Annotated in this window: 44 protein-coding genes and 3 pseudogenes; 18 read left to right on the top strand and 29 right to left on the bottom strand. The window is 38.0% G+C overall.

Translation table 11 applies throughout. The features are described from left to right. Nucleotides 1-363: 363 nt before the first annotated feature. The 3 genes from MSG95_RS16050 to MSG95_RS16040 are packed head-to-tail and all read right to left on the bottom strand — an operon-like array spanning nucleotide 364 to nucleotide 1,798. Nucleotides 364-627, bottom strand: coding sequence for a hypothetical protein (locus tag MSG95_RS16050; RefSeq protein WP_025469128.1), 264 nt, complete (start codon nucleotides 625-627; stop codon nucleotides 364-366). Beyond that, nucleotides 624-1,433: a hypothetical protein gene (locus tag MSG95_RS16045; protein ID WP_039252038.1), complete on the bottom strand. Its 810-nt coding sequence runs from the start codon at nucleotides 1,431-1,433 to the stop codon at nucleotides 624-626. Before MSG95_RS16045 ends, MSG95_RS16050 begins: the two co-directional genes overlap by 4 nt. Nucleotides 1,434-1,435: 2 nt before the next feature. Then, nucleotides 1,436-1,798 (bottom strand): hypothetical protein, encoded by a 363-nt coding sequence (locus MSG95_RS16040; RefSeq protein WP_077166258.1) that lies wholly within the window; start codon nucleotides 1,796-1,798, stop codon nucleotides 1,436-1,438. A gap of 70 nt (nucleotides 1,799-1,868) precedes the next feature. On the opposite strand from MSG95_RS16040, the gene MSG95_RS16035 reads away from it, so the two are divergent. Further along, nucleotides 1,869-2,324 carry a hypothetical protein gene (locus MSG95_RS16035; RefSeq protein WP_228144428.1) on the top strand — a complete coding sequence of 152 codons (456 nt, stop codon included), beginning with the start codon at nucleotides 1,869-1,871 and terminating at the stop codon, nucleotides 2,322-2,324. A 355-nt stretch (nucleotides 2,325-2,679) separates the two neighbouring features. Here the strand turns inward: MSG95_RS16035 and MSG95_RS16030 are convergent, their stop codons facing one another. The 5 genes from MSG95_RS16030 to MSG95_RS16010 form a co-directional block, all read right to left on the bottom strand. Next, nucleotides 2,680-4,074, bottom strand: coding sequence for a methylenetetrahydrofolate reductase C-terminal domain-containing protein (locus tag MSG95_RS16030; RefSeq protein ID WP_139344829.1), 1,395 nt, complete (start codon nucleotides 4,072-4,074; stop codon nucleotides 2,680-2,682). Nucleotides 4,075-4,146: 72 nt separating this feature from the next. Further along, nucleotides 4,147-4,914, bottom strand: coding sequence for an NUDIX domain-containing protein (locus tag MSG95_RS16025; protein ID WP_077166259.1), 768 nt, complete (start codon nucleotides 4,912-4,914; stop codon nucleotides 4,147-4,149). A 60-nt stretch (nucleotides 4,915-4,974) separates the two neighbouring features. Continuing rightward, nucleotides 4,975-6,468 (bottom strand): nicotinate phosphoribosyltransferase, encoded by a 1,494-nt coding sequence (locus tag MSG95_RS16020; RefSeq protein WP_077166260.1) that lies wholly within the window; start codon nucleotides 6,466-6,468, stop codon nucleotides 4,975-4,977. A gap of 11 nt (nucleotides 6,469-6,479) precedes the next feature. Beyond that, nucleotides 6,480-7,364, bottom strand: coding sequence for a phosphoribosyltransferase family protein (locus MSG95_RS16015; RefSeq protein ID WP_077166261.1), 885 nt, complete (start codon nucleotides 7,362-7,364; stop codon nucleotides 6,480-6,482). 182 nt (nucleotides 7,365-7,546) lie between these two features. Further along, a complete protein-coding gene (locus MSG95_RS16010) occupies nucleotides 7,547-8,356 on the bottom strand; it encodes a sulfite exporter TauE/SafE family protein (protein ID WP_077166262.1) in 810 nt (269 codons plus the stop codon). 98 nt (nucleotides 8,357-8,454) lie between these two features. On the opposite strand from MSG95_RS16010, the gene MSG95_RS16005 reads away from it, so the two are divergent. After that, nucleotides 8,455-9,243 carry an AraC family transcriptional regulator gene (locus MSG95_RS16005; protein ID WP_151819641.1) on the top strand — a complete coding sequence of 263 codons (789 nt, stop codon included), beginning with the start codon at nucleotides 8,455-8,457 and terminating at the stop codon, nucleotides 9,241-9,243. On the opposite strand, the gene MSG95_RS16000 is transcribed toward MSG95_RS16005, so the two are convergent. The 4 genes from MSG95_RS16000 to MSG95_RS15985 are packed head-to-tail and all read right to left on the bottom strand — an operon-like array spanning nucleotide 9,238 to nucleotide 12,522. Continuing rightward, the gene (locus MSG95_RS16000; RefSeq protein WP_004701494.1) at nucleotides 9,238-9,726 is read right to left on the bottom strand and encodes a GNAT family N-acetyltransferase; all 489 of its coding nucleotides are present in this window, start codon (nucleotides 9,724-9,726) and stop codon (nucleotides 9,238-9,240) included. The genes MSG95_RS16005 and MSG95_RS16000 overlap by 6 nt on opposite strands. 2 nt (nucleotides 9,727-9,728) lie before the next feature. Continuing rightward, a complete protein-coding gene (locus MSG95_RS15995; protein WP_077166264.1) occupies nucleotides 9,729-10,493 on the bottom strand; it encodes an ABC transporter ATP-binding protein in 765 nt (254 codons plus the stop codon). Further along, entirely contained in the window at nucleotides 10,490-11,500 is a 1,011-nt protein-coding gene (locus tag MSG95_RS15990; protein WP_077166265.1) for a FecCD family ABC transporter permease, read from the bottom strand. The genes MSG95_RS15995 and MSG95_RS15990 overlap by 4 nt, the downstream gene beginning before the upstream one ends. Nucleotides 11,501-11,502: 2 nt before the next feature. Then, nucleotides 11,503-12,522 carry an ABC transporter substrate-binding protein gene (locus MSG95_RS15985; RefSeq protein WP_077166266.1) on the bottom strand — a complete coding sequence of 340 codons (1,020 nt, stop codon included), beginning with the start codon at nucleotides 12,520-12,522 and terminating at the stop codon, nucleotides 11,503-11,505. A 640-nt stretch (nucleotides 12,523-13,162) separates the two neighbouring features. On the opposite strand from MSG95_RS15985, the gene MSG95_RS15980 reads away from it, so the two are divergent. Together MSG95_RS15980 and MSG95_RS15975 are read left to right on the top strand one after the other, a co-directional pair. Then, complete coding sequence (locus tag MSG95_RS15980) at nucleotides 13,163-14,710, top strand: tyrosinase family protein (RefSeq protein WP_077166267.1); 1,548 nt, start codon at nucleotides 13,163-13,165, stop codon at nucleotides 14,708-14,710. 41 nt (nucleotides 14,711-14,751) lie between these two features. Beyond that, on the top strand, nucleotides 14,752-16,716 hold the full coding sequence (locus MSG95_RS15975; protein WP_324645133.1) for a multicopper oxidase family protein: 1,965 nt from the start codon (nucleotides 14,752-14,754) through the stop codon (nucleotides 16,714-16,716). 62 nt (nucleotides 16,717-16,778) lie between these two features. Here MSG95_RS15975 and MSG95_RS15970 read toward each other — a convergent pair whose 3' ends face one another. Next, a complete protein-coding gene (locus MSG95_RS15970) occupies nucleotides 16,779-17,411 on the bottom strand; it encodes a TetR/AcrR family transcriptional regulator (RefSeq protein WP_151819613.1) in 633 nt (210 codons plus the stop codon). Nucleotides 17,412-17,578: 167 nt separating this feature from the next. Here MSG95_RS15970 and MSG95_RS15965 point away from each other — a divergent pair, with 167 nt between their 5' ends. Both MSG95_RS15965 and MSG95_RS15960 read left to right on the top strand, forming a co-directional pair. After that, nucleotides 17,579-19,156, top strand: coding sequence for an MFS transporter (locus MSG95_RS15965; protein WP_191017438.1), 1,578 nt, complete (start codon nucleotides 17,579-17,581; stop codon nucleotides 19,154-19,156). Then, on the top strand, nucleotides 19,153-20,241 hold the full coding sequence (locus MSG95_RS15960) for an HlyD family secretion protein (RefSeq protein ID WP_324624881.1): 1,089 nt from the start codon (nucleotides 19,153-19,155) through the stop codon (nucleotides 20,239-20,241). The genes MSG95_RS15965 and MSG95_RS15960 overlap by 4 nt, the downstream gene beginning before the upstream one ends. A 74-nt stretch (nucleotides 20,242-20,315) precedes the next feature. Here the strand turns inward: MSG95_RS15960 and MSG95_RS15955 are convergent, their stop codons facing one another. From MSG95_RS15955 to MSG95_RS15925, 7 genes are all read right to left on the bottom strand, one after another. Beyond that, a complete protein-coding gene (locus MSG95_RS15955; protein ID WP_174736318.1) occupies nucleotides 20,316-20,456 on the bottom strand; it encodes a hypothetical protein in 141 nt (46 codons plus the stop codon). Between the two features lie 205 nt (nucleotides 20,457-20,661). Continuing rightward, the gene (locus tag MSG95_RS15950) at nucleotides 20,662-24,930 is read right to left on the bottom strand and encodes a hypothetical protein (RefSeq protein ID WP_324624882.1); all 4,269 of its coding nucleotides are present in this window, start codon (nucleotides 24,928-24,930) and stop codon (nucleotides 20,662-20,664) included. Between the two features lie 72 nt (nucleotides 24,931-25,002). After that, entirely contained in the window at nucleotides 25,003-25,554 is a 552-nt protein-coding gene (locus tag MSG95_RS15945) for a TetR/AcrR family transcriptional regulator (RefSeq protein WP_324624883.1), read from the bottom strand. Nucleotides 25,555-26,189: 635 nt separating this feature from the next. Continuing rightward, nucleotides 26,190-27,416, bottom strand: a complete 1,227-nt coding sequence (locus MSG95_RS15940; protein ID WP_151819612.1) for an NADH:flavin oxidoreductase/NADH oxidase family protein — start codon at nucleotides 27,414-27,416, stop codon at nucleotides 26,190-26,192. A gap of 24 nt (nucleotides 27,417-27,440) precedes the next feature. Further along, nucleotides 27,441-28,298 (bottom strand): metal-dependent hydrolase, encoded by an 858-nt coding sequence (locus MSG95_RS15935; RefSeq protein WP_151819611.1) that lies wholly within the window; start codon nucleotides 28,296-28,298, stop codon nucleotides 27,441-27,443. A 13-nt stretch (nucleotides 28,299-28,311) separates the two neighbouring features. Next, nucleotides 28,312-29,058, bottom strand: a complete 747-nt coding sequence (locus MSG95_RS15930) for an acetoacetate decarboxylase family protein (protein ID WP_324624884.1) — start codon at nucleotides 29,056-29,058, stop codon at nucleotides 28,312-28,314. Continuing rightward, on the bottom strand, nucleotides 29,055-29,858 hold the full coding sequence (locus MSG95_RS15925; RefSeq protein ID WP_151819609.1) for an SDR family NAD(P)-dependent oxidoreductase: 804 nt from the start codon (nucleotides 29,856-29,858) through the stop codon (nucleotides 29,055-29,057). Before MSG95_RS15925 ends, MSG95_RS15930 begins: the two co-directional genes overlap by 4 nt. A gap of 107 nt (nucleotides 29,859-29,965) precedes the next feature. On the opposite strand from MSG95_RS15925, the gene MSG95_RS15920 reads away from it, so the two are divergent. Then, nucleotides 29,966-31,015, top strand: coding sequence for an AraC family transcriptional regulator (locus MSG95_RS15920; RefSeq protein WP_324645131.1), 1,050 nt, complete (start codon nucleotides 29,966-29,968; stop codon nucleotides 31,013-31,015). A gap of 102 nt (nucleotides 31,016-31,117) precedes the next feature. Here the strand turns inward: MSG95_RS15920 and MSG95_RS15915 are convergent. Together MSG95_RS15915 and MSG95_RS15910 are read right to left on the bottom strand one after the other, a co-directional pair. Then, nucleotides 31,118-33,214: pseudogene (locus tag MSG95_RS15915) on the bottom strand (TonB-dependent receptor). Nucleotides 33,215-33,266: 52 nt separating this feature from the next. Continuing rightward, on the bottom strand, nucleotides 33,267-33,599 hold the full coding sequence (locus tag MSG95_RS15910; protein WP_252717733.1) for a DUF2946 domain-containing protein: 333 nt from the start codon (nucleotides 33,597-33,599) through the stop codon (nucleotides 33,267-33,269). Nucleotides 33,600-33,874: 275 nt separating this feature from the next. On the opposite strand from MSG95_RS15910, the gene MSG95_RS15905 reads away from it, so the two are divergent. After that, a complete protein-coding gene (locus MSG95_RS15905; protein WP_151819606.1) occupies nucleotides 33,875-34,444 on the top strand; it encodes a TetR/AcrR family transcriptional regulator in 570 nt (189 codons plus the stop codon). 143 nt (nucleotides 34,445-34,587) lie between these two features. Beyond that, nucleotides 34,588-35,607, top strand: coding sequence for an MBL fold metallo-hydrolase (locus tag MSG95_RS15900; RefSeq protein WP_151819605.1), 1,020 nt, complete (start codon nucleotides 34,588-34,590; stop codon nucleotides 35,605-35,607). Between the two features lie 72 nt (nucleotides 35,608-35,679). Here the strand turns inward: MSG95_RS15900 and MSG95_RS15895 are convergent, their stop codons facing one another. Continuing rightward, nucleotides 35,680-36,375, bottom strand: coding sequence for a type 1 glutamine amidotransferase domain-containing protein (locus MSG95_RS15895; protein ID WP_324645128.1), 696 nt, complete (start codon nucleotides 36,373-36,375; stop codon nucleotides 35,680-35,682). Between the two features lie 156 nt (nucleotides 36,376-36,531). Here MSG95_RS15895 and MSG95_RS15890 point away from each other — a divergent pair, with 156 nt between their 5' ends. Together MSG95_RS15890 and MSG95_RS15885 are read left to right on the top strand one after the other, a co-directional pair. After that, nucleotides 36,532-36,948 carry a MerR family transcriptional regulator gene (locus MSG95_RS15890; RefSeq protein ID WP_017394017.1) on the top strand — a complete coding sequence of 139 codons (417 nt, stop codon included), beginning with the start codon at nucleotides 36,532-36,534 and terminating at the stop codon, nucleotides 36,946-36,948. A gap of 76 nt (nucleotides 36,949-37,024) precedes the next feature. Then, on the top strand, nucleotides 37,025-37,831 hold the full coding sequence (locus MSG95_RS15885) for a type 1 glutamine amidotransferase domain-containing protein (protein WP_324624886.1): 807 nt from the start codon (nucleotides 37,025-37,027) through the stop codon (nucleotides 37,829-37,831). A gap of 67 nt (nucleotides 37,832-37,898) precedes the next feature. On the opposite strand, the gene MSG95_RS15880 is transcribed toward MSG95_RS15885, so the two are convergent. The 4 genes from MSG95_RS15880 to MSG95_RS15865 all read right to left on the bottom strand — a co-directional run bounded on the left by MSG95_RS15880 (nucleotide 37,899) and on the right by MSG95_RS15865 (nucleotide 41,998). Beyond that, complete coding sequence (locus MSG95_RS15880; RefSeq protein ID WP_005123966.1) at nucleotides 37,899-38,474, bottom strand: dihydrofolate reductase family protein; 576 nt, start codon at nucleotides 38,472-38,474, stop codon at nucleotides 37,899-37,901. 211 nt (nucleotides 38,475-38,685) lie between these two features. Further along, the gene (locus tag MSG95_RS15875; RefSeq protein ID WP_017394019.1) at nucleotides 38,686-39,753 is read right to left on the bottom strand and encodes a saccharopine dehydrogenase family protein; all 1,068 of its coding nucleotides are present in this window, start codon (nucleotides 39,751-39,753) and stop codon (nucleotides 38,686-38,688) included. A 15-nt stretch (nucleotides 39,754-39,768) separates the two neighbouring features. Further along, complete coding sequence (locus MSG95_RS15870) at nucleotides 39,769-41,007, bottom strand: NADH:flavin oxidoreductase/NADH oxidase family protein (protein WP_017394020.1); 1,239 nt, start codon at nucleotides 41,005-41,007, stop codon at nucleotides 39,769-39,771. A 160-nt stretch (nucleotides 41,008-41,167) separates the two neighbouring features. Continuing rightward, on the bottom strand, nucleotides 41,168-41,998 hold the full coding sequence (locus tag MSG95_RS15865; protein WP_017394021.1) for an alpha/beta fold hydrolase: 831 nt from the start codon (nucleotides 41,996-41,998) through the stop codon (nucleotides 41,168-41,170). A 307-nt stretch (nucleotides 41,999-42,305) separates the two neighbouring features. On the opposite strand from MSG95_RS15865, the pseudogene MSG95_RS15860 reads away from it, so the two are divergent. Next, a pseudogene (locus MSG95_RS15860) lies at nucleotides 42,306-42,407 on the top strand (acetoacetate decarboxylase); the annotation flags it as partial. A 90-nt stretch (nucleotides 42,408-42,497) separates the two neighbouring features. On the opposite strand, the gene MSG95_RS15855 reads toward MSG95_RS15860, so the two are convergent. Both MSG95_RS15855 and MSG95_RS15850 read right to left on the bottom strand, forming a co-directional pair. After that, the gene (locus MSG95_RS15855; RefSeq protein WP_151819598.1) at nucleotides 42,498-43,292 is read right to left on the bottom strand and encodes a TorF family putative porin; all 795 of its coding nucleotides are present in this window, start codon (nucleotides 43,290-43,292) and stop codon (nucleotides 42,498-42,500) included. Nucleotides 43,293-43,373: 81 nt separating this feature from the next. Then, nucleotides 43,374-44,288 carry a LysR family transcriptional regulator gene (locus MSG95_RS15850; RefSeq protein ID WP_151819597.1) on the bottom strand — a complete coding sequence of 305 codons (915 nt, stop codon included), beginning with the start codon at nucleotides 44,286-44,288 and terminating at the stop codon, nucleotides 43,374-43,376. Nucleotides 44,289-44,388: 100 nt separating this feature from the next. On the opposite strand from MSG95_RS15850, the gene MSG95_RS15845 reads away from it, so the two are divergent. From MSG95_RS15845 to MSG95_RS15820, 6 genes and pseudogenes are all read left to right on the top strand, one after another. Further along, nucleotides 44,389-45,495 carry a muconate/chloromuconate family cycloisomerase gene (locus tag MSG95_RS15845; protein WP_151819596.1) on the top strand — a complete coding sequence of 369 codons (1,107 nt, stop codon included), beginning with the start codon at nucleotides 44,389-44,391 and terminating at the stop codon, nucleotides 45,493-45,495. A gap of 23 nt (nucleotides 45,496-45,518) precedes the next feature. Beyond that, entirely contained in the window at nucleotides 45,519-45,809 is a 291-nt protein-coding gene (gene catC / locus MSG95_RS15840; RefSeq protein ID WP_060466463.1) for a muconolactone Delta-isomerase, read from the top strand. Nucleotides 45,810-45,968: 159 nt separating this feature from the next. Next, the gene (gene catA, locus MSG95_RS15835) at nucleotides 45,969-46,889 is read left to right on the top strand and encodes a catechol 1,2-dioxygenase (protein ID WP_019458831.1); all 921 of its coding nucleotides are present in this window, start codon (nucleotides 45,969-45,971) and stop codon (nucleotides 46,887-46,889) included. 135 nt (nucleotides 46,890-47,024) lie between these two features. Next, nucleotides 47,025-47,696: a 3-oxoacid CoA-transferase subunit A gene (locus tag MSG95_RS15830; RefSeq protein ID WP_151819595.1), complete on the top strand. Its 672-nt coding sequence runs from the start codon at nucleotides 47,025-47,027 to the stop codon at nucleotides 47,694-47,696. A gap of 18 nt (nucleotides 47,697-47,714) precedes the next feature. After that, nucleotides 47,715-48,368 (top strand): 3-oxoacid CoA-transferase subunit B, encoded by a 654-nt coding sequence (locus MSG95_RS15825; RefSeq protein ID WP_324624887.1) that lies wholly within the window; start codon nucleotides 47,715-47,717, stop codon nucleotides 48,366-48,368. Nucleotides 48,369-48,770: 402 nt separating this feature from the next. Continuing rightward, nucleotides 48,771-48,933, top strand: a pseudogene (locus tag MSG95_RS15820) (acetyl-CoA C-acyltransferase); the annotation flags it as partial.

Below are 48,933 nucleotides of genomic sequence, written 5' to 3'. Positions count from 1 at the left end.
TCGCAAGAGATGCGATGGATGTCTGGTGATTTGTAGTCATAAATTTTAGTCCCCACTTGTTTTTAAGTGTGGACTAAATTAAGGCTTATAGGATGAATTCAGAAGGTGTGTTCAGCGGACGCTTACACCTATACAACGAAATCCAACGAATTTTAAGAAGATCGGTTAAGTGCTTCCTTTGAGCTTATTCTTATTACTAACTCCATCCTTTTCTATAACATTTATATGCAAATATTAAAATAATTTTAAAGCATACTGCCTACTTAAAAATATTTCTTTATTAAAAGCGGCTATTAGTAAAACCCTGAAAACTCAGGGCTTTGAAAGCCTTAAATACATAAAAATAAATTTAGCTCAAATGTATTATTTTTTACATTCAGATAGATACTTTTCAATCATGAAATTGACTATATCTGTTTCACCACGAGCCTCCCTAGTTTTTTCAGTATTGTAAGTTTTCCAAACTTCATCCCAATGATCTTTAATATATTTGACCATACATTCCTTGTAAGGATTTGGTGTATTTTCATGAATATGCGCTAAGAATTTGTCTTGATGCTTAGCGGTGGAATTGGCACAACCAAATAATGAAATCATAAGAACTAATCCTATACTTAAATTCTTCATTTTTTAATAATATATCCTTCATCAACTAATGGATCTTTATCTTTAGGTTTTAAACTCCAACCTTTGATTAAATGAAATCCTTCCGAAATAACACCTTTTCCTGAAGCCTTCCCTGCAAGAGGATAAATAATTTCAGGTTTAGCAAATTTTGATTTCTTAAAATTATAATGCCACATATAGGGATTTATAACATTTAAAGTAGGGATACCAGCTTGCTTTATAGCTCCAGTCCCATCCGGTAAATTACTAATATATTTACTTAAAATATCCCTAGCTGTTTCAGCACAAGTATCATTTATCCAAGCTGTATACTTTTGGTCGCCAGAAATGATTTGTTGACGTACTTGATTAGCTTCAGCAATTATTTTTTTAGCTGAATCTTCGTTAACCACTATTCTATAAAGCGTTGCAGTTTCCCCAATTCCATAATCAGGTGTTCCTGGCCGACTACTAGCATATCCATCTTTGATAGGGGCACCTGTATTCCATTTATTTGGTGCTTGGCTATTTCCTTTATTAAACCATCCACTTTTTCCTGCACCAGATGGCCCAAAACTAAAAAAGACTTCAACAATATCATTTTTGGTAACGTAAAAAAAAGCATGACCATAATCAATATCTAACAATTGTGTTCGCTCATTACTTTTTGAAACCCAACCATTATCACGTTCAACAAAAGCATCAGGATAGTTAACCTCAAAACCAATGGTCACAATATATTTATTTAAGACGACAGAAGTTGTAGGTTTATCATTTGCTGTTCTAACTTTCTGGAATTTCTTATATTTAAATTCATTTTCGGCCATAATTATTTCAACCCTAACTGCTCCATTTTTTCAATAGCATCAGCACCATAAAAAACTCTCAATTCAGTATTTTCAGCATAAAAAACTCGTTTAGTTAAGCCCTCTTTATTTGTTTTACCTATATGTGCTTGATTATTTTGATCTAAAATTAAATATTCCGTATCTTCACATGGATTATTATTTTCATCTATAACTTTAAATTGATGGCTCTCTTCATGAGGTACAAATGTTGGTAATACACGAGCTTTTACAACGACTTCAGCACCACTTTTGAAAATATGTTGACCAGCTTGATATAAAATTTTTCCACCTGTTGAAATCATAATACCTTGCTTATTTATTACAATACGTGAACCACCAGCCATTTTTATTCTCTATAATGTAATTTTGTGTCTAGAATAACACATCTTTTTAAAATTCAAATAATGGATATCTATGACAATGATTATATCTGCCCACTTAGGGGATTTTATCTTGATTTCAGCAGACAAACGGGCAATGATCTTTGACTTAGAAACAGGGGCAATGCGCGTATCAAATAATGATGAATCAAAAATAGAATTATGGTGTAGAGGCGCTATCGCAGGAACTGGTGATACCGTATTAATAAATAGAATTATGAATTACTTTAAGAGTTTAAATCCAACTGATCTAAATCTTTACCAATTAAGTATAATTCATAAAGAAGTTGAAAGAAGATTAATAGAAGGCATACCAAAAGAGGTACTAATTAATACTACAATAATTTTTTCAATATATAATGGCTGTGAAACTTCTTTATATACTATACCAATTGAGCAGTTTTTTAAGAAAATTGATATAGAAGGCATACCAATTATTCGCTCTAGAATATATGAAGTTAAATATATGAAGTTAAAGAGTGGACAATAGATATTTGTTGTTTTAAACTTCCATCTGATTTAAGTGATTTTCAGAATTTTCAATGTAATTTGAAAAGCTTATTAAATTTTGATAACGAAATTGATTTTATTAACTATTACATCGAACAATTAAAAAAAATTTTTGCAATTCATTCATTAATTGATTCTAGCATAACACCTTCATTTGACCTTTATCTTCAATCTTGTGAAACTGGAAAAAATTTGGCGTTACATGTTAAAAACTATAATTTAAACTAGTCTATTGATGTTTAAGTTAAAATATTTACTATAATTTTTGACTTCTATTAGCTTATACACCGCTTTTTAATTTGAACTATCGTTGTGCTTAAGATGGAATGCAAATCTTAAGCTTCCACTCCTAAATACCAATTTTTCCAAGAACTGGTTCCTCTCGTTTCAATTGATACAGTTGGAATCAGTTTTTCTTTTAGCACTTCTGTTTGCTTAACCACTTTAGCAAGTCTCGCTTTGACTGAATGAATGCATTCTCGGTCACCAAATTCGCAGTGGTCTAAAGTTGTACCGCCACAAGGCCCGTTGGCTAAACCTTTTGGACATGTTTCAGGGCAAATATATAAAGTGTCACCTAAACGGCACTGACCACAGCTTTCACAACCGACTAGGCTATGTTTACTCAGTACTTCTGTTTTAAGTAATACTTTAGCAACTAAAGTGTTATCCCAAAAAGATCCTTTGAAAATAAACCGTCCGATGCCTTTAGCAATTTTTGAACCAAACATTGCTTCATGCATAACATGCAGTTGGCGATATTTAATTAATTGTTTAGACGTTGGCTGACGCGAAAACCGAGCAATTTCAGGTGAAAACTCTTTGCTAGATGTGACTTGCCAAAGTGAATTCCAAAGCTCCTCTAAGGCTTTAAGCTCCAAATGTCTGTATTGCTCGACGTAGCTTTCAAGCAACATTTGCTCTTCTGGCTTATGACAAGCAGATAAATGAATTCCTGCATACCCCAAGTGTTTACATATCAAAATCTGTAAAGCACAGCGCAAATAAACTCGGTCTGTATGCCCTGCCTGTTTTTCATCTGCCAAAACTTTTAACATGTGTGGGGTAATTACAATACCCGCGACTTTATGCTTCACCATAAAATTGGCACGCCCCAAAGTCAGTGGCATGACACAAGCGAGTATTTGCTGCGAATAATTGTTCTTGGTTAAAAATGATTTGGCTTGTTTTAAGGCTTCAATGTCATAGCCCAATTGGGTAATGATAAAGTCAGCGCCTGCTTTAATTTTCTTATGTAGTTTTAAGTACTGTGCATCACGCTCAGCTTCGACATATTTAAATGGGTTAAAAGCAATGCCAATACGAAAACCACCATGTTGCTTAGCTGCCATTACGGCGTTTACCGACTCTAGGTAACGGCTACGAGGCTGCCCATCTCGCCCATTATGATGCTCTTTGAGTTTATCACCTGTAAGCAATAACAAGTTTTGAATATTAGCTGCTTGAGCTTGTTGTAAAAAGCGCTCAAAGTCTTGTATATCTCGGGCCTTACCTGAAAAGTGTAAGACTTTATCGATTGAGTTAGGGTAACTTTTGCTGGCTTCAAGTGGCGCGATATCATGATCTGAATGTACGCGATCTGCCAATGTCATTGCAGCCGGATATCCTGCAAACTCATGTTTCACAGGATAAATTTCATGTAGTGAAGTGAGATATTCCACCAACACAAAAAACTGGTTTTGCTGGAAGCAGGGAGAAACGTGTGACATAGGCAAAGTGCTGATCAAAACATGACATCAATCATAAGCGCGGCATTATAAATCAAAGTGCATCAAGATGCGCTAGTCAGAAAGCTCATTGTTTTGCTTATCTTCACCCTCTTTATTTCTAGGTAATTCGAGTGAGCGCGGAAATATAAAATCGAAAGAATCGAGTGCATAGCGATAAAGCTGAGCTGGTCGTTTGCCTACAATTTTACTTTGATTGGTTTCTTCAACTGCACCGGCTTCTATCATACGGCGCCTAAATGCTTTTTTATCTAAGGATTGCCCAAGAATAATTTCATAAATGGTTTGTAGTTCAGTTAGCGTAAATAATTCAGGCATAAGACTCGCTGGCAATGCAGTATAGCGAGTTTTATTGGTTAAACGCTCTAAAGCTAATCTGAGCAATTCATTATGATCAAACGCCAATGCTAAATCTTGTGCTTTTGCTACAGACACCCATTCGCTGTACTCAGCCAAAGCTTGGTGTTCGTAAGCATTAAAATCAATTAAAGCAAAATACAAAATGGTTACGGCCCAGCCACGCGGGTCACGTTTGGCATTGCCGACAGAAGCAACTTGTTCCAAGTAAGGTGAAGCAATTCCTGTTTTTTCAACTAGCTTACGATAGGCTGTGGCCATCAAATCTTGGTCATGGGTTAAATCGGCAAAACCACCTGGTAAAGCCCATTGGTCTTTGGCTGGAAAGTTGGGTCGCTTAATGAGTAATACCTGCAACTGACCATTAAATACCGAGAAAATAGCCATATCGACCGTGAGTAAAGGTGCGTCATAATCTCGGCGATCATAACTGGCAAGGAATTCTTGTTCAGTTTGAATAGTCACGTTCAGCCTCTCAATAAAAATGATGAGCCGATACTCATGCAACGGCTCATCTAAACTCAGTTATGCGATGGATAAACGCTCACGTATTTGATCCAAAGTACACTCATATTGAAGTTTACCATTTTCAAAGACTGTTTTAAGTGCTCCGCCTTGTTCTTGTTCGGCTGTTTGCTCATCAAACAAGATAAAACCATTTTCACTTTCTTCGATGCGTAATAGACCTTTCGCAGATGTTTTAACACCTGAGTCAGTAATTGGGTCTTTAAACAGCTCGCGTCCTACACCATTTACTTGCCCCCAAGTCGCTTTCACAGCAAATCCAAAAGTATCGCGAGTTAAATAGTTATAGGTAAAGCTGCCTATACCAAACACCAAGTTATTTGAAGCAAAACCTTTGGCTTTTAGTCCTTCTAAAATACGCTGCGCACGGTCTAGAGTAATCGAGTCACCATAAATTAAACCGACACGCTCATTTAGTACTTTATAACCTTGGTCAGTTGTTGTACCGCCAAACACTTCCCATAAACATTCAACTGCGCCTTTATATGCTGAGCTGCCGACTTCGGCGTCTGGATCACCACAAATAATTTTGACAGGATCACCAGAGTCCGGACGGAAAACTAATTTAGCCAAACCTAAAGCATTCGGTTGTCTTGCCAAAATTTCAGGTTTTAAAGCCACTGTAAATTCTGTAATGACTCGCCAAAAGTCCCAAGTATCAGAAACGACACTGACAACACCCGACGGATAAAGCTCACAGATTAAACGCTTAAATGTTTCTAGCTCACTGTCTTCAGTACCCATACACATCACACTGTGTTCGGTCGCTGGTACAGATACCCCAATCACACCTGAGGCATTGTAATATTCTTCTGCATAGTCAATTGAAGCAACCGAGTCTGTTCCAATAAAACTGGTTAAGTGACCAACGCCAGATTGTGCAGCATCATAAATTCCGCTCATACCACGACTACTAAAATCGTGTCCTTGCACAGGTACAAAATCAAGTGGCGCGCCAGTTTTTACAGCATATTGAGTTAATAAGCGTTTGTACTCGTAGGCAATTGTGGCCGTAGTACAGCTTTTCCAAAGCTCAGCACTCAATACGGTTTCAATATAGTTAGTTAACCAAAAGAAACGTGGGTCAGTGTTAATCACGGTGAGCACAGGTACACGCATATTGACGCGGCTGCCTTCTGGCAAGGCTTTAATGCTTAATGGTAAATATCCCAAGTCGTGTAGCGCTTCAATGTGATCAACAGGTACTGCGCCTTCACCTAATGAACTATCCATACGGCGTTTATAAGCAGCCACGACTTTGTCTTTAGGTTGTTTGAAAAAGCCTTCATTCCATGTATCGATTAAAAAGTGTTTGATAAAACCCTGAAGCCCAAAGAACACAACTTTATCGTCAAAGTCAGGCAACATTTTAGCAAGTCGAGACGAACGCGGTGTAAAGTTGGCGTATACATACTCTGTACCTGCTGGATACTGACGTCTGTGATCAGCTTTATAAAAATCGATAGCGTTTAATGGATTAAGTTTAATAGTCATCTTTGTTCTCTTTATTTTGCTGCAAAAGCAATTACTGAAATTTTGTCTGATGGTTGTTGTGGAAAGCTGTCCGAGGTAAATAGTTGGTCAAGCAATCCATCAAAAACCTCTATTCCTTTACTGAAAATACCGTGGGTCACGTATAGAACGACCTTATGGCAATTTAGGCGACGGAGTTCTTTGGCAATACCAATAAAAGTCGCACCGCCATCACAAATGTCATCGGTAATAACAGCTGTTAGACCCGATAAATCAGTCGCATGTACATGTGTACCCAAAATTTTGCCAGTCACTGGATCACGTTTTTTATCACACTGAACAATAGTGATAGGTTGTTTGCGCTCGCCATTAAAAGCATCTGCAACCATTTGTGTACGTGCTTTTGCGCCTTTGTCTGGGCAAACCAGCACTGTTTTTTCATCTTTTAATAATGTGCTTAGCACTTCACTCTTCGCGATGATGTCGACTGAACTGACATTTACAACTTCTTTAAAAGAAGTATTAGCAGCAAGTAATGCTGTTGTTACTTCACTATGGCAGTCCCAAACAGTCACCTTGCCTTGTTTACCCGCTTTTTTTTCGGCATTGATGTTAAGTAGCTTGGTCATCACATCGAGCGAGAACGCTTGGCCTACTGCACAAATACGGTCCTGACGAGCGTATGGAAAATATGGAATTTCTAAGTCAACTGTTAGCCCGTGATTCAGCAATATATTTTCAAGTAACAAATAGTCCATCACATCGTGACTTGAGATCATTTGCGCACGCACCAATACCTTGCCAGATAGTGAACCTAAGGTTGTCTCATCAATCTGAACATGACGCTCTCCACCAGAAAACTGCGTGAATTTCACTGGAATTTCATTTCTTGCCGCATCTAAAAGCTGGATAGCCATATCATCCTCTTTTTTGTCTGATGACCTTCGATGAATATATAGTGGCATAAAGCCACTATATATTTCAAGTCTATTTTTCAAACTTTTTTCAAAACCATTTAAGGCATAAAATTTACGGTTTTAGAGTATTTAGAGATTTAATTTTTAAGAGAGATTATTCTTCAATTAATTGAAATAAAAAGTTAATTTACAAAAAGCATGACGAGTAGAACTATTATTAAAAGTAGCGGATACAATCTTGCCCGCCATAAATCAGGTAGTTTTGAGATAAATTTTTCTGAAAAATATAGTCCAATCCATGTCCCAGCAACCAAGAATAAAGCAGCTTCAAACCAGATTAGACCGATAAATCCACTAGGTGCCCATGTAGATTTCCAAAGTGACAATACACAATAAGTTAGCGTTGCAGTTAAAGACAAAGGCAGCGTGAGAATATTTGCAATAGCCGCAGCCTCTGCCATAGAACTACCCCGCCGCCTCAACAAAGGAACTGTCATTACACTGCCACCCACACCTAAAAGTGCTGCAACCCAACCAATAATTCCGCCTTTAATGAGTTCACAGTTTTGACCATAGTTTTGCGTTTGTCTTGATGCCACCATAAAGCCTGGTCGGTAATAACAATCAATAATGGTTATGAATACATAACCCATAAATATCAAGCGAAGCCAATTTCCATTAAATAATGAAGCCATGACCGCACCGACAACCCCACCCAATGCGATACCACTCCATAAAAAGCGGATTTGTTGCCAATCTATATGTCCAGACCGATAGTGTCGAAAGGTTGCAAAACATGCCGAGCACAGCATCACAAAAGCTGATGTAGCTACGGCGATTTGCATGGCATGTATCCCAACCATACTTTCGCTACTGTACTTTTGAATAATGACTGTATAAAGCAAAGGCACAGCAACAAAACCGCCGCCAAAGCCAAATAACCAAGTGGTAACGCCTGAAAGTAGTCCAAATAAAAATAGCTCATATAGCATCATCATCTTCCTCACATTTATAGAGGCATGATATAAAATAGCTCTATGGCACACTAACGTAGAAAAGTCATCTTTTTATTTATTTCAGCCAAAAATATATGCGTAATATTCCAATTAACGATGTAGACCATCTACCGCAAGCGGTTTTAGCATTAGGATCGGACTATCCTGCTGATACTTTGTTAGATACGCATAGCCATCGCCGTGCTCAGTTCTTATATGCACCCGAAGGGCTTATGAAAGTTGAAACTGAAGATGGACAATGGCTCGTGTTACCGTACAGTGGTGTATGGATACCCGCAGGCAAACCACATCAGGTATGGCTATCTAAAGTCAGTACTTATAGTTTGTATATAGAAGTAAGTAATGCCCCAAGACAAGCAAACTATTGCGAGGTTGTGCAAGTTTCACCGTTAATGCATCAGTTACTGATTCAAGCAAATCAACTACCTGTTGACTACCAACATGCAGGCCGAGACGGCGCTGTTATCGATTTATTGTTATATGAGTTAGAAGCTGCACCAGCCCTGCCTCTGTTTATTCCATTGCCTCACAACACATTACTATCTAATCAGTGTGCTGAGTTTATGGAGCATCCCGATATTCATAGCAGCCCTAAAGATTGGGCACATGTCCATAATAAAAGTGAGCGGACTTTTCATCGTTGGTTTAAGGCAGAAACGGGTATGTCATTTCAGGCTTGGCGTAATCGAGTCTGCATCATCTATGCTTTAAATGCGTTAAAAGCAGATATCTCGATTACTGAAATTGCCTTTAGTTTAGGCTATGAGCACTCGGCAGCATTTACTGCAATGTTCAGTAAAATTATGGGTTATCCACCTACCCATTTTCAAAAAAGATTTCATACGCATAATAAAGCGCTATAAAGATTTACTCATATGAATGGTGTCGTAGGTCTCGATCCACTCACGGTTAATGACATCAAAGCCTTGTAGACGCCAAAACTTTTCAGCCGCTGGCAAAAATGGATGAGTGTGCAAATACAAAGTCGTAATTTCATTGTTTTTTGCATGGCTAAACAACATGTCACATAGCTGAGTTGCGATACCATTACGGCGGTATTCAGGCAATACAAACAACTTAACCACTTCCACTGTATTAGATGGCAAATTTAAATCAAAACGATGGTCATACGCCCGATATGCAATAGTGCCAATAATACGGTTTTTATCTTTTACCGTAATAAAGCAACCTAATGGATCATTAACATAATATTGCCCAAAATTTTTTAAATCTTTGGGAACTTGCCCATGATAGATTTCTGGGAATAATAAATGTCTTGTATAAAGTGCAAACTCTACAGCAGATGCATAGTCTGATTTGTCTGCTAGATGATAGTGAAAAGTCATATTTATAGCCAAGAATGGTCAGGGATAACAATGGTTTTGTCTTGAATCATGGCTTCATGGAACTCAACATCATAGACACTTTTTAAAAACTTCGGATCGGTGATTCGTGTTTTAGACTCAGGCTTAACTACTTCATGTTGGCGCATAAAAAACAAATGATCTGCAAATAAAAAAGCCAAATTAGGATCATGCATAATTGCAATCACCGTAAAATTTTGCCGCGACAACTGACGCAATTTTTTCATTAAATAAGACTGGTAATAAACATCGAGATGATTGGTTGGCTCATCAAGCAAAATCACTTTGGGTGCTTGTACTAAAATGCGCGCAATCATTACCAATTGTCTTTCGCCCCCCGATAACTCGGTATAAGGACGATCGCGTAAATGCTCAATATCTAAATCAAGCAAAGCTTGGTCTACACGTTCCCAGTCTGATTTTGAAGGTCTATATCTGCTAAAAGCGGCACGTCCCGTAATTACTACATCTTTAACTAAAAATGGAAATACGGTTTTATGAAACTGTGGTAAAAAGCCAAGTAACGCAGCCCGATCTTTACCTTTAAAGTCCGATAATGGTTTTCTAGAGTAACGAATCAACCCATCTTTTACAGGTTCTAAGCCAGCCATCAATTTAAAAAGTGTCGATTTTCCACAGCCATTGCGCCCTAAAATGACGGAAAACTGATTTTCAGGAAACTCCAGATGAATGTTTTTAAGAACCTGTTTATGCCCATAGGCATAATTTAACTGATCAATTTGAATCATGCCCAATGAGTCCTCTGTGTTTTCATTAATAATAAGAAAAATGGTGCGCCAAGTAGCATGGTGAAAATACCAATCGGTATTTCAAACGTTAGTAAAACCCGAGAAAAGTTATCAATCATGAGTAGGAAACTACCGCCCAAAATCATATTGGCTGGAATACTGTAGCGGTGATCTGGCCCCACCAACATTCTCACAATATGCGGCATAAAGAGTCCATATAAACTAATAATGCCAGCAGCAGCCACAGAAGTTGATGTACATACAGTCACTAGTACAATTAAAAGAAGCTGTTCCCACCTTGGGTTAACACCCACCGCCTGCGCTTCTTCAGCACCGAGTGCCATTAAGTTTAAGCGCCAACGCATTGCAAATAATCCAGCAAGGCCAATACAAATAGGAAGCACGGCGTATTGAACCTTTTGCCAAGACGCCTGATGTAAGTTGCCCATCGTCCATTGCACAATGGCTTGTAATTTAAATGGATCACTTAAATATTGAATAACTGTAAGTCCTGCCAAAAACAGCCCCGAAACAATCATGCCGGATAAAATTACCATCACTAAAGACGTCTGGCTTTCATGTTTTTGATGTGCAAATAAATACGTTAAAGCAACAGCACAAACACCAAAAATAAAGGCGGATAGATTTGGTGAAAGCCAACTTAGAGAAAGTGCCAAAGCTGCACCAAACGCGGCACCAGAAGAAATACCAAGTACATACGAGTCAACCAAAGGGTTACGAAACAATGCCTGTAAACCGTTACCCGCTGTTGCTAACGCAGCTCCCACCATAAATGTCAGTAAAATTCTGGGTAATCTGACATTGACTAGTATGTTTTGCATCAGCCTAAATTGTTCAGCATCAAAATATGGCGTACCAAAGACTGCTTGCACACCCCACCGCAAATAGTCCCATGCACTCAAGGTTTGCGTAGGCCCAATGAGCAACGAGATAAAAATCATGAAGAAAGGTAAAGGGTAAAACCAATAATATTTGAGCTTTTCCATATTCATGACACCAACGCTTTGGCAAGGTGCTCACCATACAACTTGGTTAAAATACGCTGTTGTAAAGCACTTACTGATAAATCGGACTGTTCAGGGTAAATGCTGTGGTTCAAATAAATCGCCGTAATAATGATTTTGATGGTATGGGGGTTATAAATAAATGCAGGGCTCAAATTAAATACCTTACGGTTTTGTACGGCACTTAAGCCTTGTAATTCTTTGCGTTCATAAATCAGTTTTGGGTTGGTATTCCAAAGCACAATATTGTCAGGATTCCATTCAATGAGAGTCTCGGGATTTACGTTGGGTTGGTTAGCATTGGTCTGAACAATGTTGTAAGCACCTGCCAGCTCAATAAAGTCATTGGTAATTGACTCCCGTCCCGAAGTGGAAAAAATTCGTCCACCTGACCACGCATAGTAAATCGATTGCTTATTTGGCTGACGTGCTGTTTTGGCTGCGACTTCTGCCATAATTTCATCAGAAAAACTCAAAATTTCTTGAGCTCGCTTTTGAGCTCCACTTAGAACAGCAATTTCAGATAGCTCTTCTTTCACTTGCTGGTAAGTGCCAGACTCCATTACATATACAGCAATACCAAATTGCCGTAATAATGCGATCGTTTGGGTCTGCCCGCTCCCCAAAATTACTAAATCGGGTTTCAACAACACAAGACTTTCAATATTGGTTGCATTGGCACCTTGTGAAGGCGTTGCAAGCTGTTTATTGGCAATGCGTTGATCTATTTTTGAATAGGCGTTAAATAATAAAGGTTGAATGTATACTTCGGCTGGTATGCCAATCACTTTATGACCTTGCCCTAGCATATATAAGCCATCTAAACCTGACTCAAATAGAGAAACAATTCTTTGTGCTGGCTTGGCTACACACACTTTTGTATTTGTACTATCAAAAACGCATATCGAATGAACTGCTAAGTTTTCTTTAGTTTTTCTACTTTGTTCAGATGAAGAACATCCACATAGAATGAGTAAAGTGAGTATTGAAGCCCAAAACCTCATTACACCTCTCCATGCACAAATATAGTGCAAAATAAAAAGATGTGCTTATTTGGTGCAATTTTCATGTGAAAAAAACACCATAAGAGTGCAAAACGGTTTGAATCATCATTTATATGAGGTGCAAATTAAATGTTTAATTGAAGATATGAATCATTAAGCAATAAAAATGCCAGAATTAAAAAATAAATTTACCCATCAACCGGTTGTCATACTTGTTTCAAGTCAGAAAAAAAATTTATGGGCTTTCACACTTCTCTAATAATGAGTTAACTAATACCAGTTATTTTAAAATCTAATTGAGTAAAATATTTAAAAATAATGAGATCTAAAAACATAAAAATTAAAAAAACAAAACACAATACTCAAAAATATAGTTATTTTCTCATTTTAATTTTATCAATTAAATAAATAATTAATAATAAACAAAATCTTAGCTAAAATAATAAAATTAAGTTTTTCTAAAAAATTACAGCTTTAAAAAGTAAATTAATCTAAAGTTAATATTAAAGATAAATCTTTAATAATGACTATTTTATGTGCTAGATTAATGTACAAGAATTATCCAATTATTTGGAAATTTCTCATACTACAAATAACTTACTAACTATAAGAATATTAAACATGACAAGGATTTAAAACCATGAAGAGAAATTATTATATTTTAGGAACTTTATTGTGTGGTATGAGCTTAACGACTCATGCCGACTCACTACGAATGAGTGCCACGGAGTTTGCAAAAGACCCAGCTAAAGTAAGCGCACTGCAAAAAGGTCTGGAAAAAATGCGAGCAAATAATAATGCAAATCCATTATCTCCGGAGTTTCGTACAAGTTTTAATTATTGGGCAAATACTCACGGCTATTTTGGTACGGGTACACATGGTACTGATAAAACTACATATCTTAAAAACCGTATGGCAGGTTGCTTACAAGATAATAGTCAAGCCTTGTGTGATAGTTACTATAAACATATTCAAAATTCTACAGTTCCAAAAGATGGCTTTACCGATGAAGTTTGGGGTACATGCCAACATGGCAATCTAAACTTCTTACCTTGGCACCGTATGATGCTTTATTTTTACGAGCGAACAGTGCGTAAGTATGTTGGACAAGATTACTCTCTTCCTTATTGGGACTATTACCAAGAAAAAGCGGCTAATGGGAAAGGACTAGCGCTGCCTCAATTGGTTCGAGGTAAACAAGCAGGTAGCTTATATGACCAGTTCCGTACACCTGGTTTAAATGAGAATATCAGCGCTATAGATCCAGACGATGCCAGCGCTGCCCAAGCATTTAAATGGAATGACTTCACATCATTTTCCAATCAGTTACAGTCTCAGCCCCATGGTGTAATGCACTGCGCGGTAGGTAAAAACTGTGTTCTGCCAGATATGGGATTTGTACCAATTGCAGGTTTAGACCCTGTATTTTATATGCACCATGCCAATATCGACCGCTTGTGGCAATGTTGGCTAAATAAAAAAGCCAATGGACAACCCATTACACTTGAGTGGGCAAAGAAAAACTTAGGTATGCCAGATAGCTGGTATGACACTCGATACACCTTTGCAGACGAAAACGGCAATAAAGTCACCATGACCATTGCTGATGTATTTACCCCTGGTAAAATTCCGGTGCGTTATACCAATGAAAACGCATGTAAAGTTCAAGCACCAGTTATGAGTAGTCAAGCAGGAAAAGTAAATCTATTCAAAAAGGCTCATAAACCAGTCAGCAGCAATACAGCCATTAAACTGATGGGTGTAAGTCAAAAAGTAGCTTTAGCACCTCAAACCACAACCTTCTTAAAAAGTGCTAATCAACTTTCTCAAACTACACTTTCATCAGGACAAACTTATTTAATCTTAGATAATGTACAAATGGTGGGTAATCCAAATCTAACTTATAAGATTTATTTATCTCCTAAAAATAAACCTGACCAAAAAATTTATGTCGCCACAATTAACTATTTCGGTGTGTTAGATCATAGCCACGACGGTCATGCGAGCAATGGTGCTATGGGTCAATTGGTCTATCAAGTCAGCGATCAAGTTAATCAATTAGGCGTACCTGCTGAAGACTTAGAGGTTCAGTTTGTTGCTACCGATTTAACCCTTAACCCAGTGAAGCAAAAGGTAAGTTCTCAAGGACTGAGCATTTCTCAAGTTCGCTTAGAAACTTCAAAATAATAATTAAGGGAGAGGCCTGATTTTTCAGGCCTATATTTATTATGAAAATAGTTCATTTAATAGTATGTACCCCTCTAACGTTAGCGAGTGGGTATGCCTTAGCAGAGGAGTCTTCTGACCGTATATTAGAAGACCCTCCTGAAATGTCTGTTGCACGTAATCACCAAGCTTTACTTGCAGCACCAAGCCCTACTACTGCCACAACAAACGTTCCGCAAATGCAGTCTTCAAATGAAGCGTTGTTTACTTGGGAGGTTAAAAAAACAATAAATAGACTCTGGAACCCTGCAACAAACAGTTATGACAAAGTCATGTTACGCAGCTATCAAGGCACAAATACACAGCCTAATACACCTTATATTGCTCCAACCATTGAGGTGTTTCCTGGTGAAACTGTACGAGCAACTTTAGATAATCAGCTTGATATAGACCCAATAACTCATAGAAAACTTCCAAGAGACCCAAGTTGCACTGGCGATCATTTTGACGTGAATAAACCACATTGTTTTGATGGTACCAATATGCATACACATGGGTTATGGATTAACCCAGCAGGAAATAGTGATAACGTTTTAGTTTCGATTAATCCGGGTGTTAACTTCCAGTATGAATACAACATACCGCCTGATCATCCGGCCGGAACGTTTTGGTACCATCCACATCGACATGGTTCAACCGCGATTCAAGTCGCAAGTGGTATGGCGGGTGCTTTGATTATTCGTGGATATCGTCAACCCACACCAAATAAAACAGGTGATTTAGATTTACTCACCTATGGTTTTAAAGAAAGAACGCTGGTTTTTCAGCAAATTCAATATGCTTGCTATGATGCTAACGGTAAAATCCAAACTGACTCAAAAGGTAATTATATTTGCCAAAATAATCAAATTGGTGAAAATAGGGATTATCAGGGCTTTGGTGTCGGCGGTTGGGAAAAATCAGGGCGATATACAAGCATTAATGGTGAAGTTCAACCTTTCATTACTCAAGCTGTAGCAGGACAAATCGAACGTTGGCGAATGGTTCATGCTGGTGTGCGCGACAGTATTAACCTGAGCGTTCGTCAAATGCAAAACATCCCTTCTAAACTCGATTTAACACCAACGGGTGAAAAGCAATTATTAAGAGAAAGCTGTACAGGCCCAATTGTAAGTCAACACCTTATTGCAGCCGATGGCTTAACCCTCAAACAAGTCATGGATAAAACAGTCACTGTTTTTCAACCGGGTTACCGTTTCGATGCCTTAATGCAATTCCCGCAAGAAGGCCGCTATTGTCTGATTGATGAAGCTGCTTCAGCTTCTGCTAACGTGGACCGTATATCTTCTGAGAGACGCTTACTTGGGATTATTCAAGTCAATAAAGCCACTTCAGCACCTCAGTCTTTAAAAACAGTGTTAAGCAATAATGCAACACGCAATATTGCACCAGATATGCGTCCCGCTGTGCTTCAAGATTTACAACAAAATTTAAAGCTCAGTCATTTTGTTCCTCATCAGGATTTACCGGCAACACCAAATAAACAATTTTTAGAATTTAATATTGATACAAATGTTAATCCAACTCAATTTCAGGTCGATGGAAAACCTTATAAACCAGATCGAATCGACCGCACACTTGAGTTAGGTAAAACTGATGAATGGATACTTACCTCTAAATTAGCCAGTCACCCGTTCCACATTCATGTAAACCCGTTTCAGATCGTAGCGATCATAGCCCCTAATAATAAAGATGTCAGTGATATCAACGCCGTTGATGACTACGACAAATCCGCTCCACCCGACCCACAATACCGTGGTCTAAAAGGCACATGGAAAGACACCATTTGGGTTAAAAATGTAAAAGGAGCCAGTTATAAAGTCATTGTTAGAACTAAGTACCAACGCTACATTGGTGACTTTGTTTTGCACTGCCATATTCTAGATCATGAAGATCAAGGCATGATGCAAAACATTCGCATTAGCCTTCCAGATGGTAATGGTGGTGTTTCACAGGGACATCATTAACCATAAATCTTTTTGAGACAGAATTAAAAAGGCCGCTTCTCGCGGCCTTCGTTTTATCACTTTTATGTAGACCGCTTATTTTCTTGATAATTCATATTCTTTAAAAATAAATTGACTACATATTCAACCCAAATACTAATTTCACTCTCAGATATTAAATAATCAGGATGGGTCAGACATTTTAAATGAGCATCACTTCGTAAAAGCGATAAAAAGATATTTGCCGCAGCTTCAGAGGAAGAAGTTAATTCAATTTCTCCTTGTTTGACCGATTTTTCAAGATAACCCGCAATAATATTTGCAAGGCGCTGGGGGCCAACTTGAAAGAATTTTTCAGATAATTCTGGGAATCTGACTGCTTCAGCAATACAAACCCTAAAAAAAGCCAAACCTGAATGTGACAATATAAAGCAGAGATAAGTTTTCCCCATCTCTGTTAAAGCTGAACGTAAATTTTTAGCTTGCGTCTCAACTAAAATAATTTGTTTTTGCATGTTGGTGCATTGGCGTTCAATGACCGCAGCGAACATCGCTTCTTTATTTTTAAAACAACCATACATGGTGGCTTTTGAAACACCAGCTTCTTTTTGAATCATGTCTGTCGTTGTGCCACTAAAACCGTGGATCAGAAAAAACTTGGTTGCTGCGTCTAGAATTTTTTGATCTTTCTCATTGGCTTTAATGCAATCTGACATACGAACCTACAAATATATTTAGAAATTTCATGATTAGTGTAACTCATCGAAAAGTTCAAAATCGAGAATTGACGTAGTTTTAATAAGATAGTACAGTACCGATCGGTACAGTTGAGCTCAATAACTGCTCTATGCAACGAGTTCATTTTTAAAATTTAAGGTAAAAGATGAATATACGACCACTCATCGGTTTGGCAGGTGCAATTTTTGCAGCAATGACTGTCGAATTTAATAACCGAATTACCAGTATTACTTTGGTCGATATTCGCGGTGCAATGGGTATTAGTGTCGACTCTGGTTATTGGGTCAGCAGTATTTATGCCAGTGCAATGATTATTGGCATGATTCTCTCTACCAGTTGGGCCGTTATTTTTTCTATGCGTAGAGTCCTTCTTTTTGCCATAGGTCTTTGTCTCGTCTCTAGCGTTTTAATTCCTTTTAGTCCAAATATTGAAATATTTTATTTATTGCGTGGCTTGCAAGGGCTTGCCAATGGTTTGACCATTCCTTTACTCATGGCCTGTGCACTTAGATTTCTAGGGCCAGAAATCCGTTTATGGGGGTTGGCCTGCTATGCGCTAACAGCAACTTTCTTTCCCAACTTAAGTGCTGCACTCTCTGCGTTTTATTTAGATGTGATTGGTTGGAAAATGATATTTTTCCAAACCATTCCTTTTTGTGCGCTAAGTGCTGCATTGGTTTACTTTGGTATTCCGCAAGATCCGTTAAATTATTCAAAAATAAAAACTTACGATTGGACAGGTGCCATTTTAGCCATTATTAGCTTAGCAAGCTTAAGTACCATGCTTTTACATGGCAATCACTTGGACTGGTTCCATTCTAAATTGATTAGTGTTTTGGCTTTAATCAGTGCCATTACCCTACCTTTATTTTTAATACATGAATGGCGCTACCCAACTCCATTAATTAAACCGCAAATGCTCGAAATACGAAATTTTGCCTACGCCGTTATTGCCCTGTTTTGTTTTGTGGTTATTGGCATGTCAACCAGCACATTACCACTCAATTACTTAAGCGCTGTACATGGTTATAAGCCAACTCAAACCATGTGGATTGGTTTACAAATTGCGGCCTTACAATTTATTTATATTCCAATTGTTATTAAGGTTTTAAATCAAGCTTGGGTCGACAGCCGTTATGTACATGGCTTTGGTTTACTTCTGGTGATGGCCGGTTGTTTAGGTGCAAGTCAACTTGATACCACTTGGAATCAAGATCAGTTTTACTTTTGGCATGCCATCTCATGTTTGGGCCAAACCTGTGTTGTGCTCTCACTCTTAATGATGGGTACGAACAGTGTTCATCCAACCATGGCAATTTATGCATCACCGATGATTAACACTCCGCGTGCGATTAGCGGTGTACTGGGTGTGTGCATATTGGATTGGGTCAATCGCGTACGTGGTGAATACCATTCAACACGGCTAATTGAAAATACTGCACAACATGTTTTCCAAAATATTCAAGGCCCTGTCATTAATCCGCTTACTCCCCCTGTGCTTACCGCAAATGGTGCAGATCGTGTTTCAGGCGGTTTATCTGCCCTAAATTCTGCGATTCAGGCGCAACAATCTGTTTTAGTGATTAGCGATCAATATCTCATCTTAGCTGGCCTTACTGCAATTTTATTCATTGTGATGCTGATATTACCCGTTAGAACTTATCCACCACGCATTGCTCTCATTAAGTTAATGAATAGTCATAACTCAGGAAAATCTTTATGAGTACTCTAGAAGCCCAAGATCACTCTGCGACCGAGTCAGCCAAATTAACAAAGGTGCAATATCTAAAAAAACACTGGGTTATGGTTATTGCATTTATTATTGTTTTAGCCTCTATTTTATGGGTTTTAAAACTTATATTTTTACCATCTTCGACTATTGAAACAGACGATGCACGTGTAGATGTAGAGTACTCAACCATTGCTCCTAAAGTCTCTGGAAATATCGAAGAAATTTATATTAAAGATCATCAGACCGTAAAAAAAGGCCAGCTTTTGGCACGGATTGATGCAAGAGATTATGAAGCTGCTTTAGCTGAAGCAGAATCTAATTATGCTAAAGCTGAAGCTGATTTAAATGAAGCAAAGCTGGCAGTAGAAAGACAACCGACTGTTATTCGAGAAACAGAGGCTCAGCTTAGAAAAGTAGAAGCTGGAATTAAACTCACCAAAGATAATACAGCGCGTTATGAGCAACTACAGGCACTTGGTGCTGAGTCTAGATTAATTACACAACAATCTAAGACTACATTGACTGAGCAATATGCTGACTTAGACAGCAGTAAAGAAAAAGTTACCGATGCACAGTATCAGCTCAACCAATATAAAATTCAGGTTCAAGCCAAACAAGCTGCTCTTAAACAAGCACAAGCGGCACTTGATAAAGCAAAACTGAATTTGAGTTATACGGAAGTTCGAGCACCTATTGATGGCATGATTGGTCAAAAGTCAGCTAACGTAGGTAACTTTGTAAGCGCTGGTAATCCACTCATGGTCATTGTGCCTTTAGATCAAGTCTATGTAGAAGCAAACTTCCGTGAAATTGAGCTAAAACAAATTAAAATCGGTCAGCCTGTCACTGTCTATGTTGACGCTTACAATATTGAGTTAAAAGGTATAGTAGACAGCTTCTCTCCATCTACTGGCGCATTTTTCTCTCCAATCTCTGCGACCAATGCGACAGGTAACTTTACCAAGATCGTTCAGCGTCTACCTTTACGAATCAAGCTTATTGAAAACCAAAAAGATATTAAGTTGTTGCGCCCAGGTCTATCTGTTGTAGTTTCTGTGGATACGACTAAAAAGTAAATTTGAAGTTGTGACGTAATAAAAAAGCTCACCTTCCGATGAGCTTTTTATTTAACTAAATTTAATAATATGTATTAGACTTTAAATTCTGCTAATACAAAATTTTTTACGATTTCATCAAAACTTGGTTTCAGAAGAGTTGGCTTGCTATCTTTTATAGTTTTATACCAATAACTTGCTGCAACTCCCATGCTAATCAAAGCTAACAATTTCATTGCTCACCTCACTTATTGGGAAGAGTGGACTTCAAATTAACATCCGCGTTTGTAGCGTTCCAACTCGTTTTAGAGAGGTTTCTGTATATTTTTCAAACAATGTGTAATATAAAAAATCCCATCTTTAGGAGCTTTTTTTAAGGACAATAGTGCAATTTACTTATACTTAGCCCCCTATTTAACTTGTACAAGAGCAATTAGTCTCTTAAGTATTACAAACTAGGCCCCGTTTATTTAAATCAATTACAATTACTTTTATAGAGTCAATAGTTGGCCATTGTGAAGCTATACTATACCAATAATTTTGAAGCGTTTCTTCTAACTCATTTAGCCCAACTCTGCTTCCATTCATGGACCATTTTTTATTCGTGTTCTGAGCAACTAATAAAAATATTCCACAACCAGAAGTAGCTTCACGAAGATAATCTCCTACTAATTGATTTCTTAACCTTTCACATAATTCTGGCCCAGTCCAATTTTTATCCAAAATCTTTAATTCAATCGGTACTGGACTATTTATTCTCGGATTTTCTAATCGGATATCGGTACGTTGGCTATTAGCAAGTTCATTTTCTTGAGATATAGAATATTTATTTTGAGCTATTTTTCTTAGTTCACTGGCAATAAGATTTCTCATTTCTGTTTCCTCTTCTACTCTTTGCCAAGTACGCCATGGGCTATCATCCCCATTTTCTAGCCAATCCTTCAGCTCAAAAACTCTAAGTAAAGCTAAACTAAACAGCTCTTTATGTGTTTTAGGTTTTATATTTCCAAAAACCTCAAATTGCAGTAATTGCTCACTTTCCCATGGTTCTAAATCACCACATGATAGTGCAATGTTAGAAGCTGTTTTTAATAACCAATTTCGACGGTTATGATCCTTAGTTTCTTTAGATAAATCTTTAATGGCATAATAAGTTTCTGCACATGGAATATCTTTTAAACATGAAAATAATAGATCTCTTGCATCTTGAGCATCATCTCTTAAGCCAGGTGAATAGACAATTAAGCTAGGCCTTAAAATATCCTCATCAGGTTTTATATATTCATGCATCAACGAGTAGAGTCGTTTTAAATGTTGTACTTCTTTTAATTGATCAATTTTAGTTTTACCTTTAACTGAACCTTTTCTACCAGTTAAATTGCAGATAAACTCCTGCGCAGCGTAAGTTGCATCTTTAAATGGCAATTGTTTTAGCCATTTTTCCAAATTAATTATTCCATTTTCTGGCTCACTATCTACAAATAATGCAAACCACCATGCTTTATCGCCTACTGAATCAGATAGTTTTATTCTCTGTTTAGATAATCTACTAAGGTCTTCTTTTAAAAGATCTGATTTTAGTATTATTTTTAATAGATAACTATTAGTTTGTTTATGTAGCAATTTATTATTACTAATTAACCAATTAAAGATTTTTGGAGCTATATCTATATATAACCAAGGTGCATGGTGGAATATCTTCTGAAGAATATGACTATAATTATGTTCAAGAGCTGGATCAGATGTTTCAAGCTCCCAAACTACTTCTTTCATTACAGACTCACTGACGAGATCAGGAAAAAACTTATAAAACTTTTCCAACCATGATGGAAAGTCATTTAACTGCCAAGAAAAATATCTAAGCGCATGCTTAATTTCATAAATATTTAAATTTAAAGGGAAATTTTCATTTTCATTTGATTCTATTTGTAAACCAGCTAGACCAAAAATCACAGTGTAAGGAGTACTATTTATTGGCAAATGTTCCTCTGAATGTAATTTAGGTTTATAGATGCGCCAAAATTTGATAGCTGCTTCACGATATGCAAAAGCAACTTGAGTCCCGAATTCATTTATTAAGATTTTCCAATTTGAATAGTCTTCACGATTCGCTGAATCCTTTCCATAAATAAACTCATTCATTAGCCAATAGCAATCATTAGTTAATTCACCTTTTAAAAAATAAGATGAATTACTAAGTCTTTCAGGATCATTTTTTAATGATTTAATCCAATTTAATCTAGCCTTTGTATTTTTTAATTTTTCTTTTTCCTGTTTTAATCTTGTTTTCTGCATTTTTTCTTCATGTTTTTTTTGACTATCACTTATAATAGGATTAATAAGATTTTCCAAATGTATCGATAAGGCTGGATAAATAGAACATGATATTTTAATTTTTTCCAACATCCATTCAGATTTATCATTTTGATGATATACCATAAATACTCTATTAAGGGCTACTAATTTATCATCCATTAACACCTTATTATCAATAAAAGCTAACAACCGCTCAAAATCTTTTATATTAAATTCCCAGAAATGATCAAAACAAGAAATCTTCCAATCATCAGTAATTTTTTTTTGCTCATACTGCCGTAATAATTCTATTGAATACCAATATAAATTATCATTTAATTCACTCCAATCATGAATAAGTGATCTCAACCTATTTTGTTCATTCCTATCCAAATAATCATCACTATATTCCAACCATCTAACATTTATTAATAATTCAAGTACCTGTTTCTCAAGTGCTAGCTGACTACGACACTCAACTAACTTTTCAATTATTTTATATACTGTTTTAAGTAACCATAAATATTTTTTAGAAATTTGGGACTCTTTTCTCTCATAAAAATCATTTGTCCGGAGTAACTCATCAATACCAACTAATAGTTGATATACTAATTTTTGATCACAATTATTTATAAATTTTTCTAACTCTTCATTTAAACCAGTAAATTCATATTTTTTATAATCTGATGATTTTTTTAATGAAAATATAAGTAGATCAACTATTTCTTTATCTGGTTTAATTCCTTCTACTAATTCTGCGATTAGTTGCCTATTTAAAATTTCTTCATTTTCATTTAATTTTTTCCATAGCTCAATTTTTTCTATTCTATTTGTACATGACATAATAGCCCGAATAGCTATTCGTCTGGAATACATATCACGAGCCTGATCAAGAGCTATAGGTTTCAATAATGGAATACACTTACTGAACTTTCCTTGCCAAACTATTTTTCCTAAAGAGAAAATAACATCTTCATTATTAAAATATTTTTGTATCAGAAATAAAACTACTTCTTCAAAATCAGAACTGACAATTTTTGAAATTGAATCGTTATCTCTAATAAAACGATCATCTAAATTATGAGCAATTCTATTTATATATTCAGAAAAAAACTGTTTGCGTACACTTGAAGATAATTGAGAGGGATCACCACTTTCAAATGCTATTTCTGGTTGAAACTTAATTACTTTTTTACATATTTTTTCATCTAAAATAATCAACCATGGCAAGATAGGTCGGAGAGAAGGTGTTATTATTTTTTCTCCGAATTGTTCTTTAAAGAATAGGCCTTCTACCGCAAGTCGATTATCACCATTTAATTGTTTCGCAAACCATTGAGCTGCTAGAAATTCACGTATATCTCTATGTCTAAACCTTACAGCTCCATAAATAATATCATTAAAAATACCAGACTCTAATAACCTGCTTATTTCTTCACTATCCCAATCTGGAAGGATTTGTGGACCGTTTAAATTATCATTATTATGTGAAAATGGTGAAACACTAATACTAGCCTTACCTGTTAATATAACTGCAGCTGCAAGGCGCTCTGCACCAGCTAAAAGTTTTTCAAAAGTTATACGTACAGATTTTCTATCATCAGTATGAGAATCGCCTAGGCGTTGGTTGATATTATATCTTATAATATCTAAACGAGATCCTAACTCCCCAATATCATTCCATTTTTTTATAATATTTTCTAAATCAAATGGTCTTTCAGCCAAACCCAATAAATCAAAATTTTTAATTTCATCTATTAATTTATCAATATTGTAAACTTGCCTTATATTACAAAAAATTTCAATTTCTTCATAACCTAATGGAGACAAAACAACTACTTTAATTGAATTTTCTTTATTATCATTTAGCGCCTTTTTATTATCAACTTTAAAAGAATTAGATATTATTGAATTCAGTAAATCTTCATCCTCTTGATATCGCCAACTATATGGTCGACTAGAAATATAGATATGGCATCTATGTGAAGCAGATTGAATTTTTCTTGCAAATTTATTTATAGCTTTTTGAAATGCTCTTGGATCTTCTAAACGAGCTTCATCCACTGAATCTAGGAAAAACCAAGCTTTTTTTTCAGGAGATGTTAACCATTCTTCAAAACAGTCTCTATCCCCGACTTCAAATGATTCTATAAAATCATTATCAATATCTTCTATTCTAATAAAAAAAGAAAATTTATCATCATTTTCAAGTTTTTTGGCCTGCTGCTTAAATTCTTCTGTTTTTCCTGCTCCAGCTTCTGCCAAAACTACACATCTATTATATTTTACTAATAAATCTTCCCATGTTAATAATCCCGCAGAATCCATACTTAATGAGTAATCACTATTTGTAACTTGAGAATTACTATTAGATGATAATTGTGAGAATTTTCTATTAAGCTCAATATAACTCATAATATTTTGGGTTTTGTATCTAATAATTAGTACTATAAATTTATTTTTATCTTAAATCTATAATACCTTAATTTATCCTCCCCCAAAAAACCTCTCCACCACCACATCCCTTTCATCCAAACTGTTTGAGCTTAAAATCTGGAACATCAAGCCATCTATAAGGTTTAAAACCAAGTCAGCATTTGGTTTTAAATCATGAGTTTCTAAACTAAAAATAAGGTCAAAAATCTCATGATGTAGCCATTTTCTATACTCCATTGCCATACGGTAAGCCTGTGGGTAGGCGATTTTAATTTCAAAATAGGCTTTAAGTAAAAGGTAGTACAGGCTATTAAAGTTGGCATGTAAAACGACAATCTCTTTGAGCTTATCTTTTGAAGTGCGGTAACGGCTTGAGTAAATAATGGCGAGCACTTCTTCTTTAAGTTTGCTCTTTTGAAAAGCAATGCACATTTCAATAAGGTGCTCTTTCGAGCGAAAGTAGTTATAAAGGGAGCCTTTCGGTATTTTGGCTTCTTTGGAAATGAGGTCTACGCCTGCTGTATGAAACCCATAAGTTGTAAATAGTCGTATAGCAGTTTGAACAACATGTAGTTTTTTCGAAGAAATTTCTAAATTTGACATAGTTTTACCGTTTTAAGTTCTTGTTGTTTCTAAAACAGATTAAAAAGCCTGTGCCTTTTCTGGGAGAAAAAAGACACAGCAAAGCCGTAAAGACTGTGCTTGGCACATTTCAAGTTTTATTGTTGCTAAGTTTTAGACGTAATGATTTAAAGCCTGAAAACCTTACGGCGATCGAGCTGCTTTAAAGTGATTTAAGTGGTGTCGATATAGATTTTGACAGTGACTGCCAATAATTTATGAATGTGCATAGCCAACTCCTTCTTTTGGGAGTTCTGCCAAAGCATTTCAAATTATGGTGGCAGAACGGAAGCAGGTTGACGGACTGGGTTCGACTTCCAGCACACCCGAAGGTGTCCCACTCCCGTCCTACCGCTACGGGAGGGAACGAGGTGCACACATAAAACTATCCCTCAGAAAGGAATAATCTGATGCGGTCGAATCATCGGTCCGTCAAAACCGACTGGCAATGTAGGCCAGCCCGCAAATGGTAATCTTGAACAATTAAGGTGTCAATGTGAAATTGGCTAGAAATTATTTAATTAATTATTGTTTTTCATTAGATTAGATATTCTTAACTATAGCTACTCATATGTCGGCTATAGTTAAGAACAAGATGAATTAAAAGGTCTTATTCATTATTTCTGAGTCAGAATGTTACATCCCATACGTGGACCAAAAGCAACAAATGTCTTAAGTAACCCCTTAATTGCTTTGGGTTGTTGCCCACGGCTAATACGGCGGAATTGGGCAGCGTGCCATGCTAGTTGTAAATAGGCATCTACAGGTTTATAGCCAATTGAAGGCACATGAGCAGGTTCTATTGTCGACTTCCCTGCCAAAAGTTGCTTTGCCAAATCTGGCTGTGTTGCAAATGGACGAGCCATTCCAACAAGGTCAACTACTCTATCCGCCACAATCTGATTCATAAAACTGGCTTTACGTAACCCACCAGTTAACATGAGTGGTAATTTGCTTTGTTTGCGAAGTGCGGTGGCATAGTCAATAAAATATGCATCACGCTGAGCAGAACGATCTGGTGCATAGCCTAACTGTGCAGGAGACTCATAATTTCCACCCGAAATTTCGAGTAAATCGATTCCCTCTTTTTCGAGTGCTAAAGCAATGTCTAACGATTCTTCCTGACTTAATCCGCCTTTTTGAAAATCGGCAGAGTTGAGTTTTACGCTTAATATTTTGTTTTTTCCTATTGCAGCTCGTACAGCCTGAACTGTTTCAATGAGCATACGACGTCGGTTTTCAGGGCTACCGCCCCACTTATCTGCTCGAACATTGGCTAGAGGTGATAAAAATTGTGAGAGTAAATAGCCATGTGCTGCATGAACCTGTACTCCATCAAAACCAGCTTCAACAGCGAGCCTCGCAGTTTGAGCAAATCGATTGATCTGCTCATATATTTCTGCTTCGGTCATCGCACGAGGAATACGAATAATATTCATGGCAGGTAAATCAAGCCCAACTGCTGAAGGGGCTATTGGCTTTTTCAAAAGTGGTAAAACTGCAACACGGCCTGGGTGATTAATCTGCATAATAATTTTGCTGCCATTGGCCTGAGCAGACTGGGCCCATAACTTATTTGCTTGCAGAAATTCTGCTGACTCTAAAACCACATTTCGTGGTTCCACAAAAGCACGGTGGTCAATCATCACATTGCCCGTGATTAACAACCCTGCTCCACCTCTGGCCCAAGCTGCATATAACTGTTGCAAGTCAATTGTCGGCGAACCATGCCGATCAGCAAGTTGTTCACTCATTGCAGATTTGGCAATTCGGTTTGGAATGGTAATGCCACAGGCTAACGTTAAAGGGCTTGCTAATGTGGCCTTTGGATTAGGTTTTGTCATTTTCTTTCTTCCTAAATTTAAAAATCATTCATTGAGATATAGGTCTTTTAATTTCTTCATTTGTTCACGGTTATCGTGTTGCCAAGGGTGAAAATCTTTAGAATAAAAATCTAAGTAACTGCGGCTAATTTTTCGGATCACACCTTGACCGCCAAACAAATATTTCAAACCCACATATAGATTTTTAAAATCTCTATTTTTGCCAGAAGCCTTTAAAAGCTCTTTTGTTCCTCTGGTAGTAATAATGAGAAAAGAAAGCGTGGTTTCTAACATAACCAACCTTAAGAAATAAGGTCTATTCACTAAAGATTGATAGACATCAAATGCCACAGCTTTATGCTCTGTTTCTTCAATGGCATGCCAAGCCCAAATTTTTCGCAAATGAACATTAAACAACGCTAAGTCTTCGGGTGCAATACTAATAAAATAGTCCGCTAAAATTGCCGTTAAATGTTCCATACATACCGTGCAAGCCAACTGATGCTCTAAAGAAAATCGTTGCTGTAACATACGGTTCATCTTTTTAAAACGTTTATAAATACGTTCAACTGGATAACCTTTTTTAAGCATGACAGCATTAAGTGCATCATGCTCTTTGCCGTGATGAGCTTCTTGACCAATAAAAGCTCGGACTTGTTTAAGCAAAATAGGATCGCTAATTTTGTCCTGATAATTACGCACACTATAAATAAACTGCCGTTCACCATCTGGGAAAGCACTCGACAAGGCAGTAAATAACATGGTCAGCAAAGGATTATCTTTAAACCAAAACTCTGGTATTTCGTCTGGAAAAGACAAATCTAATTGACGCACTGTAATGTCAATTGATGCGGAAATTTTAGAAAAATCTTGTGCTGGCTTTGACTCAAAAACTGCATTCATGTTTATTCTCCAGCTATAAAACGCGTGGATTAAACTGACGTAATAAAAATAACGGCGTGCGTAAACGAGGTATTTGAATCGGTGGAATTAACCCTCCCGACAAATCAACGCGATGTAATCTGGCCTCAACCACCTTGCCTAACCCCATATCATGTAATGGATCGTTTGCTGTACCTGTAAAACGTAAGTTCATTTCAACCTGACGCACTTCAACTGGATGCTCTTTCGGGGTGAATCGAACTTCACGAGGTAAACCAATTCCTAATCCACCCGTAATATTCCGATGCGGTAATCCCAAAATTGGAGGTGCATCATGAATAACTTCACCCAGCTTGGCTTCCATTTCAATGAGTGTTGTGCCTCGGCGTGAAGCTTTGCTTAAAATGCGTTTGCCATCATTTTCCCAGCTAATTTCACCCATCTTTTTAGGGTAGCCGAGCAATTCACGACCAATAATCATGGCGCGGTCATCGTCCAAAATCATCCAAGGACAAAAGATTCCAGTCTTGTTGCCAACTTTAATATGAACAAATAAACCCGCTTCATGGTAAGCGCCCGTATAGACATTTTCTGGGAAATACGCACAAAACAAATCGGCTCTGGCAGGTTTAACCAGTGTCATTCCAGACGGTAACCAGCGCGCCATTGCTTTTTCATCAACTTCAACGACAGCAGTCAAATATTGAGCATTGTGATAAAGCTTATTGCCAGGATTGGCTAAACCCACAGGCACACGTAAGTCATTAATCAACTGTTTCATGGGCTTAATCTCGAAAATACTTGTTTAAGGATGGGCAGTAAAATAATGCGTGGTGTGTAACGCCCACCAAAAGTTTGAGCCTGTGCCACGAAACCCGGAATCACAATTCGACAATTCCGCTCCATTCCTTGAATGGCTTCTTTGGCAACGCGTTCTGCTGTTACCCAAACAAAATTGCCACCGACTCCATCAATTTTGGTAATTCCAGCAACTTCATTAAAACCAGTTTTGGTTGGCCCCGGAGCCAGTAACGTACAGCTAACCCCTGTCCCTTTAAGTTCGCTATGTAATGACTCGGCAAAAGAATTGGCAAATGCCTTGGTTGCTGCATAAGTTGCATTTGCTGGAGTCGGCTGATGACCAGAGGTAGACCCCACAATGAGTATTGCCCCAGCTTTTCTTTTAATCATTTGTGGCAACACGGCTAAAGTCAGGTCATGAATTGCCACCGAATTAACTTCAACTTCTTCACGCTCTCGGTCTGCATCTAAGTCTTGTAAGCAACCAAAAGTCGCAAATCCAGCATTATTACAAAGAATGGCTACTTCAATATTTTCTAAATAATAACGAAATTTAGCTCGCGCCGCCCGATCACCCAAATCACATGGATATAAATCTACGGATATTTGATATTCGGCTTTTAATTTTTCTGCGAGTGTCTCTAGTTTGTCTACACGACGTGCCACCAAAACTAACGAATAACCGCGCATAGCAAACTGTTTTGCTAGCTGTTCACCAATACCCGATGAAGCGCCAGTAATCACGACTCGCGATGAATCTTGTGGAATAGGTAAGCTCATAATTGATGCTCAAAATACGGTAAATTGATTATTCCGAACTTTTAACTTGAGCGTGAGATGTGGATCAGACATACTGATAATCATTTTCGGCCAAAACAAAAAGTAATATGAAAGATCCGTATGGGCTTTCCAAAGCCAGCATTCCTATTTCTTATGCGCATTTATTATTAGAAATCATGGTCGACAAAGGATTTTCTGCCCTTGAGATTTTGAAGAAAAGTAAAATTCCCTTAAACCTTTTAGATCAACTAGATGCGCGTATTACTCCTGTGCAGTGGTCTAAACTGGCGTGGGAAAGCTTGTTATTGTCGAAAGATTCTGGCTTAGGATATGAATATGGACTAAAACTGCGTTTAACTGCTCATGGCCCGATGGGATATGCCCTTATGAGTAGTCCAAACCTTCGTCAAGCCATTGAGGTTTCAACGCAATTCTTTAACATGCGATTAAAAGATTATCGTATTGCTTTGCTTGAAAATAATGAGTTTTCTATTATTGAAATAAATGAAACTCACCCAATTGTCAGCAATCAAACCGAACAAGCTGAAACGCTTAGACGATTTTTTTATGAATGTCTAATGATTGGTGTGATTCAAACTGGCCAATTTCTAATAGAACATGATTTTGCTGAAATCGAGTTATGGGTAGATTGGCCTGAACCTACCTATCACAAAGCCTATCAACACGTATTGCCACCTATTCGCTTTAATCAAGCGACTAATCAAATTCGATATACCCAAAAGCTTCTAGATTTACCCATTAAAATGGCAGATCCGATTGCTTTTAAACAAGCTCTGATGCAGTGTGAAGCTGAACAAATCCGTTTTTCAGAGCAAATTAAAGATATATGCCTGACTGTAAAGGCCGAACTAAACTTAAAACCACAGGTTGGTTATCCTTCATTTTATGAAATTGCAACTCGCTTAAACATGTCTAGTCGAACATTACGGCGCCATTTGAGCCAAGTCGGTTCTTCATATATTCAACTGCTTGAAGAAGCTCAACAAAAAGAAGCTGAGCATTTGTTACTTCATAGTGATATGGATATACAAGAAATTGCGCTTTATCTGGGCTATATACAACCTACAAATTTCACACGAGCTTTTAAGAAATGGACAGGTCAAACACCAGTTGTATTTAGAAAAAATTCGATATAATTTTCAGAAAGGCACTCTAGTTAGTTGAATTATAAACTTAATAAAATGGGGCTGTGAATACGCCCCATTTTGGTTAAACCTTTCTATTTACTGATTTTTTATTTAAAAATTCCAAGTCATAGATAAGGTTGCCTTTAAAGGTTCACCGGGTTGTACCCATTCATCTGTATAACTTGAAACGTAATAATCTTTATCAAAGATATTATCAACATTCAACTGTACCCTTAAATCTGGGCGCACTTGCATATACCCACCGACATTAACCACTGTAAACTCAGGCAAACTTGTTCCATTATCAATATAGTTGGCACTACGTTTACCAAAGTAATTGATGTTGCCTACTAAGCCAGCTGCCCTTCCAAATAACTCAAACTGATAATCTGCATTTAAGTTTGCAGTGTGCTTAGGAATATTTTTAAGGCGAGCGCCTTTCGCATCGACTTCACTTTCTAAAACAGAAGCTTTCGTTAAAGTATAATTCGCGCCCACATTAAGATGATCGCTAAACTTGTGCTTTAACTCAATTTCAACGCCATGACTTTGGACTCGACCACTATCTACATAACTGTCGGTTATACCTTCAGTCAGTAAGTGTTGTTTATCTAAATCAAAATAAGTTAGACCAAACCAGCTTTGCGGTAAAAATTGGTATTTTGTCCCAATTTCCCAGCTCTTGGTTTTCTCTGGGTCATACAGTCGATTATCTTTATTAAGACCTGTATTTAACTCAAAAGATTTCCCCCAATTACTATAGAAAGAAAGCTTTGTTGTAGGTTGATAGTTCACTCCAACACGTGGACTCAAGGGTGTAAATTTTTGCTGAGCCGATATTCCTGTTCTGTAGTCATCAATTTGTTGCTCAAGGCGATTAAAACGCCCTCCAAGCAACAAATTCCATTGATCGTTCAAAAAAATCTGGTCTTGTAAGTTCAGTCCCAGCATATTTTGAATTTCTTTGGTATTTTTGGTTGTTCTGGTCAGAGCTAAAATATTTTGCCCGTAAACTGGATTATAAATATTAATCGGGCTAGATGTACCGACTGCATTACGAAGCTGAATTTGGTCAATAGTATAGTGCCCAGCTTCAATGTTTGCGACTACTTCGTGCCTGATTGTTCCTGTATTTAGTTTCCCGCGTAAAATCGACTGGAACTGAAATGTATCAGTTTCAAATTGACGATAACGTCTAAATCGGTTTGCAGTTTGACCATCTGCTGAAATACTCGAAATTTCAGTAGAGGTTCCTTCCCGTTCGCCATGACCGTAGCTTAAAGCTGTCGTATTATTCCAGTTTTCATTAAATTGATGATTTAACCGTAACTGGTACAGTTGGTCTTTAACCTTAATGTCCCCATCTGAAGGCTCACCCAAAAAAGTCTTTTTGTTGACAACAAATGCCCCGTTTACCATTGGAACACCGCGATCAAACACGCCTTGATGTTCAGAAAATTCTGTATCTAAATTAAGCTGTGTCTAATCTGAAATTTTCCATGCAAGTTGTGGGGCAATAAAATAATGCTGACTGTCGACATGGTCTCTGAAACTCTGATTATTTTCATAAGCCAGTCCAAGCCTATAGGCAACAGCATCATTTAATGCACCTGTGCTATCTAGTGAAGCTCTATATTCTTCTAATGTACTGCCACTTAAGCTTACTTCATTTTTTGGCGTCCATTCTGGTTGTTTGGTGGTAATGTTCATAATGCCACCTATAGCTCCTTGCCCATACATGGCTGCCATAGGTCCTTTTAAAAAATCGATTGCCTGAACATTCACCATATCTCTTGCAGTATGAATACCACTTAAAGAACTTAAACCATTACGTAAATAGTTTGTTCCCATGTTGGGGTCGGTACTAAAACCACGAAATGAATAGTTATCCCAAAAACCACCACCATAACTATCTTGATACACCACACCATTAACTAAAGCTAATGCATCACTCAAACGTTGAATATTATTATTTTTAATATCTTGAGCAGATACATGAGACTTAGTAAATGGAACATCTAACAAACTATGGTCAAATTGGGTTAATGCTATTGAAGAATTAGAGTTTTCGCCGCTCTCTTCGGCTTTAACCGTAATTTTTTCTAGTTCGGCAATCTGGCTCTCAGGTTGGCTTTGTGCCATGGCTGACATAGAAAATTGAGCAAATAAAATGCTCCACGCAAGTGGATGAAGTAAAAATTTAGACATGACAAACTCTGTTTAGTAATTAAATAGGAACAAACACGTACCTAGAAATGAATTAAGCAAAACAAAGTTGTTTAGGTGGGGCTCGCCCTTGCGGTGAAAGAAATAAGCGTCTTAAATAAAATAATATATAACTTAACGTTGCCAGCATAATAAAGCGAACAACGACACCAATTGCAAACAAGGTGAACTTGAAGCCATCAATATTTGCAATGTGGCTATAGAGATAACAAAAATGACAGCTTAAGCTTGAGTCGTGCTGAATGTTTTTGTTTAAGAGCTTTTCATGAGAATCATTTTTTATATGATGAGATAGATGTTGTTCAGCTTGCATACTTGAATGATTCATCATTTCACTAATTTGTTCACATACTATTTGCTGATGCATTTCGCTGGGCAATAGGCTTTGCCAGAACACGAGGTTCTGTAGCAATATTGCTAGTAAGCCGATTAAGAGCCCAAACCGATACATGAAAAATTAGTCTCATCAAAGTGCTGTGAAAAATAGCATATTTTTTTTAATATATTCAGTAATCTTCGACTCTCATCTTCATTTTTTTAAAAATTTTGAATAATTTTTTTTACTTCTACACAAAAGATAACTTGCTCTCTTTCATTATTTTTATATATGATTGAGTAATCACTCAATTAACATGTTTGTATATGGCTCGTCCTCGTAGTGAAGATAAACGTAATGCAATTTTAAGTGCTGCTATTGAAGCATTAGCAGAGCTTGGCGAGCGTGCGTCTACCTCAAAAATTGCTAAAGTTGCTGGCGTGGCAGAAGGTACTTTATTTACCTATTTTAGTAATAAAGAAGAACTGCTTAACCAGTTATATCTTTCGCTCAAGGCTGAGCTACGTCAGGTCATGATGCTTGGTTACCCTGCTGATTCTGACCTGCAAACACAAATGTCACATATCTGGCAAAGCTATTTGGACTGGAGTTTAGAAGCTCCGCTTAAGCGTAAAGTCATGGCACAGCTTTCAACTTCGGAACAAATTACCGAACAAAGCAAACAAATTGGTATGCAAACCTTTTGTGACCTCACCCAAAACATTCAAGAACGTATTAACGATGGCAAATTAAGAGATTATCCACCGTTATTTATTGCTTCGATTTTAGGTGCGCTTGCCGAAGTTACACTTAATTTTATTGCCCAAGACCCTTCTCAAGCCGAGCGTTATCGCAAATCTGGCTTTGAAGCGTTTTGGCATGCAGTTTCAATATAGATAAAAGAGTAAGGATGCACGGCGTCCTTATTTTTAAACCAATTAATGAGTGAGTAAATACTCATTTTAATTAAATCAAAATAAGTACTTAGCCCCAAGTTCTTATTTGCATATATAGGTTTGTTCCAATAAGGAAAAATAAGATGACGATTTCAAACACAACAGACTTGCCTTCTCCCTTAATGCCATCTCAGCAGCATAATGGCAAATTTAGAAATACGCGTCCAAACCAACACAAGCCTTCTTTTGGCAAAACGCTCCAACTCATGTGGAAGTTTCTATTTAACAAGCCAAAAGATACAGTACCCAACAAAGAAATTCCTGTTTTAAGCTTAACCAAAGAACAGCTTTTAACTGCGCCTGACCGCTCTCTATTTCGTTTAGGCCACTCAACCATTTTGTTAAAACTGCAAAATGAGTTTTGGTTAACCGACCCTGTTTTCTCGGATCGTGCTTCACCTTTTCAGTGGATTGGTCCAAAACGTTTCCACCAGCCACCAATTAGCATTGCCGAATTACCACCCATTAAAGGTGTGATTTTGTCGCATAACCATTACGACCATCTCGACTACCATGCCGTCATGCAACTGAACGATAAAGTTGAGCATTTCTTAACACCACTTGGTGTGGGTGACACGCTCATTAAATGGGGAATTCCAGCAGAAAAAGTTCAACAACTTGATTGGTGGGATACTACCCATGTGGATGGACTAAAATTGGTGGCTACCCCTGCTCATCATTTTTCAGGCCGTGGTATGGGGGATAGCAATGCGACGCTTTGGGCTTCGTGGGTGATTATTGATAATGACTTACGGGTATTTTTCAGTGGTGACACAGGCTATTTCGATGGCTTTAAAGAGATTGGACATCGTTATGGTCCATTTGATTTGACCATGTTAGAAACAGGTGCTTACGACCCTGAATGGCCCGATGTTCATATGCAACCAGAGCAAACTTTACAAGCACATATCGACTTAAAAGGTCGTCATTTGTTGCCCGTGCACAATGGTACTTTTGACTTGGCGCTTCATGCTTGGGATGACCCGTTTGAACGTATTGTCGGTTTAGCTAAAGAAAATGCGTTAGCGATTAGCACACCGCAAATGGGCCAAATACTCAATTTAAATGAACCAAATGCAGAAAATTATTGGTGGCGTTCATAGTTTGATATAAATAAGCCGAATGCTCATTTGCAGTATTCGGCTTATCTTATTTATAACTTTGAGTGATTTTCACTAAGCACTCTTTTCAAGCGTTTCTATAATCGCTAAAGCCGTCTTTCTAGCTGAAAACGGGTTTTGACCAGTAATCAAATTACCATCTTGAACGACATACGGCGCGAAAGGAATAAAAGCCTTTTCATAACGAGCGCCATATTCTTTAGCGAGCTCTTCGGCATTGTACGGCACTTTTTTCGCTACCCCTGCCAAAACCTCTTCACTCCATGCAAAGCCAGTTAACTTTTTACCTTCTATTAGCCGTTTGTCATTTGAAAGTCTGACGTTGAGCAAACCGCAATATCCATGACAAACACTCGAAACGATGCCGCCTTTTTCATAAATATTTTTGGTGATTTCTTGCAGTTCAGGGTTATCTAAAAAATCCCACATCACACCGTGACCACCCGTGTAATAGATCACGTCATAATCTTGCCAATGAATATCGGAAGGCTTAAAAGTATTTGCTAACAGGGTAATAAAAGCTTGGTCTTTTTCTCTGGCTTTAACAGATTTATCTGCAACCAAAGGCGCAAGCGATTTAGGCTCGATTGGGGTTTTTCCGCCATTTGGGCTGACAATATCTTGCACATAACCTTGCTTTTCAAACTCATCATAAGCATGGGTGAGCTCTCCTAACCACAGTCCAGTTTCTTGGTCTACATCCTTGTAGAGTGAAACATTGGTCACGACATGTAATATGCGTTTAGACATTTTGTCACCTCTTTTTTCATACTTATAATTCTATTCTTTCATCTATCAAAGCATAGAAAGCTGTTACTGAAAGTGTGTGCTTGGTAAAGTTATGAACCTTGCTTTTAAATGACTATAAGTCTAAAGTTAACTTGAATGTCAATAGAGTATGTGGTTATGAATATTAGCGAGTTATCGAAACTAAGTGGTTTAAGTACCCCTACAATTCGTTATTACGAGCAAATCGAACTCTTGCCTAAAGCAAAAAGAAAGTCGAATGGTTATCGTGAATATACGGATAACGATTTAAAGCAACTTTCTTTAATTCAACAGGCCCAGCAAGTTGGTTTTTCTTTAGCAGAAATTAAATCATTTTTACCGTCCAAGGTGACTACTTGGAACCATGACGCACTCATCCAAACACTTGAATCTAAAATTCAGGAAATCGAACTTTTAGAACAAAAGCTTAAAGTCAGTAAGCAAAATTTACTCACTATGATTGAAGCAATTAATAACAAACCTGATGAAATTACCTGTGAAGAAAATGCCGAACGCCTTATGAATCTCTATTACGATAAATCAAAAACGCCGTAAACCTATAGAATTCTATTGACCTTAAAGTACACTTTAAACATACGATGGATCACAGGTGATAAATGAGGAACCTGTGATGTTTAAAGTGTGGAATTTTCAACGTTGGTTAAGCATTATTTTTGCCATTCTTTTATCTACAAATGTGGTTTATGCCGCAGGTTCAGATAAAGCTCAAAGCTTTGCAAAAACAAATGGAAAAATTTTAGTCGTCATGACTAATCATTCGGCTTACCCTTCTCGTTCAGATAAAACAGGACTTTGGCTAACCGAACTCACCCATTTTTATGATGTTGCATTAGCTGCCGGCTATGAAATGGACTTTGTAAGTCCTTTAGGTGGTGCAGTGCCTCTAGATGAACGTAGCTTAAAGTCTATTTACTTAGACAAATCTGCCCGTCAGCATTTAGCCGACCCAGCATTTATGCAACGGCTAAAAACAACATTAACTCCGAACGCGATTAATCCTACCCAGTACAAAGCCATTTACTATACGGGTGGGCACGGCACCATGTGGGATTTCCCAAATAATAAAGCTTTGCAAAATATTAGCGAACAGATCTATCGCCAAGGTGGAGTCGTTTCAGCAGTCTGTCACGGTGTAGGTGGTTTATTACCTTTGCAGGATGAAAATGGCAAACCGTTAATTGCAGGTAGAACTGTTACGGGTTTTGCAAATATAGAAGAAACACTTTCTGGTATTAAGTCTCAAGTTCCATTTTCTTTACTAAATGGACTCATTGAACGTGGTGCAAAATATAAAGAAGCATTTATTCCGTTTACCTCATATGTGGTTTCAGACGACAGAATTATTACTGGACAAAACCCTCAGTCGAGTAAAGAAATTGCCGAAGCAGTAGTTAAACGTTTAAGCAGCATGAAATAAATCTAAAAAGACGAATTACAGACTAGCCTTGTAATTCGTCTTTCTCATATAAATATTATAGAAAAAATTAACCAACCTTTTGATAGTGAAGAGCTATCGCACCAGAAGCAAAGGTTTTATTTTCAATAAGTTTAAGATTGGTCTTTTGCTGAATACCTTGGAATAGTGGCAAGCCACTACCAATTAAAACGGGCGAAACCGTAATTTTATATTCATCAATTAAACCAAGTTGCATTAGATAGTGTGCAAACCGTGGACTCCCCAAAATCACCATATCCTTGCCCGGTTGCTGCTTGAGCTTATTAATTTCTTCTTCAACATGATCTTTCACAAGTCTGGAATTATTCCATTCAACTGTATCTAAGGTGGTTGAAAAAACGATTTTTTCTGTCTTTTCAATCCACTCAGCATGATTTCGTTCATGCTCCGAAGCTTCGGGGTTTGAAAGCATGGTTGGCCAATAATTATGCATCATCTGGTAAGTCGCACGTCCCCAAATTACCGTATCGGCAGTGCTCAAGATTTTATTTGCATGATTTGCTAAATCGGCATCATAAGCAATCCAACCTATGTCCATTGCCCCATTTGGTCCTTCGACAAAACTATCAAGCGATGCATGTAGAAACAGTATGAGTTTTCTCATTATTCTCATTCCTTTGTTATGAAAAAGATTTATCGCTTTTTAGTATATTCAATTTAAATGATGTCTTATGGAGTGTTTTGTTTTCTGATTTTTCTAGTATCTATATAGCCCTATATCTTCCTGAAATATATATAAATTATATAAATGACCCGAACAAGAATGACTCCTTATTCGGGTTATCTATAAACATACTGTTTTAATAAAGACTTGGTTAAGTAATGACTAGCGGCCCAGAACCCGGCAGCTCGGTCACTAGCTTATAGCCCATTAGTTTTGCGGGTGTATATGTACCGCCTTTTACGGTATTTTTGAGTAAATAATTCACCACAGTCAGTGAGCCATTTACGGTAAGACTATAGGCGTTTTCCGTTTGAATACGGGCAGTTTTGATTTCCCCACGTGCATTTCTTGCTTCACCCCAAACATAGGTAGGTACTTTCGCGCGAAGCTCCTCATTTGGCCCCACAACCGTTTTTTCAATACGTGACTTAATAAACTTCTGCACAACATTGATTTTTAATACCGGGCGTACATAGTTCAGCATTTTCGCGCCAAAAATCATTTTAGGAAATGCGGGTACAAATACTTCAATGTTTGGAATGCCGGTTGTATAGAACGCTGTAGATACGTCCCCCCAAGGAACACTCATGGCACTTTTTTTGCCATCACCAAAATCAATAGTCCGGACATAATGTGCTAACGGAACAGTGGTAATTTTTCCGTTTTTACGAATTTTTCCACCTTCGGCCATACCTTCTGTACTTGTTTTGGCTGTACCCGGTGAAAACCCAGTTCTAGAGTCAAAACCAAGCGCTAAATGGGTCGCATCTGGCAGTGCTTCTTTCAAGGCAGCAGCAACACAGTCTGTTGGAATGACATCGAAACCCACACCCGGACAAAGCACAATATCGGCTTTTTCGGCTTGGCTGTTCAGTGACTGTGCCAATTCAAATACAGCAATTTCACCCGTAATATCTAAATAGTGAGCACCTGCATTTATACAAGCTTCCATCATAGGCTTCGATGTCGCTGAAAAAGGCCCTGCACAGTGCATAACCAGTTTAAAACCTTGAAGTTGCTCACTTATTGCATCTACGTTATCAAGTCCAAAAGCTTTATAGTCAAGCCCCAACTCTTGAGCAAGTGCTGCAACCTTAGCTTTGTTACGGCCAGCCAAAGTCGGTTTTAGACCTTGGCGTACAGCTTCACGAGCGATTAATTCGCCCGTGTAGCCATTTGCTCCATAAATTAACCAGTTTGAATCGTTAAGATTTGTCATAACACAACTCACTTTTTAAGAAGCAAATGAATAATCACGCATGCCTTTTTTATACTGGCGAGTACGGCATGACATCGCTGATTGTTGCAAAATTAAAGCCCAAGCTGGTGAAACATTTGGTTTTGTTTTTTTACCAGCACTTAAATTACGTAACTGGAATTTGACCACAGCCATATTGGCAAGTGAAGCCAATGTTTTATTTTCCCATGTAATTGGTTTGAGTTCAGGTGAAATATTTTGGCCTTGTTTCCAAGCATTCGGCAAATTAGGTTCAATGGCTAAAGCTGTGGCAATACCGACCATATCTACACCACTTTCAATTACTTTTTCTGCTACTTGTTTACGGCGTATGCCACCTGTCACCATAACAGGCATTTTGGCAACTTTACGAATTTCTTGTGCAAATTCTAAAAAGTAAGCTTCACGGGCAAGTGTACGACCATCACGTGCTTGGCCTTGCATTGCAGGCGCTTCATAACTACCACCTGAAAGTTCAACCAAATCGACTGCCTGCTCATTTAACATTTTAACCACTTGTTGAGCATCTTCAGCGCTAAAACCGCCACGCTGGAAATCGGCTGAATTTAGTTTCACTGCAACCGTAAACTGTGGCGAAACCACTTTACGAACCGCTTCCACAATCTCAATTAAAATACGAGCGCGGTTTTCTAAAGAACCACCCCAACGATCTTGGCGTTTATTGCTGAGTGGAGAAAGAAACTGGCTTAGTAAATATCCATGCGCTGCATGAATTTCCACACCAGTAAATCCTGCTTTTTCACCTAATCGTGCCGTGTTTGCAAAACGCTGAATCACTTCTGCAATCATGGATTCAGTCATTTCAATTGGTGTGTTAAAGCGATTTGACATTTTGCCAAGATCTAGTGAAACAGCTGATGGCGCCCAAGTCTGCTGACCTAGGTTAGCTTGCATTTGTCGACCCGGATGGTTAATTTGAAGCCAAACCTGAGCACCTTTGGAACGGCTAATTTGTGCCCATTTTTTGAAAGTATCTAGATGCTTTTCATCTTCAAGAACCACACCGCCCGGTCCAGTCATCGCTCGGCGGTCTACCATCACATTTCCGGTAATGATTAGACCTACGCCACCATTTGCCCAAGCCTGATATAAACGCATTAATTCTTCTGATGGTGCATGGTTTAAATCAGCCATGTTTTCTTCCATTGCCGCTTTAGCAATACGGTTAGGAACATATGAGCCATTTGGGAATACTAATTTTTCGAACACTTTCATTGGAATGACCTCATTCAGTATGGCTTTACTTTAAGATTAAAGCTAACTTTAATGTCAATACCTTTTATTATTTCTCTCTTTATTACTTTTAATTTCATGGGGTTATAAATAAAAAAGAGGCACTTAATAGGCCTCTTTTTTTAAAGTTTATAGCTTTAAATTATTCGCGAATAAACGCTAATAAGTCCGCATTAATTACTTCATGGTTTACGGTTAACATACCGTGAGAAAAACCTGGGTAGATTTTGAGTTGGCTATTTTGAAGTAACTCAGCAGATTTCACACCAGACGTCTTATAAGGCACGATCTGGTCGTCGTCACCATGTAATACCAAAACAGGAATGGTGATTTTCTTTAAATCTTCGGTAAAGTCAGTTTGTGAGAACGCCACAATACCATCGTAATGTGCTTTTGCACTGCCCGTCATACCCTGACGCCACCAGTTAGCAATAATACCTTCAGATGGTTTCGCATCTGGTCGGTTAAAACCATAGAATGGGCCAGATGGGAGGTCTCGGAAAAATTGTGCACGGTTGGTGAGAACCTGATTTTGAAGGTCATCAAAAACTTCTTTTGGTAAACCTTCAGGATTATTTTCAGTTTTAACCATAAGCGGTGGTACTGCACTGACAAGAACAGCTTTCTTGACGTTTTCCTGACCATGGCGAGCAATATAGTGAGCCACTTCACCACCACCTGTTGAATGGCCAATATGAATTGCATTTTTAATGTTCAGATGTTTAACCACTTCTGCAACATCATCTGCGTAATGGTCCATATCGTGACCATCCCATACCTGACTCGAACGCCCATGTCCACGGCGGTCATGAGCAACTACACGAAAACCTTCTTTAAGGAAAAAAAGCAATTGTGTATCCCAATCATCTGAACTCAAAGGCCAACCATGATGAAAAAATAGAATTTGGGCATCACGTGGTCCCCAATCTTTATAAAAAATCTCTACACCGTCTTTTGTCGTTACGTATCCCATCTTTGTTCTCCTGCTAAAAAACTACTTATAGATTGGTTATAAAATTTGAATATTGATACTAAGCTTAAAGTTAACTTTAAGGTCAATTACTTTAATTGTATTTTTAAAATAAAATTTATATGAAAGCACGGCCTTAAACTCTTCTCATCTTTCCCCTTTTTTATTTCATTTAAATGTCAAAGCCTTTAGCCATCAAAATTAAAATCTTGACTTTAAAGTTAACTTTAAACTTATAGTTTCTGAACTGGTTCTAAATTAACACGTCTTGAAATATACAGCATTAGCAACTCGGTCAATTAATGTAAAGTTGCTAAATGAACTTGGCGCTTCACAAATTCTCCGTTTAGATGTAGTTGAGGATGCTCAGGTAGTCCTTAATTTGCCTACCTTAATTAATTTAAAAGCATAAATAAAAAGTCTATTTTAACTACGTTTGAAAATTCGAATTTAGAGGTATCTTTTCAAGCGTAGTTAATTAGGCATTACTTATAAATTTAACTTAGAACACCTTTTTTACAGATACTGTAAAAGTCGAATCGATCGGATTTGAAACAGGTGCACCTACCTCACCATTGCTATACTTTTTATAATAAGCATTTTTATCCCATGCCTTGGTATAAGCGAGTCCTGTACTCCAACCATCACCTAAATCTTTAATAAGTTCGGCTTTAACATCCTGAAAATTCGACTCTGAAAAGTTTTTGATTCTTTCATAGCCATAATGGGCTCCAAAAGTCCAAGTATTATTAATCGGCTGCGTAAAGTTAAGATCTAAATAACTTGAACCTCTCGACCTTTTACCAGCAGGTCCCCCCATGGTTTTAGAGTTATAACCAGCATAATCTGGTGTGTAAGTCACAAAGTATTTAAGGCTTAAAGGACCATAGCCAATTTGAGGTACGATCTCACCATAGTTATAACTGCTACTCCCCGTTTCTGGTGTACTTTTCGCACCTGGGTAGTAGTAGTAAAAAACCGACATCCCAATTGAAAATTTATCGATTGTTTTTAAATAACCTGTATAAAAATCCCATTCAACCGAGGCATCTCGCAGATAGTTAGAGCTGACACTTGATACCCAAGTCCCTACAAAAAAACCATTAGGATTGGAATAATCCAATCCACCTTGTAAGGCTGGTTTACCCCATGTTTGTTGGAAACCGCGTGAAATATATTGACTAGCAAAAGTAACATTTGCGCTATATGGAGAGGTTTTTTCTTGTTCTTTTAATTGTTCTGCATGTACAACGCTAGTAGACATAATAAGTAAAACTAAACCTAAAATTTTTCTCATTCAACAATTCCTTTTACATATTACCTATAGGTTTAAAGTTTTAAAATAACATGAAATATTCATTTTAAGAACCTTAAAAGTTTATAGATTCAACTTTCTAGACACATCTTCTTCGCTATAAATCTCTTCAATACAATCTAAAATTTTAGGAATATAAGAACTTTGATCCATGTTTCGCATGGATAGAGAGATTGGACTATAGGCTTCTAAATCTAAGATATTTAAGTAAGTTAAATTCTTCATACCAATATCACAGGCACTTTCTGGAATAATACAAATACCCTCGCCCGATGCCACTAAACCAAGCGCCATGTGAATTTCTCGTACTTCTGTCAGCTTGGCTGGGATTAAGCCTAATTTGGTAAATAAAGCTTGAATAGTGGTCGAAAAATTAGGCTTAGGTGTCGTTGGGTAAGAAAAAATCGTCTCATTGATAATTTGAGATAAATAAATTCCTGACTCTTGGAGCTCACTTAATGGGTGTTTTTTATGGATTGCGAGTTTTAATTTTTCTTTTCGAAGTAAAAGCCTTTTAATCGCTGGGTCACTAATTGGTAACCGACCAAAACCTAAATCAATTTTACCTAACTTTAAAGCCTCAACCTGATCTCGTGTGCCACACTCAATAAGCTCAACATGAATGTCAGGATTTTTTTGTCTAAATAGATAGATCACCTGTGGTAATCGTCCATAAAGAAGTGAACTCACATAACCCACTTTAACAACGTTCTCGACTAGCTTCATTTTTTTAGCCATCGAAGCAGCTTGAGCCGTATGCGTCAAAATTTGCACCGCATGTTGGTAAAAAAACAGGCCTGCTTCTGTTGCTTTTAATGGACGAGAGCCCTTCACAAACAAATCAATCCCTAACTCTTCCTCTAGTTTTTTGATTTGACGTGTTAAAGGTGGCTGGGCAATAAAAAGCTTTTCTGCCGCTTTAGTCAGACTTTGTTCTTCAACAACGGTAACAAAATAACGTAGATGTCTTAATTCCATTAATATACCTTTTTAGTATCTTAAAATACCGTTCTATATCTATTTTAGGCTATTACATTCTTCTATGGTATGTAAACAAGTTTGAAATAGTTGAAACTTCATGTATAGAACCATAGAAACCATACTTGTGGATATTCCAACTATCCGTCCTCACCAGTTGTCTGTGACTACGATGCGTACTCAGACTTTGGTGCTCGTTAAAATTACGACCACGGATGGTATTGTAGGTTGGGGTGAAGCGACCACCATTGGTGGACTGAACTATGGTGAAGAAAGTCCTGAAAGTGTCAAAGCCAATATTGATACTTACTTTGCACCATTACTCGCATCAGTTAAAGATTTAAATGTGGCTCAAACACTAAAACTGATTCGTAAGAATATTAATGGTAACCGTTTTGCGAAATGTGCCATTCAGACTGCCCTACTTGATATTCAGGCCAAACGTTTAGGTGTGCCATTAAGCGAAGTTTTAGGTGGACGTCTGCGTAATAGTTTACCTGTACTTTGGACGCTTGCGTCTGGTGACACTGAAAAAGATATTGCTGAAGCTCGCAAAATGATTGAGCTGAAGCGCCACAACACGTTCAAACTTAAAATTGGTGCACGTCCTTTACAGCAAGATGTTGACCATGTGATTGCGATTAAAAAAGCACTAGGTGCAGATATTAGTGTACGTGTTGACGTAAATCGTGCATGGTCAGAGCTTGAATGTATTCAAGGTATTCAACAGCTACAAGATGGTGGAATCGATTTAATCGAGCAGCCATGTGCAATTCAAAATACCGAAGCACTTGCTCGCCTCACCCAGCGTTTTGATGTCGCAATTATGGCAGATGAAGCCTTAACTGGTCCTGACAGCGCATACCGTATTGCAAAAAATCATGGTGCAGATGTATTTGCCGTGAAAATTGAACAATCTGGTGGCCTGATCGAAGCTTGTGAAGTTGGCAAAATTGCTGGTTTAGCTGGAATCGACCTATATGGCGGTACCATGCTTGAAGGCCCTGTAGGAAGTATTGCTTCTGCTCATGCATTTGCAACTTTTGAAACGTTAGCGTTCGGTACTGAATTATTTGGTCCGTTATTACTGACCGAAGAAATTTTAAAAGAGCCGCTACGTTACGAAAACTTTGAATTGCATTTGCCAACAGCTCCGGGCTTAGGCATTGAAATTGATGAAGATAAGATTGAGAAATTACGTCGTTAAGGCAACAGGATAAGGAGTTTCCCATGTTATTTCATGTACGTATGGATGTGCATATTCCACTTGATATGCCAGCCGACAAAGCAAATGAAATTAAAGCTGTTGAAAAAGCTTATTCGCAAGAATTACAACGCCAAGGTAAATGGCGTCATATCTGGCGTATTACAGGCCAGTATTCAAATATCAGTATTTTTGATGTTGAGAGCAATGAGGAATTGCACAACATTTTACAGGGCTTACCTCTCTATCCATATATGGACATTGAAGTGATGGCACTTAATCGCCACCCTTCTTCTGTTCGTGATGATGATTCGTAAACCAAAAGAATTTTTTAAATGTGATCTCTGAAGTCAATTTAAAAACCAAGCAGATTATTCAGAAGGTAACAAGGAACGTGGCGGCACTTATTGCTAGCAAAACAAAATGCCCGCAGCGCTGCCACCCAAAACCGTATTGCATACTTAAGGAGTTTTAGTATGAACCGTCAACAAATTGATGCGCTTGTAAAACAAATGAATGTCGACACTGCTAAAGGTGAAGTCGATGCACGTGTTCAACAAATTGTTGTGCGCCTTCTCGGGGATTTATTTCAAGCCATCGAAGATTTAGACATCCAGCCTTCTGAAGTTTGGAAAGGTTTGGAATATTTTACCGATGCAGGCCAAGCAAACGAACTTGGACTTTTAGCAGCTGGCTTAGGTTTAGAGCACTATCTTGATTTACGTGCTGATGAAGCTGATGCAAAAGCTGGCGTTACTGGCGGCACACCTCGTACTATTGAAGGTCCACTTTATGTAGCGGGTGCGCCTGAATCAGTTGGTTTTGCGCGTATGGATGATGGTACAGAATCGGGCAAAATCGATACCTTAATTATTGAAGGTACTGTGACCGATACTGATGGCAATATCATTGAAAATGCCAAAGTTGAAGTATGGCATGCCAACAGTTTGGGTAACTATTCATTCTTTGATAAGTCTCAATCTGACTTCAACTTACGTCGTAGTATTTTGACTGATGCAGATGGTAAATATGTTGCATTAACCACAATGCCAGTAGGTTATGGTTGCCCACCAGAAGGTACAACTCAAGCCCTTCTTAACAAATTAGGCCGTCATGGTAACCGTCCATCTCACGTTCACTATTTCGTTTCTGCGCCAGGTTTCCGCAAGCTGACTACTCAATTCAACATTGAGGGTGATGAGTACTTATGGGACGACTTTGCCTTCGCAACTCGTGACGGTTTAGTGGCAACAGCAGTTGATGTAACTGACCCTGCTGAAATTCAACGCCGTGGTTTAGATCACGCTTTCAAACACATCACATTTAACATCGAACTTGTTAAAGATGCCGCTGCCGCTCCTTCAACTGAAGTTGAACGTCGTCGCGCTAGTGCTTAATTGAAAGTATATGTGAGTTAAAAGTTCGCTTTTGACTCACAAAATTTATTCCATTTATTACTACCATTAAGAATTTAAATAAATTTTTAGCGGTAGTAATAACATCACGTTACCTCATGCTCTAAGGTTTCTCACATGATTGACAAAAGTAAGTCCTCTCTTAGCGAGGTACTATCGCAGATTAAAGATGGCGCGAGCATCCTGATTGGTGGTTTCGGTACCGCAGGACAACCCGCTGAACTCATTGATGGACTGATTGAACTCGGTGTTAAAGATTTAACGATTGTTAGTAATAACGCCGGTAATGGCGATTATGGTCTGGCTAAACTGCTTAAGGCTGGTTCAGTTAAAAAAGTGATCTGTTCTTTCCCACGTCAGTCAGACTCTTATGTGTTTGATGAACTTTACCGTGCCGGAAAGGTCGAGCTTGAAGTTGTTCCGCAAGGTAATCTGGCTTGCCGTATTCAGGCAGCAGGTATGGGACTTGGTGCTGTGTTTACCCCAACAGGCTTTGGAACACTTTTGGCTGAGGGCAAAGAAACCCGTGAGATTGATGGGAAAGATTACGTACTTGAATATCCAATCAAAGCAGACTTTGCCTTGATTAAAGCTTACAAGGGCGATCGCTGGGGCAATCTGGTTTACCGTAAATCTGCACGTAACTTTGGCCCGATTATGGCCATGGCTGCAGATGTCACCATTGCTCAGGTTTCTGAGGTGGTTGAACTGGGTGGATTAGACCCTGAGCACATCATCACCCCAGGTATCTTTGTACAGCATGTTGTACAAGTACAACCCGCACAATAAGCAATAAGGAGAAATAACATGAGCTACCAGAAACTCAGCCGTGACCAGATTGCAAAACGTGTGGCACAAGATATTCCAGATGGCGCCTATGTGAACTTGGGTATTGGTTTACCAACCAAAATTGCGAGCTATCTACCTGACGACAAAGATATTTTCCTTCATTCTGAAAATGGTCTATTGGCTTTTGGCCCACCGCCAGCGGCAGGTGAAGAAGACCCTGAACTGATTAATGCGGGTAAAGAGTTCGTGACCATGCTTGAAGGCGGCAGCTTTTTCCACCATGGCGACTCATTTGCCATGATGCGTGGTGGTCACCTTGATATTGCGGTACTTGGTGCATTTCAGGTGGCAGCGAATGGTGATTTGGCGAACTGGCACACGGGTGCACCTGATGCGATTCCTGCCGTAGGTGGTGCGATGGATTTGGCTGTAGGTGCTAAAAAAGTATTTATCACCACAGACCATGTGACCAAGCAAGGTGAGCCGAAAATTGTGGCTGAGCTGACTTATCCGGTAACGGGTAAACACTGTGTTGACCGTATTTACACCGATCTTTGTGTGATTGATGTGACCAAAGATGGTTTGAAAGTGATTGAGAAAGTGGAAGGTCTAAGCTTTGATGAGTTACAGGCTTTAACGGGTGCGACTTTGATTGATGCGACTCAAGATTAAAATTTAAAACAGCAGTAACTATTGTGACAGGCGACATGGATGTCGCTCGTTGGACAGGGAGGCATGGAAGCCTCCTCTGTTCAACAAAGGTTTTTGTTACTTTTGACCTTTCAAAAGTAAGGTATCGCTTATGCAACAGACCTATGGATATCACAGTATATTAAAGCCGTGATGTTATTCGTTGATATGAAAATTTATAAATCATTACGACGGAGTCTTATCTGTTTAAACCAGATGCCGACAGCTAATTCGTGTCACTTTTTTAAAAAAGTAACCAAAAATCTTTGTTACTCAGACACAACCTCCCTGTTGTGCTGAGCAACGAGGCGACATCCATGTCGCCACCGCGAAATACTTACGGAGAATGGCTAAAAAGGCCTGAAGTAAAGGACAAAAGTTAGAATGAAAAACGCTTATATCATCGATGCCATCCGTACCCCATTCGGCCGTTATGCCGGTGGCCTTGCACCTGTCCGTGCCGATGACCTTGGCGCTGTGCCGATTAAAGCTCTCATGCAGCGTAACCCAAATGTAGATTGGGAACAGGTCGATGATGTGATCTATG

Origin of the sequence: Acinetobacter sp. IK23 (assembly GCF_035615275.1) — a bacterium.
GTDB classification, from domain to species: Bacteria; Pseudomonadota; Gammaproteobacteria; order Pseudomonadales; family Moraxellaceae; genus Acinetobacter; species Acinetobacter seifertii.
The sequence above is the reverse complement of the archived record's forward strand: the minus strand, read 5'-3'. Positions and strand labels throughout refer to the sequence as shown.

What these genes read in the sequence shown, in the direction of transcription:
- MSG95_RS16050 (WP_025469128.1), bottom strand. Translation starts at nt 627, where the DNA reads ATGAAGAATTTAAGTATAGGATTAGTTCTTATGATTTCATTATTTGGT.
- MSG95_RS16045 (WP_039252038.1), bottom strand. Translation starts at nt 1,433, where the DNA reads ATGGCCGAAAATGAATTTAAATATAAGAAATTCCAGAAAGTTAGAACA.
- MSG95_RS16040 (WP_077166258.1), bottom strand. Translation starts at nt 1,798, where the DNA reads ATGGCTGGTGGTTCACGTATTGTAATAAATAAGCAAGGTATTATGATT.
- MSG95_RS16035 (WP_228144428.1), top strand. Translation starts at nt 1,869, where the DNA reads ATGACAATGATTATATCTGCCCACTTAGGGGATTTTATCTTGATTTCA.
- MSG95_RS16030 (WP_139344829.1), bottom strand. Translation starts at nt 4,074, where the DNA reads ATGTCACACGTTTCTCCCTGCTTCCAGCAAAACCAGTTTTTTGTGTTG.
- MSG95_RS16020 (WP_077166260.1), bottom strand. Translation starts at nt 6,468, where the DNA reads ATGACTATTAAACTTAATCCATTAAACGCTATCGATTTTTATAAAGCT.
- MSG95_RS16015 (WP_077166261.1), bottom strand. Translation starts at nt 7,364, where the DNA reads ATGGCTATCCAGCTTTTAGATGCGGCAAGAAATGAAATTCCAGTGAAA.
- MSG95_RS16010 (WP_077166262.1), bottom strand. Translation starts at nt 8,356, where the DNA reads ATGCTATATGAGCTATTTTTATTTGGACTACTTTCAGGCGTTACCACT.
- MSG95_RS16005 (WP_151819641.1), top strand. Translation starts at nt 8,455, where the DNA reads ATGCGTAATATTCCAATTAACGATGTAGACCATCTACCGCAAGCGGTT.
- MSG95_RS16000 (WP_004701494.1), bottom strand. Translation starts at nt 9,726, where the DNA reads ATGACTTTTCACTATCATCTAGCAGACAAATCAGACTATGCATCTGCT.
- MSG95_RS15995 (WP_077166264.1), bottom strand. Translation starts at nt 10,493, where the DNA reads ATGATTCAAATTGATCAGTTAAATTATGCCTATGGGCATAAACAGGTT.
- MSG95_RS15990 (WP_077166265.1), bottom strand. Translation starts at nt 11,500, where the DNA reads ATGGAAAAGCTCAAATATTATTGGTTTTACCCTTTACCTTTCTTCATG.
- MSG95_RS15985 (WP_077166266.1), bottom strand. Translation starts at nt 12,522, where the DNA reads ATGAGGTTTTGGGCTTCAATACTCACTTTACTCATTCTATGTGGATGT.
- MSG95_RS15980 (WP_077166267.1), top strand. Translation starts at nt 13,163, where the DNA reads ATGAAGAGAAATTATTATATTTTAGGAACTTTATTGTGTGGTATGAGC.
- MSG95_RS15975 (WP_324645133.1), top strand. Translation starts at nt 14,752, where the DNA reads ATGAAAATAGTTCATTTAATAGTATGTACCCCTCTAACGTTAGCGAGT.
- MSG95_RS15970 (WP_151819613.1), bottom strand. Translation starts at nt 17,411, where the DNA reads ATGTCAGATTGCATTAAAGCCAATGAGAAAGATCAAAAAATTCTAGAC.
- MSG95_RS15965 (WP_191017438.1), top strand. Translation starts at nt 17,579, where the DNA reads ATGAATATACGACCACTCATCGGTTTGGCAGGTGCAATTTTTGCAGCA.
- MSG95_RS15960 (WP_324624881.1), top strand. Translation starts at nt 19,153, where the DNA reads ATGAGTACTCTAGAAGCCCAAGATCACTCTGCGACCGAGTCAGCCAAA.
- MSG95_RS15955 (WP_174736318.1), bottom strand. Translation starts at nt 20,456, where the DNA reads ATGAAATTGTTAGCTTTGATTAGCATGGGAGTTGCAGCAAGTTATTGG.
- MSG95_RS15950 (WP_324624882.1), bottom strand. Translation starts at nt 24,930, where the DNA reads ATGAGTTATATTGAGCTTAATAGAAAATTCTCACAATTATCATCTAAT.
- MSG95_RS15945 (WP_324624883.1), bottom strand. Translation starts at nt 25,554, where the DNA reads ATGTCAAATTTAGAAATTTCTTCGAAAAAACTACATGTTGTTCAAACT.
- MSG95_RS15940 (WP_151819612.1), bottom strand. Translation starts at nt 27,416, where the DNA reads ATGACAAAACCTAATCCAAAGGCCACATTAGCAAGCCCTTTAACGTTA.
- MSG95_RS15935 (WP_151819611.1), bottom strand. Translation starts at nt 28,298, where the DNA reads ATGAATGCAGTTTTTGAGTCAAAGCCAGCACAAGATTTTTCTAAAATT.
- MSG95_RS15930 (WP_324624884.1), bottom strand. Translation starts at nt 29,058, where the DNA reads ATGAAACAGTTGATTAATGACTTACGTGTGCCTGTGGGTTTAGCCAAT.
- MSG95_RS15925 (WP_151819609.1), bottom strand. Translation starts at nt 29,858, where the DNA reads ATGAGCTTACCTATTCCACAAGATTCATCGCGAGTCGTGATTACTGGC.
- MSG95_RS15920 (WP_324645131.1), top strand. Translation starts at nt 29,966, where the DNA reads ATGAAAGATCCGTATGGGCTTTCCAAAGCCAGCATTCCTATTTCTTAT.
- MSG95_RS15910 (WP_252717733.1), bottom strand. Translation starts at nt 33,599, where the DNA reads ATGCATCAGCAAATAGTATGTGAACAAATTAGTGAAATGATGAATCAT.
- MSG95_RS15905 (WP_151819606.1), top strand. Translation starts at nt 33,875, where the DNA reads ATGGCTCGTCCTCGTAGTGAAGATAAACGTAATGCAATTTTAAGTGCT.
- MSG95_RS15900 (WP_151819605.1), top strand. Translation starts at nt 34,588, where the DNA reads ATGACGATTTCAAACACAACAGACTTGCCTTCTCCCTTAATGCCATCT.
- MSG95_RS15895 (WP_324645128.1), bottom strand. Translation starts at nt 36,375, where the DNA reads ATGTCTAAACGCATATTACATGTCGTGACCAATGTTTCACTCTACAAG.
- MSG95_RS15890 (WP_017394017.1), top strand. Translation starts at nt 36,532, where the DNA reads ATGAATATTAGCGAGTTATCGAAACTAAGTGGTTTAAGTACCCCTACA.
- MSG95_RS15885 (WP_324624886.1), top strand. Translation starts at nt 37,025, where the DNA reads ATGTTTAAAGTGTGGAATTTTCAACGTTGGTTAAGCATTATTTTTGCC.
- MSG95_RS15880 (WP_005123966.1), bottom strand. Translation starts at nt 38,474, where the DNA reads ATGAGAAAACTCATACTGTTTCTACATGCATCGCTTGATAGTTTTGTC.
- MSG95_RS15875 (WP_017394019.1), bottom strand. Translation starts at nt 39,753, where the DNA reads ATGACAAATCTTAACGATTCAAACTGGTTAATTTATGGAGCAAATGGC.
- MSG95_RS15870 (WP_017394020.1), bottom strand. Translation starts at nt 41,007, where the DNA reads ATGAAAGTGTTCGAAAAATTAGTATTCCCAAATGGCTCATATGTTCCT.
- MSG95_RS15865 (WP_017394021.1), bottom strand. Translation starts at nt 41,998, where the DNA reads ATGGGATACGTAACGACAAAAGACGGTGTAGAGATTTTTTATAAAGAT.
- MSG95_RS15855 (WP_151819598.1), bottom strand. Translation starts at nt 43,292, where the DNA reads ATGAGAAAAATTTTAGGTTTAGTTTTACTTATTATGTCTACTAGCGTT.
- MSG95_RS15850 (WP_151819597.1), bottom strand. Translation starts at nt 44,288, where the DNA reads ATGGAATTAAGACATCTACGTTATTTTGTTACCGTTGTTGAAGAACAA.
- MSG95_RS15845 (WP_151819596.1), top strand. Translation starts at nt 44,389, where the DNA reads ATGTATAGAACCATAGAAACCATACTTGTGGATATTCCAACTATCCGT.
- catC (WP_060466463.1), top strand. Translation starts at nt 45,519, where the DNA reads ATGTTATTTCATGTACGTATGGATGTGCATATTCCACTTGATATGCCA.
- catA (WP_019458831.1), top strand. Translation starts at nt 45,969, where the DNA reads ATGAACCGTCAACAAATTGATGCGCTTGTAAAACAAATGAATGTCGAC.
- MSG95_RS15830 (WP_151819595.1), top strand. Translation starts at nt 47,025, where the DNA reads ATGATTGACAAAAGTAAGTCCTCTCTTAGCGAGGTACTATCGCAGATT.
- MSG95_RS15825 (WP_324624887.1), top strand. Translation starts at nt 47,715, where the DNA reads ATGAGCTACCAGAAACTCAGCCGTGACCAGATTGCAAAACGTGTGGCA.